We start from the raw sequence: 57,671 nt of genomic DNA on the forward strand, positions 1-57,671 counted from the left end.
AAATTTACCATTTACCTTAAACCACCCCACTCCTGATTATGCATGTTTAAAAAAAGCTAGCGATATGCCAAAAATAAATTATCCAAAGCCTGATGGAGTATATTCATTTGATAAGTTATCATCTGTATATCTTTCGAACACCAATCATGAAGAAGATCAACCATGTCATCTAGTTCTAAAAGATCCTGACATACCTATTTCTAAAAATCTTCCAATCTATGATGAGCCTGCACAAAGGTATTGCCCAGCAGGAGTTTATGAGGTAATTGAGGAAGAGACTGGACCTAGATTTCAGATTAATGCTCAGAATTGCGTACACTGTAAAACTTGTGATATAAAAGATCCTTCACAAAATATTACTTGGATTACTCCGGAAGGTTCTGGCGGTCCTAATTATCCAAACATGTAACATTTAATCTTTAATCTTCGTGCCTTCTAAATTAAAGAAAGAGCCTGCACTCCATATGCCATAATTATCAGTATTATTTATCTTTTCATGTTTCCCAAGATCAATTAACTTGTAGTAGATATTTCTGCTTATAAGGCCTTCTAGATTAGATCTAACAACAACATAAGGAGATGGCTCTTGTTTTTTATTAATAACTACTCTGAGGGGATTCTCGGCACTTAATTGAAAAATATCATCTGTATTAGTTTTAAAATAAATATTCTGATTTTTTCCTGAGTTATTAACTTCAAAATCAACTATAAGAAAAGGCTTATCTTCGACATCTAATCTAATTTTTTCAACTGGAGTTACTAAATAATAATGACCATCTTCATCAAATCTTAGAACTTTACTAAAAAGCCTCACCATTCTTTCCCTTCCAATTGGAGAATTCATAAAGAACCATTGCCCCTCTCTAGAAATCCTCATATCTACATTAGCGCAAATAGGTGGATTCCATAAATGAACCGGAGGAATCCCATCTTCTTTGATATTAGTAATAGATTCAAAAATACTTGCTGGACTAATTTTATTCATAAAGGTAATTTAAAAAATAGAATTTGAATAGAAATAAAAACTAATATTACTCCCGTTATTCTTTCTAAAGAAGGCATAATTTTTTTAAATTTCTCAATATTACTGGATACATCAGTTAAATAGGAAATAAAACTAAACCAAATAAAAGTAGCTACTGCCATATACAACCCGGAAAAGATCTTTAGCTCCAAGGGAACTGTATTATCCAGAATTGCGTATATTGTTATAAAAAAGAGGAAAGCTTTAGGGTTGAATAAATTAACAATAAAACCATTCAAAAATGCTTTGAACTTACTTACAGACGATCTTGATATTGAAATATTGATTTCTGTTACTTGGGATCTATTAAACATTGATCTAAAACCAAGTATCGCTAGATATAAAGAAGCTACTAATTTAAAAATAAAAAAAAGAGAAGGTTGGTAGATTATAAAAAAACTTATTCCCAATAAAGCTATAGTTACATGAACTAATATTCCAGTTCCAATACCCATAGCAGTCCATATTCCTGAGACTCTTCCATATTTTAAAGACTGCCTCATTATTAACGCAAAATCAGGTCCTGGACTAGCTACTGCAAATAAATGCATAAACGCTATTTTGATAAAAAATTCCATATATTTATAAGATAAATTCAGGTTCTACTTCTAAAGAAAGTTTATATTTTTTTAAAACACTTTCTTTAATTTTCTTTACTAGATCTGTAATCTTATTAATAGACACGCCACTATCGGTTATTAATACCAAAGAATGCTTTTTTGATATAGATACACCGTTGCTTTCATAGCCCTTCCATCCTTCTTGTTCTAATAAATATCCGGCAGAAATCTTATATTGTTTTCCTTCTTTAAAAAAAGGGATGTTTTCATTTATTTTTAATAATTCTTTTAACATTTTTTTACCAACGATAGGGTTCTTAAAAAAACTTCCTACATTAGGTGTAGACAAGGGATCTGGCAATAAAGAAGATCTTAATGAAATAACAGCCATACAAACTTCCATAGATGAAGCCAAACTAGGATCAATATTATTTTTTAGTAAATAACTATTTAAATTAGAATAGCTAGTAGTCGGCGAATCTTTAGTATCTAATTTAAGATTTATATCTGTTATAAATAATTGCTTATTTCGTTTAAAAATACTATCTCTATAACCAAAACAACAATCCTCATTGGTTAACATTAAACTATTAGAGTTACTTAAATCGATAGCATTGACACTTATTAATTTTGAGGATAGCTCAACTCCATAAGCTCCAATATTTTGTACTGGAGAAGCTCCTACCGTGCCAGGAATTAATGATAGATTTTCTAATCCATACAGTTTATTTTGAAGTGTCCAAAGTACAGAATGATGCCAATTCTCGCCCGAGGATATAAGTACTTTATTACTAACTATTTTTTTTCCAATTAAATTATTTTTAACTACTAAATAATCTAACTTTCTTGGTAAAACTATGTTTGTTCCTCCACCCAGAGGAAAGATTGGTAAATTAATAGATCTAGCATAATCAATAGCTTCAAGTAAATCTTCTATGGACTCAATACAGCAATATCTCCTAGCTGAAGAGTGCAAACTAAGTGAATTTAAGTTTTGTAAAGAGAAATTTTTTTTAAATTCCATAACTTTCAATTATCTTTTCAGCAAGAATTATGTCTTCAGGTGTATCTATTCCTAAATGTATTTCATTGCTTGAAGATTCACCAAAAATATTTTTATTCGCGTCCAATGCTCTAAGTTGCTCTAGTTTTAGAAATTTTTCATTTATAGAAGGTTGTAGTTTTACATATTCATTTAAAAAATTTACTCTATAAGAATAAATACCTAAATGTATACCAAGGTTTGTTTTATTATTGATTCTGTCTATTTTATCTCGAGAAAAATTGACGACTTTAGAATTAGCATCTAATAACACTTTAACCCTATTTTTATTTGATATATCTGATTCTAATAAATTTAAGGTATAGAGAGTGCCCATATCAGCACTCTTATAGACGTCTAATAAATTTGCTACTTTATTTATGTCTTCTGGAAGCGTGAAGGGCTCATCACCCTGCAGATTAACTACTATTTGTTGGTCATCTAATTTTAAAAGAGATGCGGCTTCTGCCACTCTATCTGTACCAGTTTGATGATCAGTATCAGTCATAATAGATTTAGCATTAATATCTTTGCAATGAGTTGCAATCAGATCACTATCTGTAACGACATAAACTTTATCAGCTTTACTTAAAATAGCTTTTTCATGGACTCTTTGAATGAGGGTCTTTCCTTTTATATTTAATAATGGCTTATTAGGGAGTCTTGATGATTTAAGTCTAGCTGGGATAAGGACGATAAAAGACATTTAATCTAGATTTTCATCTATTAAAATTTTTCTTGCTTCTTCTGGTAACATAATTGGAATACCATCTTCAATTTTATAAGCTAACATAGACTCAAAACAAAGTAATTCATCTCCTTTAAGTAGAAGTTTACCTTTAGAAACTGGGCAAACTAATATTTCTAATAAATCGTCGTCAATTTTATTTGTCATTCATTTTTTAAATTGTTCGTTAAGTTTGTTATAAATTCTTCTGGGAGGCGAGCATTTATTTTAAAATACCATAAATTCTTTAAAGGCATATTTAAACATCTTACTGCATCTTTTTCAGTCATTATTATTGGATAATCATCATCAAAAATAAGATCATCTAATTTGTATTCATAATGATCAGAAAAGGTATGTTTTATTAGATTAAATCCTTGATCTTCTAGAGTTTTAAAAAACATTTCTGGATTACCTATTCCAGCAATTGCATGTGCATTTTTTGACAAAGGCCAATTTATAAAAGGAAATCTTTGACCATCATGAATTCTTTCCCACTCAGAAGGCTCATATTTCATTATATAGTCAGAAGAAAATTTCTTTTCTTCCCATTTTTGATGTGTACTTATAATAAAATTAACATCGGAAAGCCTTTCTATAGGTTCTCTTAAAGGGCCAGCTGGAATAGTAAGTCCATTTCCAAGACCTCTCAATCCATCGATCATCGCAATCTCTATATCTCTATTTAAATTATAATGTTGCAGTCCATCATCACTGATAATTACATCACAATCTGTTTCATTTAATAATTGAGTAATTACTTTAAGCCTATTTGGACCAACATAAACAGGCAAAGAAGTGTTCTTAAATATCAGTACCGGTTCATCTCCTGCCATATCGGAATCAATTTCATTAGTAACTTTTAATGGGTATTTTTTTGATCTACCACCATACCCTCTACTAATTATCCCTGGTTTATATCCTATTGATTTTAATGTATTTGCTAGAGAAATCACCATGGACGTTTTGCCTGTTCCTCCTAAAGATATATTTCCTACTACAATAACAGGCACATGAGATTTATAGATTTTATTGATATTTTTCTTAAATAAATTTCTTCGGTATTTACTAATGGTCCTTGTTATTAAAGAAAGGGGCCACAGCAGCCATAACCATGATTTTTTTTCTATCCAAGCCCTTTCAAGGAAACTAATTTTACTTTTAGGTGTTTCATCGGAGCGAAAAACTGTAATATCATTCCGGTCTGGAATTATTTGTTTAGTCTTTTCATCTATAAATTGATTTGCGTGAAGATCTGCATATGCACCTTTTGCACCTAATAATTCTGAATGTGTTCCTTGTTCAATTATTTTGCCTTCATCTAGTACAATTATAAGATTAGCCTTCTCTACAGTAGATAATCTATGAGCAATTATTAAAGTTGTTCTATCCTTGCTTACCTCTTCAATTGCCTCCTGAATAAACTTCTCTGACTCAGAATCTAGAGCCGATGTAGCTTCATCTAATATTAAAATAGGAGAGTCTTTTAATATTGCCCTTGCAATAGCAATTCTTTGTCTTTGACCTCCTGATAGTAATACTCCATCGTCTCCCACCATGGTTTCGTAACCATCAGGCATAGCTCTTATAAAGTCATCTGCATTTGCTCTTTTAGCTGCATTAATAATTTCTTCATGCTGTCCATCTATGGAACCATAATTTATATTTTTAGTAACAGTGTCATTAAAGAGTGTAATATTTTGTCCTACTATGGATATATGAGATCTGAGGTTCTGAATAGTGAAATCATTTATAGGTGTATTATCAATTAAAATCTCACCTTCATAATTCTGATAAAAACGTGGTATCAGATTCACTAATGTTGTTTTTCCAGCTCCCGATTTGCCAACCAAGGCAATTGTTTGACCTTTATGGATATTTAAATCAATATTCTTTAGAACATTCTTTGACAAGCCATCGGCTCCTTCATAAGAAAAAGAGACATTTTTAAATGATATTTCGCCGTTAATATTTTCTAACTCTACTTTTCCATTATCTTCTTCATCATCTTCATCTAATTGATTAAAAATATCTTCAGCAGCTGCCAACCCTTTTTGTATCTGACTATTTATTTCTGATAATTGCCTTACTGGTCTTGCTAACATTCCGGCAGCACCAAAAAAAGCGATGAAGGTTCCTGAGCTCATCACATTTATTACAGAAGAATCTAATGCAAGCCATGTAATGATTGCTAGTCCAGTAGATACAAAGATCTGTATTAAAGGAGAAGAAGCATAGTTTGTAGCTTCAAGTTTTAAGTTTTGACGTTTATTATTTTCACTTGCTTCGGTGAATCTATTATCTTCATAGATTTCACCTCCGAAAGCCTTTACCTCTTTATATGCATTGATAGTTTCTGAAGCTACATGAGTAACATCACCCATAGAATTTTGTATTCTAGTACTTATTTTTCTCAGACGCCTTGCAGCTATACTAACTACTAATGCTATAAAAGGCGCTGTAATTAAAAGCACAACTGTTAATTCCCAATTTAAAAATAATAAATATGCAATCAATCCTAATACTAATAAACCTTCTCTAAAAATAACCTTAATAGCATTGGTGGCTGCTCCTGTAACCTGAACCACATTAAATGTTATTCTTGAAATAAGATGACCAGATGATTGTTGGTCAAAATAACTACTTGGTAATACCATAATCTTTTTAAAAAGGTCAGTTCTTAAGTCATGAACTAATTTATTAGAAATTAGGGCCATTAAATAGTTTCCTATAAAAAAACCTATACCTCTAAACATAGCTATAACAACTAGAGCTGAAGGCAATAAAATTCTGTATTCATCATTTGGAGAATTAACAAAATCAATCACTTGTTTAAGCCATTCTGCTGCTGCAACTTGGGAAGCAGCTAATATAATGAAGCCTAAAGTACTAATTAAGAAAAGAGGTATATAAGGTATGACATATGAAAGAAGCCTAGAATAGGTCTTTACGCCACTAGTAGAATTACCTTTTTTTATACTCACAGTTTTATATTATAGGAAAAATTTAGAAATTCAGAATTTTGCTGTTTATATATTATTCATCCAAAGAAATAATTCTATCTAACCTATTTGCTAAATTAAGATCATGTGTGGCAATCACCAAAGACATTGAATTCTGATCAGATAGACTCATGATAAGATCGAGTATTTTTTCAGAGTTATATTTATCTAAATCTCCAGTAGGTTCATCCATAATCAAACAGGATGGTTTATTTATAAGGGCCCTTACTACAGCAACCCTTTGCCTCTCTCCTCCTGAAAGTTCTCCAGGGATATGAAATAATCTTTTTTCTAAGCCTACTTGAGAAAGTAGATCTCTAGAGAGCTCTAGAGAATCTTCTTTGTTATATTTTGCATTTATAAATAAAGGCATAGCTGCATTTTCTAAAGAATTATATTCAGGAAGTAAATGATGAAATTGATATACAAAACCAAACTCCTCATTCCTTAAGGAGGCTTTCTGGTTTGAACTAAGTTCATTTAACAGCTGTCCTTTAAATTTAATAGAACCAGAAGTAGGTGGATCTAAAGCTCCTAGAATGTGCAAAAGAGATGATTTACCAGAACCAGATTGTCCTATTATAGCTATTGACTCATTATTCATAATGCTTAAATTAAAATTTAAAAGGACCTTTACTTCATTCAAACCTTCCTTAAAGACTTTCGAAATTTGATTTAGTTCAAATATTTTTTCATTCATATCTCAAAACCTCTGCAGGCTCAAGCTTAGAAGCTAAATTTGCAGGATAAAGCGAACTTACTATAGCTAATAAAAAAGAGATAAGACAAATCACTATTATCCAAGTGGGCCTTAAATCTATAGGAAAATAATTAATAAAATAAGCATCCAGAAGATGCATGCCAAGAGATTCTTCTAAGAAATTTATTATTGTTCCTAGATTCAGAGTAAATAATAAACCAAGCAATAAACCAGATAATGTCCCTACAAAACCTACTATTGCTCCAAAAAAAATGAATACCCTACCCAAAGATGCTCTTGTGGCACCTAATGTTAAAAGGATTGCTATTTGAGACTTTTTTTCATTAATTATCATAACTAAAGTTGAAACTAAATTAAAAGCTGCCACTAAAATAATTGTAAAAAGTAAAAGGGAAACTAAAAATTTTTCCATTTGAATTGCCTTAAATAATGTTCCATATGAATTTGTCCAATCGTTAGAAGTGTAGGTTTGATCATTTAGTTGATTTATTAATTTCACGTCCTCTTTTATTTGCCTCTTTGCAATAAAAAGATCTGAATATTTAATTCTTAGACCATGCACCTTATCTTCAGTACGTAATAATTTTGAAGCTTTATTTAGATTTATAAATACGAAACTTTGGTCAATTTCAGGAGAGCCTATACTAAAGATTGTAGAAACTTTAAATCTCTTTGTCCTAGGAAAAGTTCCTAATAGGCCCATAGTAGTATCTGGGACTAATAAGTTTACAAAATCTCCTATGTTAACTCTCAGTTGCATAGCAAGAATATCACCTATTGCAATATTATATTCTTGATCATTTAAACTATCCCAATTACCAACTATTATATGATTTGGTATTGTAGAAACAGTCCTTTCTAGATCTGGATGTACTCCGTAAACTATTACGCCCTTCAATTGATCACTAGAATTTATTAAGCCTTGTGTTTCTATAAAAGGACTAGACCCTAGTATAAGTACTTGCTGATCAGTTTTTTTGATTAGATCTTTCCAGTCATCTATGAAAGGTTGTCCTTGAATGTTAGCATGTGGAATTGCTTGTAGAACCCTTTGCTTTAGTTCTTTCTCAAATCCATTCATAACTGAAGTTACGAGTATCAAAACTGTAACTCCAAGTGTTATGCCAACAAATGACATTATTGAAGTAAAAGATAAAAATCCTCGACGTTTACTCCTGAAATATCTAAAAGCAATACTTAAAGATAGTAAATTCATTGGTTAAGTTTTATAACTCTTTACTTTTAGATGTTTTTTTATAAGGAGGAACAAAACCTGCTAATTTATTAAGATTTATCTTTGATTGCCTATAAGTAGCTTTTGCATGACTAAATTCTTTAAATCCATCGAAACCATGATAAGAACCCATGCCGCTTGGACCAACACCTCCAAAAGGTAAATCTTCCATGGTTATATGTGATATGACATCATTTAATGTAACTCCGCCTGAGGTGGTAGAATTTATAACCAAATTCTGTTCAGAATTGTCATCACCGAAATAATATAAACCTAATGGCCGATCTTTAGAATTAACATAAGAAATGGCCTCTGAAACGTTATCGTAAGTTTTAACGGGTAAAATAGGACCAAATATTTCCTCTTGCATTATAGACATATCATCAGTTGGATTTAAAACTAAAGTAGGAGGTATCTTGTAATGAGCTTGTTGACTAAAATCTTCATCTCCCGGATTGATCTCTACAATGTCTGCTCCTTTTTCTTTTGCATCTTCTACATGTTTCAGGATCCTGTCATAATGTTTTTCATTTATGACTGAAGTATAGTCATTATTATCTTTAAGAGTTGGATACATTTTTGTGACAACATTAACGCTTTCCTCTACAAATTGATCTAAATCATCTTTAGCAATTAGTGCATAATCAGGTGCTAAACATATTTGCCCTGCATTCATTGCTTTACCTTGCATAACTCTTTGGGCAACTTCTGGTATATCAGTACCCTTGCCAATAATAACCGGGGACTTTCCACCAAGTTCAAGAGTCAATGGAACAAGATTTTCTGAAGCTGCTCTCATAACATGCTTAGCTATTTCCGTGCCGCCCGTAAATAACAAATGATCAAATGGCAGTGCGCTAAAACTTGCTCCAACGCTAGGATCTCCTGTAAATACAGAAATTTCTGTTTCGTCGAAATACTTATTGAACATTATTTTAGTTAATTCAGATGATGCCGGGGTGTACTCAGAAGGCTTGAGCATTATTCTATTTCCAGCAGCAATTGCTCCTGCCATAGGTGCAATTGCTAGTTGAAAAGGAAAATTCCATGGACTTATAATACCCACTACACCTTTTGGTTGATATTTAATCCAAGCTTTTGCTCCCAAAAGTCTTAAAAGAGATCCTAGTGGGGCAATAGCAGCTTTCCTAGATTCAACTTTCATCCATTTCTTTAAATTCTTTTTAGCATGTTTAATAGGGCCAACAACGGTCTCGATCTCTGTTATTGAGGACATCACCGGATCTCTATTACCAAAATCTTCTTGAAGAACTTTTATAATTTCATCTTTATGTTCCTGCACCATTGCTGTGCAGCGATCTAATCTGTCTGTTCTTAATTTATAGTCAGGTGCCCCTTCTTCTATATTCAATTTTTTTTGGGCCTCTAAAACCCTAATCATTTCACTCATTATCTATACCTTTAATTATTTTAGACAGATCTCTTTGCTTTGTCCTTTTCGTTAGTTGCCTTGATATTTCCTTTAATAGCTTCCCAATCTTCATCTTTTAATGAAGATAGATGAGAAAAAGTTCCCCCTGTTAGATATTGGCCACCATCTATAGCAATAGTTTGGCCTGTTAGATAATCACACCCATCAGACATTAAAAATGTTGCTAAATTACCTAGTTCTTCCATTTCTCCAACTCGATCCATAGGATTACCTGGAAGAGAATTATTTGTTTCACCTAAACCCGAATTCCCATCACCGGTATCAGGAGATAACCTGGCCCATGCTCCTTCCGTAGGAAATGGTCCAGGAGCTATAGCATTAACTCTTATACCTCTTGATCCCCACTCTACAGCTAATGATTTAGTCATGCCATGAACAGCTGTTTTAGACATAGTGGAAGGAGTAACATATGCAGAGCCTGTCCAGACCCAAGTTGCTAAAATAGATATGATGCTCCCTGGCCTGTTTAGCTCTAACCATCTTTTACCGACAGAATGTGTGACATAGAAGGTTCCATGAAAAACAATGCTTGCTATAGCATCAAAACCTCTATGTGAGAGGTCTTCTGTTCTACTTATAAAATTACCGGCTGCATTATTAATTAAACCATCGAGCGGAGCCTCTTCGAAGATATTATTTATTACATCATCTACATCTTGAGCCCCACGAATATCTAAACCATAGAATTTAACAATTCCACCGGTCTCTTCCATAAGTTCTTTTGAAGTATTCTCTAAAATCTCTTCTCTTCTGCCACATATAATTACTTCGGCTCCGTATTTTAGTAAGTAACGTGCCATCTCCTTACCTAGGCCTGTTCCTCCTCCTGTTATAAGTATTCTTTTTCCTTTTAATAAATTATCTTTATACATATTTTTTTAATCCTTAAATATTAACCTAAATGAACCCCTCCATCTAAAGGTATTGTTGCACCTGTAATATATGAACTTGCTTTTGAAGCCATAAATAATGAAGTAGCCATCATATCATCTTCTGTTCCATGCCTTCCAATTGGAGTACCCTGACCTGCCCTATCTAGGAAAGAAACTCCATCACCGGTATCAAACTCCGTCATTTTACTTGGAAAAGGACCTGGTGAAATAGTATTGATATTTATATTGTCTTTAGCAAATTCCTTAGCAAGCACTCTAGTTAAATGATGGATAGCAGCTTTACTTGCATTGTATGCATAAGCTCCAAGAGATGAACCTAAAACTGCAGCAGGAGAACCTATATTTATTATTCTAGAAGGATCCTCCTTTGAGCCAGAAATCTTTAGAAGAGGATGAAGTTCTTTTATCAAATGAAAAGGTGAGCCTACATTAACTTTCATAACCATATCCCACTTATCTATTGGATAATCCTTTAACGTTGAACCCCAAGTCTTTCCAGCATTATTTACGAGTATGTCTAACTTATCTTCTTTTAATTTAAAGCTTTCAGCGAGACTAATAACCCCTTCTTGATTTGATAAATCTGTAGGTATGGATTCACAAGTACCATCTTTCGATAATTCTTTAGCAATAGATTCACAAACTTCTCCGTCTCTAGAAGAGATATATACTTTTGCTCCAGACTTGACAAAAGCCTTAGCTATCATTAAACCCACCCCTCTGCTGCCACCAGTTACAATAGCAACCTTGCCTTTTACTGAAAAAATATTATCCATATTATTTTAAAAAAGTTTTATTCTAGCACTTATTTAGAAGGAGTATAAAAACAAGGTGTATTTGTTCTGACTAATTTATTAAATAACTTTTATCTCTAATCCACTTATGTCTTTTATTAAATAGAATATATATAAAGGCTATTAACATAAGAAAACTAGAAAGAAAATAAGGATAAGAACTATTAACAGAGTACAAGGGCATACTTAAAAAAGGAGAAAGAATATGTCCCAGTGGTATCACCATAGACATAAAGCCATTGGCTAATCCTTGCTTTCCTTGCCCTACAGAAATAGATAGAGAAGAAGACAAACCAGGTCCTAGCATCCCTGCTCCTAGACCATAAATAGATAATGCCAAGTAAATAGAAAATAAACTTTCAGAATAAGCAATTAACAATAAACCACCTGAAATTAGTATAGACCCAGTTCTAATTAGATAACCAGGTTGAACCTTAAATCTATCAGCGATTAAAAGTTGTCCAAATAGGTAACCTGCGCCCATAATCATAAAACCTAAGCTGGAGTAGAAAATGAAATCTCCTGAATTTTGGTAGATAACATCCTGAAAATAAAAAGATGAAGTTTGTACCAAAGTAGCATTAGCTATGCCATACATTCCAGCAATTAAAATAAATGGAAAAACTTTTTTATCAAAGAAAGAAATATTGGAAATTGATTCTGAGAAATGGTTAGTTTTCTTGATATCAGGAAGGAAAAAAATTAAAGAGCCAGCTAAAATAGCTAAAAGAGAAAATAAATAGAAAGGCAAGTTATAGCTAATAAGAAGCAGGAATCCAGCTATGCCCGGACCTATTATTCTGCCCGCTGAAAACCCTGAATCAAATCTTGCAAATGCTCTACTTCTTTCTTCTATAGAGGTTATATCAGCAATCCAACCTCCGCAGGCTGGCCTAGTAGCACTGCCAAATAAACCGTTGATAGTCCTTGATAAAATGAGCAACATAAATAGTAACAATCCAGAAATATATCCTGAATTTCCTAAAGATATACATACACTAAAAAGGCATAGAGATATAGCAAATCCAAATAAGCCAATTAATACAACTCTTTTTCTTCCAACAGAATCACTTAGATTGCCCCAATAGGGACTAAAGATCATCCAGGCAATAGCGGAAGATGAAAAAATTAAACCTATTTGTATTTCGCTTAAGCCTAGATCTCTTGCAGCCGGCGGAACAGTAATAAAGATGATAGATTGACCAGCACCTACACAAAGTAGAGCCAATGCAAGAATCCAAATAGTTTTGGGTAAAGAATCTTTATTACTCATATACTAGATATAAACAATTAATTTTCTTATCTCTTAAATTGATTAATATAAATTCAAAAAAATAATTTATTGCATGAGCCCATTCATCTTCATATTTTTGACCACTTTCTAATCTATTAAATAAATTACAATTACTTAGGGAAAAAATTAAACTATTATCTACATCTAAGTATTTTAATAACGATCTAACCTTATCGGTTTTTTCTTCTCTAATTAAAGGAGTATCTTTTTTTACTTGCTTTAGTGCTCTAAAAAAAACTTCCTGAAAAAATTCCTTTTTAAGTTCATTAAAATTAACTGGGTCAATATTTTTTATAAGAAATGGGCCATGATAACCATTACTGGAGCTAGTAAAGTGATCAAACATTACTTCCTGATAATATGAAGAGTTTATTAAGAATTGAAATAATACAAGTGCATTAATATCACCTACAAAGTCTTGAATATTTAAAGAAATTAGCCTTAATTTTCCAAGATCATGAAGTCTAAGATTAAAACGATATTCTTCAGAAAAAAGATATGGAGATTGTAGATTTAATACAGAATTATCTTTATCAGTCACCAATCTTCCTTATGCCTACTAACTTCCTTATTTCTTGAATCAAGGGCTCACTAACTTGTATGGCTTTTTCTGCTCCAGAAGTTAAAGCTCCTTCTAAATACTGTTTGTCATCTATTAATTTATTGTACTCTTTTCTATAGTTGGACAAATTATCATCCAGAAGTTGAAACAATAATTCTTTTGCTTCGCCCCAAGAAATCCCGTTTTCATACTGCTTACTAAGATTATTAAGATCTTCCTTTGAGGAGAAGTGAGAATAAAGATTAAATATTGTACAGCTTTTAGGGTCTTTAGGCTCCCCTGGTTTTAAAGAATTAGTTTTGATTTTCATGACTTTTTTTCTTAACGTATTTGAGTCTAAAAAAATAGAAATTTCATTCCCATAACTCTTGCTCATTTTCTGACCATCCAATCCCAGTAAAATACCTTTATTTTTTTGAATCCTTGCCTCGGGCAGATTAAAAATTTTTTGGTAATGATGATTAAATTTTGTAGCAACATCTCTAGCAATTTCAACATGCTGAATTTGATCTTGACCTACTGGAATTATATTTGCATTAAACATTAAAATATCAGAAGCCATTAAAATTGGATAATTGAATAAACCCATATTAATATTTTTATCGGGATACTTCTGATTATTCTTATCAACCGCCGCTTTATATGCATGAGCTCTGTTAAGTAGGCCTTTCTCAGTAACACAACTTAGAATCCAATTAAGCTCCATAATATGTGGAATATCAGATTGACGGTAAAAAGTAGTCTTCTTCAAATCTAGACCGCATGCCAGCCAACATGCTGCCATTTCTATTGATGAATGATGAGTCGTGATAGGGTCTTGCGACTTAATTAATGAATGATAATCAGCTAAGAATAAAAAGGAATCTACATCCTTATTATTGCTTTCATTTATGGCGGGAAGTATAGCGCCACAAAGATTTCCAATGTGAGGCCTGCCGCTAGTAGTTATGCCTGTTAGAACTCTTAATCTTGCCATTAAAATATACCTGTTTTCTATATTACAAAAAAACCTTGAAAGAATAGAAGTTTACCTTATGATTCACAAGATTATTTTTTAAATTGGATTATGTCACTACTTATCACATTAACTCCAGACTTAGTTTTAAATAAAAGTCTGTCACATTATGTTAATTTGTTAAAAAAAGAAACTTCTAAAGCTGCAAATTTGTTTTGGTATAAAAGTTCAGATTACTTGGTAACATTAAATTTCGTTGCACATATTGAACCGGAACAATCTCAAGAATTAATAACTATCCTTAATGATAAATTACCTGGAATTGGAAAAATTAGCTTAAATATAAATCACATTAATTACTTCCCCAATGAAAAAGGAAGAACATTAGTAGCTTATTTAGATTCTTCAACAAAACTTAAATCTTTGCATCATACTGTATCTCAATCCTTAGGAATTGTAGGATTTGACAATGATTTAAGGAACTATAGGCCTCATATAAGCCTTGTAGGCTTTAAGAAAGATGAAGATAAATTAAATGAATTACCAGAGTATGAATATTCAAATAAAATAATTTATGAATCTATAGATGTATTTAAAGTCTCTTTTGAAGGAAAACAAAGAATTATCGAAAGAATAGAAAGAATTAACTTACAAAATTAAGTTAACCAGTATTGAGCGAAGTAGAAGGGATCTGCGTTGGCAAACGCTTTATCAACTATAACCTAAATAGTTGATAGGTGGCTGACTTTCGTCGATCTTGTCACCCTTCTTCTTCTGTCCATATCCTACCTAATTCGGGTCTCGAGTTCCGATTTATTTCAGAAATAGCTTAAGAATTATCTTAACAATATTCACGCTAAATGCAAGAAGCGATACAATTATCAGTGTTTAAAATTACAAATTAACTTGGTAATTAGAAATTAAATTTTATAGATTAAAATTATCAATATAATCTATTGATTCTTCAGGTGAATTGGCTATGCAAAGTCTTTTTAGGGCACCTTCTGGCAGAAAACCAGATTTTATAGTTTGAATTATAAAATTGTATAATGGTTCATAATATTTAGATATATTGAGTAATACTATGGGCTTAGAGTGAATGCCTAGATGATTCCAAGTTAATGACTCAAAAAGCTCATCTAAAGTCCCCACTCCGCCAGGTAAACAAATAATTCCATCAGAGACATTAAACATAATTTCTTTCCTTTGGTGCATAGAATCAACAATAATTAGTTCACTTAAGTTTTTATGACCTACTTCAATTTCTTCTAATTGTTTAGTAATTACTCCTGTCACTAGACCGTCATAAGCTAATACTGAGTCTGCTATAATCCCCATAAGGCCTTTTCTTCCGCCGCCATAGACTAATTTTTTTTTAGACGTTGCTATTATTTTTCCTAATTCTTCGGCATTTTTTGCAAAGGCTAATTCGGAGCCTAAGTTTGATCCTGCAAAAACACATATATTTTTCATATTGTTCATTTCACGGTAATTATTCTTTAATTTATAGTAATATCATAGTCTGAAAGATATAAAATGCTTCAAAAATTAACAATCGATATAGTTTCCGATATAGTCTGTCCATGGTGCGTAGTAGGCTATAAGAATTTAAAAGTAGCGCAAAGATTTCTAAAAAAAGAAATCACTTTGGAAATTAACTGGAGGCCCTACCAGCTACATCCTGAAATTCCACCAGAAGGAATTGATAAGAAATTATTCTTTAAAAATAAAAATCATTTTAACTCTCCACCTAGAGACAATAGTAAGCATTTAATAAAAGAAGGCCTGAACCATGGTTTTATCTTTAATTTTAAGAAACCTAAATTAGTACCAAATACGTTGCAATCTCATAGATTAATAGAGTTAACTAAAGATTTAGAACTAAAAAGTAATTTAGCTGAGTCTTTATTTACTCATCATTTTACTCATGGCACCAATATTAGCTCAAAGGAAGAGCTATTTAAGATAGCCAAAGAAATAGGCATAGAACAGAGTCTATTAGATAAGTTTATGAATACTGATGATGGGCTGGAAACAGTAATCAAAGAAGAAAGGTCTTATAGAGAAAGAGATATTAGCGGTGTTCCTACTTTCATAATCAATGATCAATACCTATTGCAAGGAGCGCAACATCATGAAACTGTTTTATCCTTTTTGAGGCGTATAAAAATCAAAGTAGAAAACAAAAATCGTGAGTTTAATTAGTGTAAGGCTGTCCTGGTTGGTGATGATAAACGACGAAGTATTTTATAGGGCCAATTGACTTACCGCTGTGAATTTTATTCTTCGGCTCTAACCAAGAATCTCCTGCTTTATATAAAGTTTTTTCCCCCTCTATATCTACTTCTACTTGACCAGATATAAGATAAACAGTGCCTAAATAGGGATGAGTATGTTGAGGAATAAGCACTCCTCCATCCGACTCTTTGAACTGTATAGTCATATTTAATTCATCTGTTAGGCTTACTTCCTGACTGAAAAGCGTATTAATAGAAGTATCTGCAAAAGATAACAAAGGACATATAGTGAATAACAAGAAATTTTTTTTCATAATTTTATTTAAATAGAACAACAATGCTACTAAATTAGAACAATATATTTAGAATATAGAAAATCTTAATAAAGATTAAAGATGAATGACACAATTATTAAATAAAAAATTATTAGATGCTGCATTAATAAATAAGAAATTTTTTCCTTTTATTCATGTAAATAATATTTTTCTGCATATGGAGCGGTCAAAAGACCTATTAAAAGATTTTCCAAACATTAATCAAGGGGGAAGTTTTAATCTTTCATCTGATAATAAAAATAGTCTACATGCTCTAGTAGAAGATTTCGAGAGTGATGAAATAAAAAAAATATTAGAAAAAAAGTTTTCTATTAACCTTAATGATTCAATAGTAGTGCCTACATTAAGAGGTTATTCTAGAAGTAAAGATGGAAATATTCATTCAGATTCAAAGTCTAAAATACTAACTATTTTGATATATTTGAATAAAACTTGGGATCATAAAAATGGCTTATTAAGACTACTAAAGTCCAGAGATAATCTAGATGACTATATTATTGAGATCCCTGCTTATTTAGGGAATATGGTCATTTTTAAAGTAACTAATAATTGTTGGCATGGATATAAAAGTTTTGAAGGTAAACGAAGGTCTATCCAAATAAATTATGTTCGCAAGAGTTCGCAAAGAGTTCATCTATTAAGACATTCTATAAGTTCTTTTTTTAAAAAACTTAAGTCATGAAAGTTCTGTTAATTAAGCTATCTTCTATGGGTGATTTAATGCATGCATTTCCTGCGATCAGCGAAGCTTCTAGCCACTACCCAGATATACAGTTTGACTGGGTAGTAGATACCAATTTTGGCGAAGTACCGTCTTGGCACCCCAATGTTAGAAATATTCTAATTAGTAATCATAGAAATTGGAAAAAACAGCTTTTTAGCATATCTTCCCTAAAGGAGCTTAAGATTCTAAAAAATGAAATAAATGCTGAAGCATATGATTTTGTTATTGATATGCAAAATAATATTAAAAGTGCTTTCATCTCATACCTTTATAAAGGTGAGGTTTTTGGCATGGATAAAAATAGTGTAAGAGAATACCCTGCTCATTGGGCTTATAGCAAGTCAACTTCAATATCAAAAGAATTGCATGCAATACAAAGACAAAATATCTTAATGTCCAGAGCTCTTGAGTATAAACCCAATAAAGAAAATTTTAATTATGGCGTTGATAAAACAAAATTTACTAAGCCAAAAATTGAAATCCCTGAAGAATTTGTCGTGATAGTTCAAAATGCTAGTTGGCATACTAAATTATGGTCTAAAGATAACTGGAGAGATTTAATTCTATATATAGAGAAATTAGGTTTTAGGTCACTTTTACCTTCCGGAAATCTACAAGAATTAGACAGAGCTACAGAGATCACCAGAAAAACAAATGCCATAGCTCTTGATCTAATGTCGTTGAATGAAATTAGTTATATAATTAATGAAGCAAAATTTTGCGTATGTTCTGACACAGGATTAGCCCACCTATCAGCATTAGTTGGCACTCCATCAATCACTCTATATGGGCCAACAAATAAAGATTTAATAGGTACTATGGGAGCAAATCAATATCACGTAGTTGGTGAAAACAAAAAAATGGAAAATATCTTATTGAAAGATATTATTAAAAAAATAGATCTACTAGGATTAGCCAATCTTTAGATTAATTTAAAGTATCCATAAGAAGGATCATCCTTATTAGTTCCACCTATTGCTCCTCCCGATCTCAAACTATCTACTAACTCCCCCGAAGGAATGGCAGATTCTAAAGCATAGTCTGCTATCACTTTTCTATACAAAAATTGCCACCCTTTGGTAGTTTTTGTATATTTATCAAGATAGCGACTTCCTGTGCTTAAATTAACATCTTTGCCCATAGAATCTTTCATTATATGAACATTAAGTGTGTATACTTCGCCTTCTGCATAAGAGTTATTATCCGGATCTAGTTCAATGAGATGATTAAAAATCTGATGAGAGGTATGGGTGGTCTGCTTTAAAGCCTCTTTTACCCAAGTAACATAATCTTCCCCTGATCCTTTAAACATTCCACCGTGGTGATCTTCAGAACCTTTAGAATATAATTGACTAAGCAACTTGAAGTCTCTTCTATCAATAGCCCGACTATACTTACAAACAAGTTGCTGTATTTCTAATATAGATTTTAGGCCTTCATTTGTCATATGTTGCTTAATTAATTAGTGGAACTGTTAACTTTCTTTAATAGGATGACTGGAATTACTCTCTTTGTTTTTTCTCTATACTGAGAAAACATAGGCATTTTTTCTTCCATCTTTTTATAAAGATCAGTGCGTAGAGGTTCGTCCGTAATTTGAGCAATAGCTTGAAATTTCTCATCACCTACTTCAACTTCAACATTGGGATATGCTTTAAGATTGTAGAACCAAGGCGGATTCTGTTCAGCTCCTGCCATAGATGCTATAACCACTATGTCATCCCCTTCTTCACTATATGCCAAAGGATTTAAGCGAGATTTACCAGACTTAGCTCCTGTGGTCGCTAATAAGAGCAAAGGAATTCCTGAAAATGGTTCACCTACTATTCCATGGTTTTTACGGAATTCTTGTATAATTTTTTTATTAAATTTTGTAGTCTCGTTATCTGTCATAATCTTTTTCTATCTACAATATATATTAATTGAAAATTAATGAAGTGGATATATGCAAATGAAATATCTCAGATTATGAATTTCTCAGAAGAGGATTGTGGGGAAAGTATGGGAATATTAATCCAAGCTAATCTGGTGAGTTAGGGTTCTTAATAAACGGTTAGCCGTCTATGGTCAATGGGCAGAGTTGTACAGCACCTATAGTTATTGCTTTTGTTCCTGATACACACGAGTAATAGCAGATTTTATTCATTCCACTAGTCGTTTCATTTTCAAGGAAACACACTGCTGCACTAGCAGTCATTGAGTAAAGTAAAGCGATTACTGACACTATTTTTAGTTTTTTCATTCTTTCATCTTAACTCAATACCTCAGATCAGAAAAATTTTATCCAACACGAATCCAACAATATCTAAAAATAGTTAGGTAAAGGGAGCAAAAATAAATGAAGCTATATTCACTAATAGTCTTAATTTATAGAGATTTATTCACATGATAGAAACACAGATATCTTATTTAAGCCTGCATTTCATGTAATGCGGCGGATAGTGAGGGATTCGAACCCCCGAAGGGTTTCCCCTTGCCGGTTTTCAAGACCGGTGCATTCAACCAGACTCTGCCAACTATCCTCTAAAAAAGAGAATTCTATCACATCTTTTCATTCGTTTTAGGCAAAAGGTCTTCTCTAATAAGAGGCCAAAATATTTCTTCTTTCCAAGGAAGTCTAGGGGAAATTGGCAGACCATAATTAGCCTGTCTAGCATTAGGTATCTTTGCAGTACCAAAGAAGGTGTCAAAAAAGAAAACTGAAATTGCATAGTTACCATTGGGATGTGCATTATCTCCAAAAGCATGATGGGCATGATGTGTATCTGGTAAAGTTATATATCTCTCTATGACTTTCCAAAAATGCTCTGAAGAAGGAAATCTTTTCCTTAAATAAAGATCCCATCTAAAAGATGTGTGAGTTGCAGCATTAATAAAATAAGTAATTAAGACAGCTAATATAAATGGTCCCCCTAAGCCAAAATAGACTGCAAAGGCTCCTGTCCAAGTATGAGGAAGTAAGATAACCCAAAAAATATTATATCTATAAAGAACACCAATATTTAAATCTTCAGCGCTATGATGAGTTCTATGAACTTTCCAAAGCCAACGCCATTCATGAGCTTTCCTATGAACCCAGTAATGCATAAACTCATTAGTAAAAAAGAGAACTAAAAAAGCAGGAAGAAATGGTATTGATGATAAATAACCAGCATAGTCTGAAAAAAAAGTTACTGTAATATACCCTAACAATCCTCCTAATAAGGAACCAGAAATAATCGTTTGAGATAAAAACCCTGCAATTGTAAAGAAAAAATCTTTTATAGGGACACGTGACCTTGAAAGTCTTCCAGATAAAAATTCAAGAAGGTAAAGCACAGGAAAAGTACCAAATATAATAATTACCGCTATAGATTTAGGTTCCATAAAAAAAATATACTACGGATTCATTATTATTTCTATATAAAGATTTAGCTAGATACGCTAATATTATCGCTGTTTTTATAGAATCTAAATTTGCTTTTTAAAATTAATGCAATATTTATGTCCAATCTAGCCCAAAGCCATATTTCAAAATTTCTAACTGAAGATTTGATAAAAGGTCATCAGAAAAAACTATCAGCAGGTGCACCGCCGAAAGACATCGTTGATAAACTCTCTTCGTCTATTGTTAAAAACTTGTCATTAAATAATTCTACTTTAATCGCTCATTATTATACTGATCCATGGATTCAAAAGTTAGCAGAAGAAACCGGAGGGATGGTAGGAGACTCTCTTGAAATGGCAAAATTTGGATACAAAAGTAAAGCCAATAATCTCATAGTAGTTGGAGTAAAATTTATGGCAGAAACAGCCAAGATTTTAAGCCCGAACAAATCAGTATTTGTACCTACCAAGGATGCTACATGCTCTTTAGATTTAGGTTGTCCTGAAAATAAATTTAAGGAATTCATCTCAAAACATCCTGATAGAGAAGTTGTCGTATATGCAAATACTTCTGCAAAGGTAAAAGCTCTGTCAGATTGGGTTGTAACCTCTAGCATTGCAAAAGAAGTTATTGATCAATTAGATGCTGATGGTAAAAAAATACTTTGGGCTCCGGATAAGTATCTTGGAAGCTATTTACAGAAAGAAACTGGTGCGGACATGATCTTATGGAATAGTGCATGCGTTGTACATGAAGAATTTAAATCAAAGGCCTTAAAAGACTTAAAAATAATTCATCCTGACGCAGGTATTCTGGTGCATCCTGAAGCCCCCGAAGATGTCATTAACATGGCTGATGCAGTTGGTTCAACATCACAACTTATTAAGGCTGCAAAAGATCTGAATTATAACAAGCTAATCGTGGCTACTGATAAATCAATTTTCTATAAAATGCAAATGGCCGCTCCAGGCAAAGAATTAATAGAGGCTCCAACTGGAGGAGCAAGTTCTTCATGTAAAAGTTGTGCTCATTGCCCCTGGATGGCACTAAATTCATTAGAAAATCTTCATGAATGTGTCTTAAGTCTTCATAATGAAATTAATTTAGATGATGAATTGATAGATAAAGCTAAAAAGCCCTTAGATAGAATGCTTAACTTTAATGCATATGACAACACTTTCACACAAAGAAAAAGTCTATAAATCAGTAATAAATGCTTTAGAAGAGGATATTGGTTCTGGAGATATCACTGCCAAGATAATTCCAATTAATAAAACTTCTAAAGCTAATTTAATTATAAGAAATCCATCTATTTTATGTGGTGTAGATTGGTTCAATGATAGCTTTACTCATTTAAATAAAGACATATCGATACTTTGGTGTAAGCAAGAAGGTGAAAAATTAGAAGTTAATGATGTAGTTGCTCAGATAAACGGCCCGACGCGTGAAATATTGACAGGAGAAAGAACGGCTTTAAATTTTCTACAGTTCATGTCAGGTATAGCTTATAAAACTTCCATTTACAAAGAAATTATAAACAATACTTCTATATCTATTATGGATACTAGAAAAACTATCCCTAATTTAAGGTACGAACAAAAATATGCTGTTAAGTGCGGAGGTGGAAAAAATCATAGAATAGGTTTGTTTGATGCTGTACTAATTAAAGAGAATCATATTCAGGCAGCTGGATCAATTAAAGAAGCCATTAATACTTTTAAAATCAATAAAATCAATTCTATAGAAGTAGAAGTTCAAAATATTACTGAATTAAAAGAAGCAATTCACTTTCAAGCAGATATAGTAATGTTGGATAATTTCAGCATTGATGATATTAAAGAGGCAATTAAGATAAACAATAATAGAGTCTTATTGGAAGTCTCCGGAAACATAGATCTCAATAAAATTAATGAATTAATAACCTTAGACCTAGATTATATCTCGACAGGTGATTTAACTAAAAATGTAGACGCTGCAGATTACTCTCTTCTCATTGAATAAAGAATTTATTATCAATTAAGATCATATTCAGAAAATTTCGGGTAAGTATTTTCTAAAAAATATTCTAGATGACCTTTGTCATAATTATTTAATATTTTTCCATCTTCATTTTTATACCAACTATTACAATTAGAAGAAAAAACTGTACCTAAAAGACCCTCTTGCAATCCTTTGTTATAAGAATTCATGGCTTGTTCTCTAGGAGTTATTATGCTCTTTTTTAACTTTACAACCTTCTTGATACACTTAATTGTATATTTTACTTGGCATTCAATCATAAAAATTATTGAGTTATGTCCCAAATTAGTATTTGGACCATATAGCATAAAAAAATTAGGGAATTCAGCTATCATTACACCTCTATGTGCTTTTACACCCTGTTTCCAATATTCATTAAGAGAGATATTTTTATGATTAGTAACTTCTAAAGGTGTGAAAAATTTAGATGTCTGAAAGCCTGTTCCGTAAATTATGACATCTACTTCCTCTTCATTATTATTGACATCTATAACAGAATTTTCTGAAATTTCTTTAATAGGAACATCTATGACATGGACATTGTCTTTAACTAAAGTTTCATAATAGTCTTCTACGACAAGAAGTCTTTTACAGCCAATCTCATAGTCTGGAATTAGTTTTTTTAATAAGATCGGATCCTTAATAATAGAAGATAAGTATTCTCTTATCTTCTTTTTTACTACTTTGGTATACCAGGTTTGTTTTACGATGGCATAAAAATTACTACCTAGTTGTAACCAAATAAAGAACCGATAGATTCTTTGAACAAAAGGTAAATATTTAAAAATATTTTTTTGAAAAGAAGAATAAGCAAAATCATTTCTACTCATAGCCCAATGAGCTGATCGCTGATATACAGTCAATTTCTTAGCTTTTGTTCCAACATGAGGAATGAACTGGACTGCACTTCCTCCATTGCCTATAACTGCAATTCTTTTGTCTTCTAGTCCTAGGGAGTGATCCCAATGAGATGAATGAAAAGAGCGTCCTTTAAATTCACTCTGCCCCTTTATATATGGAATATGAGCTGAATTTAATTGACCTAACCCTGAAACGAGGAATCTAGCTTTATATTTTTGCTTAGTTGAAGACTCTAATACCCAAACTCCTTCATCATTATCAAAATTTGCAGATACTATTTCTGTATTAAATGTTATATTTTGACGGATTTCATATTTATCAGCACAAAAATTTAGATAATCATTTATTTCTTTAGAACCTGAATATTTCCTAGTCCAATCATCCTTAATCTCAAAAGAAAAAGAATATAGGTGAGAGGGTACATCACATGCCGCACCTGGATATGTATTATCATGCCAAGTACCTCCCAATGCAGGCGATTTTTCAAAAACTTCAAAAGAATTAATTCCAAATTTTTTTAACTGAATAGAAATACAGATTCCAGAAAAACCTGCCCCTAATATAGCTACTTCTATCAAAACTATGATCTTGTAAAAATAGGTTTACGCCTTTCAGTTGAGGCTGCAATGCCTTCTCTAAAGTCAGAAGTAGACTGTAATCTTTTTTGTTCAGCTAACTCCCAAGAGATTATTTTTTCTACGTCATCTGCTAAACCTTGTCTTATAGTACTTCTTATAGCCTCAACTGCTAAAGGCCCTGCTGAAGCTATTTCAGAAGCTAATTCGTATGCTTTATTCATTAATTCTGCTTGAGGAACTAAAAAATCAGCTAAACCAATTTCTAATGCCTCTTCACCCTTGAGGCGTTTACCTGTTAATAACATCATGGATGCATTTTGATTCCCTACTACTCTAGGTAAAGTGACTGTGGTTCCAAAGCCCTGATGAAACCCTAGTTGAGAGAAGTTTGAACTAAACCTTGATTCAGGAGATGCTATCCTAAAATCAGCTACAAGGGATACTCCTAAGCCGCCGCCTATTGCTCCTCCTTGTACGGCTGCAATAATAGGTTTTTTATTCCTAAATAATTTTACAGCCTCTTTATAGAGTTTGTCTATTGGATCAATACCATCAACTAACTCTCTGTCTCCACTAAAGTTAGCTCCAGCACAAAAGTGCTTACCTTCTGAGCATAAAACAATCACCCTGCATTCATCAGACTTATCTAATTCATTAAATGCTTCAGCTATCTGCCCGATCAGACTAAAATCAAAAAAATTATTAGGAGCTCTGTGTATAGTAATGGTAGCTATAAACTCTGATACAGAAACCTTTATATCCTCAAAATTATTCATGTTTACTCCTTAAATGTATTAAAAAAAGATATTAGTCGTAGTTGCTGACCCGAAACTTCAATAGAACCAGTTGCAATAGCCACTGGTAAACTCCTTAAACCTACAACTACTTCTTTCCAAGTTTGCTCAACTGTTATTACTTGAATATCAGAACCCTCTAAAGCATAAGGCTGGACTTCTAATACTCCATTCCTAAGTATCAAAGTGAAAGATTTATTTGTATCTGTAAATTTAAATAATACCCTCATATCATTACCAAGAGCATTCTCAGGAATAACATTAACCTTCAATGTTTCGAAAAGGATATCTATAGGATATTGAGTTAGTAACTCTTTAGAAGGTGTTGTTAGTAGTGTCGTTTCAGGAGGTTTAATAAGATCTTGAGCACTACTTAAATAATAATATCTAGCATTTGGATTGCTTTGAATCTCTGCTAATTTATTCAATGCAGATATTCTTATATCTACTGCTTCCTGATTATCTTGATACTCTAATAAATAATCAGTTAATTGAAGGACCCATTGATAATCTTCATTTTCATAAGACTCCTTAATTTCTGATAGCACTCTTTCAACTCCCCCAGCTAATTGTAAAATTTTTATAGATTCTTCTTGTGGATCCAAGGGGTGTAAATTAGTTGGGTTTCCATCAAACCAGCCTAAGTAGCCACTAAAAACATTTCTAGAAGACCAACTAGGAGAACCATAAAATTCTTGTAAATAAATAGAATCTTTTAATTTTGGTGGAAGTTTAATCTGAGATGCAATTTGATTAGGCGTCATGCCTTTATTCATTAATCTAATAGTCTGATCATGTACATACTGAATACCATCTCTATACTCAGTAAGCGCTTCATATATTTTATTTTTACCAAGGATAGGTCTAGTATGGCTTGGGATGAGAAATTCTGGTTTAAGATATCTCATAATATCTAAACTAGCTACCCATCTTACTAAATCTCTATAAGGGGTACCTCTTATAGTGTATAAATTTGGAAAAGCTTTATAAAAATTGTCACCAGGTAATAGAACTTTTTTCTCGGGAAGCCAAACTAATAATTGATCATTTGTCTCTCCTGGAGCATGAATAAGTTCAATTTCTATACCTGAAATATTTATATTTAATTTCTCATCAAAGGTTATATTTGGAACTAGAAGTCCACTGTTTCTAGAGTCTCTTCCTATCTCTAAAAAAGGGCCAATTCCATTATTAGTAATGTCATTTAGAGGAAATCTATTACCAAACATTTTTGAAGACCTATCTGAAATAATGGGCCTGACGATTCCTAAAACTCTATTAATATAATCTTGGGTTGTTCTATGGGCGTAAATATCTGGAGAAGAATTTTCAGCAAAAACTTTAGCCCCATAAATATGATCTCCGTGATTATGAGTATAGATAATTGCAACAACAGGATTAGAATTAATTTTATCAAATTCCTTTTTTACTTCAGTAGCTGTTTCTATAGTTCCTGTTGTGTCGACGATAATATTGCCGCCCTCTCCCTCGATTAAAATAGCATTAGCTAAGGCATATCCAATTGCGACATGTACTCCTTTTGCAACTTCTATTACTCCCTTCTTAAATTCTAAGGAATGGTCTTTTAGTTTTGTATTTTGTTCAATCGGATCAACAGAGGTTAAAGTTTCTTTCTGACAAGAAAATAAGATAATTAGTAAAAAGAACGAAAAAAGTTTTTTCATAGAAATAATTATAATGATTTAGTTAATCACTTAAAGCTTTCATCCATCTCTTAGATCTGTAGCGAATCATAAATAAAAGAGCTTTCAGAGAATAATCAGCAATTAGAGTTCCAAAGACCCACGCAACTCCTAAGCCGCTTTTATAAAGAATATAAGCCAAAGGCACCCTTACGAGAACTAATCCGACTAAAGTTATGATTAGGGGAGATCTTGTATCTCCAGCACCTCTCAATGCTCCGCTCAGCGCAAATTCTAAAGCCATAAAAGGCTGTATCACTGCAAAGATAATTACAAATTTTACAGTGTAATTAATTACCTCTAGATCATCTATAAAAAAACTTGATAACTCTCTAGCATAAAAAGCAACTAATACACCTAATAAACCCATAGAAATAACAGTCATGCCTGCTGCTTCATAACCACTCTTCATAGCACCGGCAGGGTTTTTTGCACCTAATTGCTGTCCTGTCAAAGTAGCTCCTGCCATAGCAAAACCTCCTCCGACTGTAAATGAGACCATTAATAAGTTTACACCTATATTATATGCGGCTACAGGAGCTGTTCCGTACAAAGCTACTATCCAAAAGAAAGAAAGAAGACCTAATTGAAAGACTATGGCCTCCATAGCAGCTGGATAAGCTACGTGAATTATTCTATTAATTCTAGCTTTTGATAAAGAACCGGATTCTCCTACCTTTATTAATAAATAATTTCCTAACCAAAGAGCTACTGCTAGGATCGATGCTAAAGAAAAGGCAATACCTCCAGATAAGGCAGCTCCAACAGATCCAAGCTGAGGTAAGCCAAATCTTCCATTAACAAAACCTAAGAGAAGAAAAATATTTATAACATTTGCGAATACACTAATCAGTAGTGGCGTTTTAGCATCTCCTGCTGCCCTTTGAGCTGTTCCTATTACCATGGATATTGAAAAAGCAGGAGTAAATATTATCAATACATACAAATAATTTAATGCAAGCTTCTTAGTTTCTTGATCTAAGCCAAAGATATTAATAATTGCTTCACCGCTCATGAATACTACTGTCATAGCAACGAATGCTAAAGCTACACATAATCCAATTGATGCTCTTGTGACCTGAGCGGCTTCTTCAAGATCCCTTGCTCCCACAGCTCTTGCAACTAATGCTGTTGTACCAGCCATGATTGCCATGATAATAGCTTGAAAAATCCAAAAGATTCTTTGCCCTGTTCCAACTGCTGCTACTGCTTCAGTTCCTATATGTCCTACCGCATAAATAGATACCAGCCCTACTAAACTGAATAGCAGATTATTTAAAATAGAAGGCCATGCTAAGCCCCATACAGTAAGAGTTTCCTGATGAGGTATTTCTTGAGGTTCATCTATTACAGATGAATTAATTTCTTTTTCTTGAGTCATGAATAAACGAAAAATGATATTAACACATAAAAACTAGACCTTTAGTGAATGAATAAATAAAATCTAATTCAATGGCTAAGCTTTATTTTTATTATTCATCTATGGACGCAGGTAAATCTACTGCACTTCTACAGGCAAACCATAATTATCTAGAAAGAGGCATGAATACAGTTTTATTTACTGTTAGAAATGAAAAAAATGAAAAAAATAAAATTATTTCTAGAATTGGTTTATCTCTAGAATCAAATACTTTTTCCAAGAAAACAAAATTCATGGCAGAAATCACAAATATAAATTCCCAAGAGACTTTAGACTGTATTTTAATAGATGAAGCCCAATTTTTAACAAAACTACAAGTTAAAGATTTAGGAAATATCGTAGACAGCATGGATATACCTATATTGACTTATGGATTAAGAACTGACTTTTTAGGAGAGCTTTTTGAAGGTAGTAAATATCTTTTAGCATGGGCAGATACTATTAAAGAAATAAAAACAATCTGTTTTTGTGGAGCTAAAGCAACTATGGTAGCTAGGATATCAAAATCTGGAGAGTTTGAATCAGATGGGAAGCAAATAAAGATTGGAGGAAACGATAGATATGTCTCTTTATGCCGAAAACATTTCATAACTAGAGTCTTAAGTTAATCTTAGATTACTCCCACTATATATCCTGTCATGCAAGAAGCTAAAATAGCCCCTACTAGAGCTCGGCCACTAACTGCTATAAAATCATTTTTTCTTGTTGGTGCCATAACACCCAAGCCACTTAATAGAATGCCGACACTCCCTAAATTAGCAAAACCACATAGAGCATATAACATAATTAAATTTGATCTTTCAGACATCTTTGGCTCAAGATTTGCTAAATTCATATAAGCAATGAATTCATTAAAGATTGTTTTAATGCCCAATAATTCTCCAGCTATTTGAGCCTCGTCCCATGGTATGCCCATGCACCATGCAACAGGAGAAAAAAACCAGCCAGTTACTCTTTCTAAGGACAAAGGCAAACCGTTAAAATCTGGCATAGATAATAAAATAATATTTAGTAAGGTTATCAAGGCTATGATCACTATTAATAATGCGATGATATTTAAAAAAATATTTAATCCATTTGAAGTACCTGTAGTAATAGCATCCATAGAACTAGAATATAGATTTGATTCAGAGGACCCAGGAAATTCTGTTTTTTTATCTTCCGGAATCATAATATTTGCATACATAATAGCTGCAGGTACTGAAATAATTGAAGCTATCAAAAAATGACCTATCAATGAGGATGGATCATAAATATTGTCTAAAAAAGTTACAAAAACAACCATAACTGACCCGGAAATAGTTGCCATTCCAACCGTCATTAATATCAATAATTCTCTCTTTGTCATAGAAGATAAGTAGGGCTTGATAAGTAACGGAGCCTCTACTTGACCAAAAATAATATTTGCAGTTGCGCCTAAGCCAGCAGGCCCACCTACATTCAAAGGCTTTTTAAACAAAACTGACAGTGCATTTATAAAAAAAGGAATAATTTTCCAGTGCCACAATAATGCAGAGAGAGCAGACACCACAATTACTAAGGATAAACCTGCAAATGCAAATATAAAAGTGTTAGCAGGCTCTATTATTTCAAAGGGTGCATTTGGAGCCCCGTCGGCTAGATATCCAAAAACAAAAGAAACCCCCTGATCACTTGCATATTTCAGTGACAAGACACCTTCTGATAGATATTTAAAGAGTCCTGTGACAATTGGTACTTTAATCAAAAGCAAGGCCAGAATTAACTGTATAGAAACAGCACTGATAATATATCGTATTCTTATAGCTTTTAAATTATTTGAAAACATTATTCCAGCCAGTAATAAAGAAAAAAAACCAATAGTTTGCTGAATATAATCCATTTCAATAATGCGCTCTATGTCAATAAAATATCTAGAATGTTAATTTAAATAGATTTTAACTTAGTTGTTATAATTTTACTCTTATATATATGATTAAGATTTACGGCCTTGGCAATGCACTAATAGATGTTCAAATATCAATAAATGAAGAAGATCTAAAAAAAATAAATATTCCTAAGGATAGCATGAGACATATTTCAGCAAAAGAAAGAGACCAATTGTTGAATGAATACAGAGCTCATATACTAAATTTTGAAAGCGGCGGATCTATTGCTAATACTCTTTTTAGCGCTAATGAATATGGCTGCGAGACATATTTTGGATGTTCACTTGGTAATGATGACAATGGAAAAATGTTTTTAAACGGATTTACAGATACAAAACATACAAATGTTATTAATCAATCCTTAAGCCCTACAGGTATATGCTTAATCTTTATTACTCCAGATGGAAAACGAACTATGGCAGCAAATTTAGGAGCAAATAAAGATCTATCTTTAAGCTGTATTAAAGAAGAATATTTAAGAAGCTCTGATTGGTTAATTTTTGATTCATATTTACTATCAACAAAAAATGGTTTTGTTGTAGCAAAGAAAGCTATAGAAATTGCTCAATCAAGTAAACTCCAAATTTGTTTTGGATTAGGAGATGTCAGCTTAATCAAGCTTAATAAACAAAAGATCAAATGGCTCCTTAGTCAAGAAATAGATTATATAGTTGGAAATAGAAATGAATTTGAAGAATTTATTAAATTTTTTCCAAATTCAAAAACAAGTAAATTAATTACATTAGACAGTAAAGGTGCAAGACTAAATAATATACATGTAAATGCTCCAAAAATTAAATCCATAAATTCAAACGGAGCTGGAGATGCTTTACTAGGAGTTTTTATAGCAAATCTTCAAAAGAATGGAGAAGAAAAATCATTAAAAGAAAGTGTAAAATATGCTTCTAGTTTATGCTTAACAATTGTATCTAGATTTAAAAAATAAGTCATAAAATGTCTAAATTTATAACTGTGGTTAATTATTCAAAGATTAGTGAATTTATTACTACTCTTGAGAAAGATAAAGAGATTTACTTGAATCTTAATGGAGTTTTTTTTTATTCAGAAGGAGTGAGATATTTATCACAAGAATCTACTTACAAATATTTCCTTTACATGTGTGAGGAAAATAACGTTCCTATTTATGTATGTATTAACTCTATTAGAAAAAGAAAAATACAGAATTTAAATCCATATATAAAAATAACAGGCCTTGCAATCTTAATGGAAGGAGTAATATCTTCAGATCAGAATATAGTATTTTAAGGAAATGAATAAAAAATTTGTTATTGAATTATCTTTACCAACTAAGGATAAAAAGATAGTGAATCAAGAAATCATAGATCTAGTGACAATGGTACTTATTTTTGATCAAAATATAGATATTATTATTGCTAGTGATCACTTTTTAGTGGCAGCACTCTCTATATTTCCAGTTGATATTGCAAATCATGCCAAAGTTAGATTTATACAAAGTGGATCGAGTAGAATAAAAAAAGAATTTTCTAAGAATATTCATAATTTTTCTTTTAAAAAAATAGATTTGGTAAAAAAAGAGGCTAATTTCTTTTTAAAGATTTAGGTAGGCATAATTGTCTTAACATTCATGTAGTTATGCAGTACTTTTGGTAATGAAATAGAGCCGTCTTCGTTTTGATTTAATTCTAAAAGAGATAATAAAGTTCTTCCTATAGCAAGACCTGATCCATTTAGTGTATTTATTAACTGAGGTTTTTTTGTTTCATTACTTCTCCATCTAGCTTTCATTCGCCTAGCCTGAAAATCTCGATAATTTGAGCATGAAGAGATCTCTCTATAAGTATTTTGTGAAGGAACCCAAACTTCTATGTCATAAGTTTTTGCAGAGGCAAATCCAAGATCCTTGCCACAAAGAGAAACAACTCGATAAGGCATTTCAAGAGCTTGAAGTATAGATTCTGCATCATTTGTAATATCTTCCAATGCCTTAGATGAATCTTGTGGTTCTACAGCTTTTACGAGCTCAACTTTTTCAAATTGATGCTGACGCATAATACCTTTTGTATCTTTCCCATAGCTCCCAGCTTCACTTCTAAAACAAGGCGTATGGCAGACATATTTAGTTGGTAAATCTTTGAAATCTAAAATTGTATCTCTAAATAAATTTGTCACTGGAACTTCAGCTGTCGGAGATAAATAAAAATTTTGATCCCCTTCTATTCTAAAGAGATCTTCTTCAAATTTTGGTAATTGACCAGTTCCTTCAAGAGACTTACTCGAAACTATGTAAGGAACATAGACTTCAGTATAACCATGTAAATTTACATGAGTATCTAACATAAACTGAATAAGTGCTCTTTGAAGTTTTGCAAATGAGTCTTTCATGACTACAAACCTTGATCCTGTAATCTGACTCGCAGATTCAAAATCTAATAGTCCATGCATTTCACCTAATTCAACATGATCTTTAATTAAGAAATCAAATTTCGGGATATTCCCCCATTCTCTAATTAATAAATTATCATTTTCATTATCACCTTCAGGGACATCTTGATCGGGTATATTTGGAATTTCTAAGAGAAATAAATTTAAATCATCTAATATTAAATCTAGAGCTGAACTTTGTTCCTTTATGTCTTCACTCAAATACGATGCAATTTCCTCTAATTCAGTTGTCCCTTCATTTTTAGACTTTAATAGACCTATCTGTTTTGAGATATTGTTAAGTTCTGCCTGTTGATTTTCAAACTTAACTTGTAATGAAGCTCTTTTAGCTTCAAGTTTATTCCAAGTTTCTATGTCTAAATGATAACCTCTTTTTTTTAATGACTGAGAACATTCATTTATTGAATTTTTTAAAAGCTTCTGGTCTATCATCTAATTAAAGTCTTTATGGTAAAGTTTTCTGGTGTCTAATTATATCTGTTCCAGGTGGAGGGTTGAACATAAACAACTCTTCATTTATAAAATCATTTCTTACATCTATAAAGGAGATAAAGACTTCTTGACCATAGTAATCATTAAATTTAATCTTTTTTATACTTTTATTTTGAAATGAAATCGTTGCTGATTGAATCAAATTTTCTTTTTTTGAAGGTTCTATTGTGCAATTTATGAATAAATTAAATTGTACACATTCAGTAATGTTAAATATTTTTAATAAAGAAATATAATTCAAAGTGATCAAGCCTATAGGTGTCTGTTCTAATAGATCTTCTAATGGAATTATTTCAAGTTGCTCTAGAAGAGGATCATATCTTAATAAATTTTTACCGTCAGAAATATACAACTCATTTAAAGGTTCTAAGTACTTTAATCTAAATTTATTATTTTTTGATCTATAAACAACCCCTTGGATGTCTCGAACTTCTCCATTATGGATTGTTTTTTGAGTGAAAGATGCTGTCATAAAGTCATTAGAAAGCGCTTCTTTAATTAATTGATTATTTTGTGAGGTGTTCAGAGATATTGATTTTTCGCTACTAAATAAAGGAAGAGTTATAAAAATTAAAAAGAAAGAAAATAAAGGAAATCTCAACTTAAACTTCTGGTGGCTTAGGAACTAATACTTCTCTATTACCACTAGAAGACATTGGACTAACTATGCCTGCTTGCTCCATAGTTTCAACTAATCTAGCAGCTCTATTATACCCAACTCTGAGTCTTCTCTGCACAGCAGAAATAGATGCTCTTCTTGATTCAGTTACAAAAGCAACTGCCTCATCATACAGTTCATCGTCTTCTCCATCTTCAGAAGATTCATTAGATTGAAGGCTTGGCATTCCATCGACCTGACCTTCTTCCTTTGTAACCTCATCTAGATAATCTGGCTTACCACGTTGCCTCCAATCACTAGCTACTCTCTCTACCTCTGAATCGCTTACGAAAGCACCATGAACTCTCTGAGGTATCGAGGTTCCTGGAGCTAAATAAAGCATATCTCCATTTCCTAAAAGTTGCTCTGCCCCACCCTGATCAAGTATAACTCTTGAATCCATTTTAGAAGCTACTTGGAATGCTGCTCTCGCTGAAATGTTAGCCTTTATTAGTCCCGTTATGACATCTACAGAAGGCCTTTGAGTAGCCAAAAGCATATGTATACCTGCAGCTCTTGCTTTTTGAGCTATTCTTGCTATTAATTGTTCTGCTACCTTACCAACCACCATCATTAAGTCTGCCAGTTCATCAACCGCTAATACTATATTTGGCAGGACAACTAAATCATCAGCTTCACTGTCATCTTCATCATCGTCTTTAGCTTTCCAGAGAGGATTTTTTAGAGGCGACCCTACCTTAATAGAATCTTCTACCTTCTTGTTATAACCTTTCAAGTTTCTTACTCCTAATTCAGCCATTAACTTGTAGCGTCTTTCCATTTCATTAACACACCATCTCAAGCCACTTGAAGCCTCTTTCATATCAGTAATAACTGGGCACAGAAGATGAGGTATGTCATCATAAACAGACAACTCTAGCATTTTAGGATCTATTAAAATAAGCCTAACCTCTTCTGGTGATGATTTAAATAAAATACTTATAATCATGGCATTTAAAGCCACAGATTTTCCAGATCCTGTAGTTCCAGCTACCAACAAATGAGGCATGGAAGACAAATCAGCTACAATTGGTTTTCCACTAATATCTTTACCTAATGCAATGGTTGATGAACTAGAAGATTCATCGTATTCTGAGCTAGAAATAACCTCACTAAGTAAAACAGCCTGTCTATCCTCTCTAGGAACTTCAATACCAATAGTATCCCTTCCTTCAATAACTTCTACAATTCTGACACTTGTTTTAGATAAGGATCGTGCTAAATCTTTACTTACGTTAGTAACTTGATTAACTTTTAAACCACTAGGTAACCTTAATTCAAGTCTAATAACTACTGGGCCAGGCTGAATTGACTCAACAACAACATCATCAATTCCATACTCAGATAACTTACTTATAACAAGTTCTCCTAACCTTTGTAATGAATTTTCAGATGTTTCATCTGAATCTGTATTTTTTCTTTCGTCCAATAGGTTTAATTTAGGGGGAGATGAAACTTCTTTATTGGCAAAAAGTTCTTCTTGCTTTTCTTCCTGCACTCTTTTACTCGGTTCCCTAGACTTTAAAGGTGGAATAATTTCAGCAGGCTTTAAAGATTCTTTTTTCTTTGCTTGATCTAATAAAGTCTTTTTTCTTTGTGCAGTATCCTTTTTTATTTCACGCTTTTCTTTTAAATTTTCAAGAAATAAAGAAATTCTTTCTCCTGAATTTCCACCGAAGGCTACAATAAAATTTTGTAAAATATAAATGATACTTATCCAAGATATATTTAGAGATAAAGTGAAGCCAAGCAACAAAACACAAAAGAAAAGTAAAGAACTGCCTGTAAAACTTAAAGGGTCCAAAGTTAAGATTGAGATGGACATGCCAACTATACCTCCGCTTTCATAGGGCAAATAATTAGTATCTGCGGTCAAGAAAAGAGATAAAAGAGTCGATCCTGAAATTAATACTAAAAACCATCCAAACATTTTTAAACTTATAACTATTGATTCAGCCTGAGTAAAAACTAAAAAATCTCTAGATAAGAAAAAATGTTTAAAAACAGGCCATAAAAGCCAATAAGGAACTAGAAAAGACATATAACCAATAGCATAGAGTAAGAAATCACTAATATAAGCTCCCCAAGTCCCTACAATATTTTTAATCTGTATTTTAGTTTCTATCTCACCAGGAGAGTAGCTATTTGATGACCAGCCTGGATCTTGATTTGAATAGGATATTAGGGCTATTAATATAAATAACCCAAAAAAAGCTTGGATGATTAACCATGATTCTAAAAATAATTGTTCCAAGCGTATTTTTGAGATACTTACTGCTTGATCTCCATTATTCTTAATTGCTTGAGATTTTTTTGCCATTTATATGAAAATTTCTAACATTGTATAGTGAAATTATTTCTTGTTCTAATATTCTTATAGAAGTTTAATTTAATGGATTAGTTATTTATTCTACATTAGAAGTTATAATTTGATTTCTATAAAGTTAAGTCAAATAAATATGGAAAATCTTCTTAAAAGAAAACTTATCATCTTGGGATCTGGACCAGCTGGATATAGTGCTGGAGTTTATGCTGCTAGGGCTGGATTGCAACCTTTGATAATTACTGGAATGGAACAAGGTGGACAATTAACCACAACAACTGATGTTGAAAATTGGCCTGGTGATAGCAATGGACTTCAAGGTCCTGAACTTATGGACAGGATGTTAAAACATGTTGAGTCCTTAGAAGTGGAGGTAATTTTTGATCATATTGAAAAAGCTAATATAAAATCAAAACCTTTTATGCTCGAAGGAAATATCAATTCTTACGAGGCTGAATCAATCATCATAGCTACAGGTGCTTCTGCTCAATACTTAGGCCTACAATCAGAACAAGAATACATGGGTAAAGGGGTTAGCGCTTGTGCGACTTGTGACGGCTTTTTTTATAAGGATAAAGAAGTGGCCGTAATAGGAGGTGGCAATACAGCTGTTGAAGAAGCATTGTACTTATCTAATTTATGCAGTTCCGTAACTTTGATCCATAGAAGAGATGAATTAAGAGCAGAAAAAATCTTACAGGATAGATTATTTAAAAAGGAGCAAGAAGGAAATATTAAAATTCTTTGGAGTCATACATTAGATGAAATATCTGGAGATGGAAATACAGTTAATTCTTTAATGCTTACTAATTTAAAAAACTCAAAGAAAATTAATATTGATGTTTCAGGGGTATTTATTGCAATAGGACATAAACCCAATACAGATTTATTTAACGATCAACTAGATATGAAAGATGGATATATCCAGATAAAATCAGGAATAAATGGCAACGCTACATCTTCAATGGTGCCAGGTATATTTGCTGCGGGTGATGTCGCTGATCATATTTATAGACAAGCTATAACTTCAGCTGGATCAGGTTGTATGGCGGCATTAGATGCTGAAAAATATTTAGCTGAACTCAATTCATGAAGCTTATAAATATAAAAAAAGAAGGTCATATATGCTGGGCATCATTCAACAGGCCAAAACAATTAAATGCACTAAATAAGGAGTTATTAACAGAAATAAAAGAATTCAGTGAGAGTCTTGATGAGGATCTTAATACAAGAGTAGTAATCTTTTTAGGAAAAGGTAAGAGTTTTTCTTCTGGTTCTGATTTAAAAGAGAGTACTAAAAAGTCTTCTAAATTAGATAATTGGAGACATAATTTTGGTAAGGCTGCAATTAAATCTATTCTCAATATTAATCAAATTACTATTGCAGCTATAAATGGTTATTGTCTGGGAGGAGCTGCCTGTATTGCTTCGGCTTGTGATTTTAGAATAGCGTCTACAGATGCAAAACTTGGTTATCCTGAAATAAATTTGGGCATGAATCTTAATTGGTTAGGACTGCCTTTAGTCTTAAGATTAGTTGGTCCAGCAAAGACAAAAAGATTAGTCATCGGTGGACAAATAGAAGATTCTTTAACTTTGCTAGATTGGGGGTTTTATGACGAAATTTATCCACCTGATGAATTTTTAACTGCTGTCGAGAGTATGGCATATAAATATTCTTTGAAACCTCCTTTAGCTGCACAAATGATTAAAAAGAGTGTTAACCACCTTAGTTACTCTAATGATGAGGCAATAATGCATATGGATTATGATCAGAATTTATTGACCCTTGGAACTGAAGATTCAAAAGAAGCAATTAGTGCATTCTTTGATAAAAGAGACCCTAAATTTACAGGGAATTAAGAACTATATTTTTGCTTCTAATTTTTCTTTTGCTTTATTGTATTCTTCCACTAAAGTATCTACAGACTCTTTTACAGATGGCACATCATGAAGAGTACCTATTCCTTGACCAGAACCCCAGATATCTTTCCATGCCTTTTTTTGGTTATCTCCACCTGCTCCTGAGGAACCAAAATTCATATCATTCTTATCTGCAAAAGGAAGGTTATCAGGATCCAAACCAGCTTTTTCTACACTGGGTTTAAGATAATTTCCATGAACACCTGTAAATGTTGACGAATACATTATATCTTTGGCAGAACTTTCAACTATCATGTCTTTATAGCCTTGTGATGCATTTGCTTCAGCAGTGGCTATAAATCTTGTACCTATATAAGCAAAGTCGGCACCCATAGCTTGAGCTGATAGTACTGAAGATCCATGAGAAATACTTCCAGAAAGAGCAATTGGACCATCAAAGAATTCTCTGACTTCTCTTACTAAAGCAAAAGGACTTAATGTGCCTGCATGACCTCCTGCTCCAGCACATACTAATATTAAGCCATCTGCACCTTCATCAATTGCTTTTTTAGCATGCCTGATATTAATTACATCATGCATAACTGCTCCATCGTAACTATGCACTGCATCTACGACAAATTTAGGCGCCCTGAGACTTGTGATAATTATTGGCACTTCATGTTCAACGCAGACATCCATATCATGCTCCAATCTTTCATTAGAATGATGACAGATTTGATTTACAGCAAATGGAGCTACTACTGCATCTGGATTCTCTTGTTTAAAAATTGAAAGCTCTTCTTTCATTGAAGAAATCCATTCACTAAGTTTTTCTTCCGGTCTAGCGTTAAGTGCCGGAAAAGAGCCAACTACTCCAGATTTACATTGAGCTAGAACTAACTCAGGATACGAAACTGTAAATAAAGGAGCCCCTATGACTGGAATTCTGGTTTTATCTTTTAAGAATTTTACTACATCCATGTTTTATATTAATTTATTGATTTGAAACCCAAAAAACAGCTATTGCAGATGTCGCTATTATCAATACTGTAGCAGCAATAGCATCTAACTTACTGTCTTCTTCATTTTCTTGCTCTTCTATTTCCTTTTGTTCGTCCATCATTATGTTGTCCTTATTATATAAATTTTAAATTTTAACTAAGATTCTTCCAGTTTGATTTCCAGATAGAATTAAATCTATTTCATCAGATAATTCTGATAATAAAACTTCTTTAGATATACTTTCTAAAGAACCTAAAGACCATTCTGAAGAAAATTTCTTCCAAATAAATTCTTTTGCTTTCAAAGAAATCTCTACAGAATCAATACCTAGTAAAGAAACCCCTCTTAGGATGAAAGGAAAAATAGATGATTCAAAAGATGTTCCTGCCACAAGCCCACTACAAGCAACTGCTCCCGAGGGCTTTAATGCAGCCAATATGTATGGAACCATATCTCCACCTGCAACATCAACTGCTATATCCCATAGAGGTTTATTTAAAGGCTTTCGAACGGTTTCAAAGAGATCATCTCTAGTCAATATTTCATTTGCACCTAATGATTTTAAAAAGTTTGCTTTATCTTCTTTACCGGTAACGGCAGTAACTTTTGCGCCCAATTTAGATAGAAGAAGTGTAGCTATAGAGCCTACTCCACCTGTAGAACCAGTAATAAGTGAATTTAAGCCTTGAATGCCTCTATGCCTCTCTAGGGCATTTATAGATAATCCAGCCGTAAGTCCAGCAGTACCTAAAATCATAGAATCTTTCATGGATAAGCCCTCAGGAAGAGGAATTATCCAACTGGACGGAACTCTAATATATTCTGCAAAACCTCCTGACGTATTCATACCTAAATCATACCCAGTAACTATAACTGAATCCCCTTCTTTAAAATCTTGACTGGCTGATTCTACTATAAAGCCAGCTGCATCTATTCCTGGAGTATGAGGATATTCTTTAGTTACACCTGGGTATCCTTTAGCAGACATGGCATCTTTATAATTTAATGAAGAATATTCAACCTTAATCAGGATGTCTCCTTCGGGTAGATCAGAAATTTCTCGCTCTACAATTGAAAGTAAATTTTCCTTTTCATTCTTAGATGATTGAAGAGCTAAATATTGTTTTGTCATTTTTACCTTATATATCTATCTTTATTTAAAATTTCTTGAAATTTTATAACTACTTTATCCAGAAATGTCTGAGTACCGAAAGCAAACCTTTCAGATAGAGGTTTTTTTTCAAAATACTCTATACCATATAAATTAAACTTATCTGAAAGTTTAAGAAGGTAGTCATCTGAAGTTTGTATGCCATCTATCAAACCTAAATCAAGAGCTTTTTTTCCTTGCCAAACTTCACCTGTAGATACTTTAAGTTCATCCACTTTAGGTCTATGCTCTTTAACAAAATCTTTAAAAACTATATGCAAATCTTCTAATTCTTCAATAAACTTTTGTCTTCCATCTTCTGTATTTTCACCAAATACAGTAAGCGTTCTTTTAAACTCACCAGCTGTATGCATTTCAAAATCTATCAAGTTATCTTTTAAAAGACGATGAATATTTGGCATTTGAGCAATTACTCCTATGGAGCCAACTAATGCCCATGGTGCTGCAACAATTTTACTAGCAACACATGACATTAGATATCCACCACTAGCAGCAACCTTATCGATACATACGGTTAATTTAATTTTATGATCTACAAGACGTTTTAATTCAGCAGCACATAGCCCATAAGCATAAGCTGAACCTCCTCCACTTTCTACTTTTAAAACAACTTCTTTACAGGGAGTTTTGGATGCAAGAATGGCATTAATTTCTTGTTTTAACTTATCAACTTCGGAGGCCATTACATCTCCATGGAAATCCATTACATAGATTGATTGTTTAGTACTCTTAGAATTTTTCTTTCCTTTTTTTTGATTTTTTTTCTTTTTTTCTTCTTCTTTTATAAATTTCTTATAAGTCTTTGCATCCATCTGAGATGCTTTTAAAGCATTACCCATATTATTGATACGTTCTGATAAATTCTTCACTATTAGCTGACCTTTTTCATGTGAAGTCTTTTGACGGCTAGCACTTATTATCATCAAGATAGGGACTAAGAAAGCAATTGCTATTGTTAAAGTCCTCAGCAAAAAGAAGCCATATTCTATAAAAAGATCTAACATGTTACTTAGGTTGCATTCTTATTGAACCATCCAGCCTAATAGTCTCCCCGTTTAAGAAGCGGTTCTCTATAATATGTTTAGCTAATGATCCGTATTCTTCAGGCAACCCTAGTCTTTTAGGGAATTGAGTCATTTCTATTAAAGGAGTTCTAACCTTATCTGGTGCCATAGCCATCATTGGAGTATCAAATATTCCAGGTGCAATTGTATTTATTCTTATACCCATCCTTGATAAATCTCTAGCAATTGGAAGTGTCATTCCTGAAACTCCTGCTTTACTTGCACTATAGGCTGCTTGTCCAATTTGACCATCAAAAGCGGCAACGGAAGCTGTATTAATTATGACTCCACATTCTCCATCCTCTCCAGGAGTATTTTTACCCATTTCTACGGCGGCAAGCCTTAATACATTGAATGTTCCAACTAAATTTATTTCTATTACTAGTTTGAAGTAATCTAAGGGGTGAGGACCATCTTTTCCAACTGTCTTACTTGCACTCCCTATACCAGCACAATTGACAACTACATCTATTGATCCAAAACTGTTCTTAGCATTTTCAATAGCTAATTTAACAGACTCTTCTTCAGTCACATTTGCTATAGAATATTTTGAAGATTCCCCCAACTCTAGGCAGGCCTCTTTTGCAGCATCTTCGTTTAAATCTAGAAGCATCACCTTTCCTCCAGAATTAATTATTTCCCTTGCTGTTGCCAAACCTAAACCAGAAGCTCCACCGGTTATAAGAACTGTTTTATTATTTATATCCATTTAACTAACTCAGATTGAATTTTAAAAGCTGAATATTACACGATATTAAGTTTATATTGCTCAATTTATTCATTTTAAGAACAGATTAAGTCATTTTTTTTTAAGTCTGCACTGTTATAGAGCTTATTTACTATATTTCTGATAAAAATTTATGGCATAGAAATTGCTTGTATTTAAATGTATACCATTATTTTAATTATAAAAATTTTAGGGAGTAACAACATGACAATGAAAAGATTACTTATTATTTTAGGTTCTTGCATTGCAATTTTAAATATAAATGCAGCTGAATTTGAGTCAAACATCTCAATAACTAATGATTATATTTGGAGGGGGATGACTCAATCCAATGAAGAGCCCGCAATTTCAGGTGGATTTGATATAGCAGCTGATAATGGTCTTTACTTTGGCACATGGGGTTCAAGTATAGAATTTGGAGGAGATTCTGCCTCAATGGAATTAGATTATTATTTTGGACTATCTAATGAATTAGATAACGGACTGAGTTATGACTTAGGATATATTTCTTTTACATATCCAGGTGATGATGATGCTGATTTTGAAGAGATATATCTAGGACTTAGCTATAGTTACTTTGGAATTACCTTTTATAGCGGACAAGATGATGCCGCAGATAATGTAGAATTTTCATTAGATATAGGTGATACAGGCATTGGATTAACTTTTGGGGATTATGAAGATACCGGAGAATATACAATTATTTCATATGATTTACCTTTAGACTTCTTAGGTTTATCTGTGGGAATAGCATGGAGCGATTTTGAATCAGAAGACGGAATGTCGGATGAAGATGGCGTATATATAACCTTTAGCATGTAATTAAAGAAACTATTTATCTGATATTATCACCTAATTTCTAATATTCTATGGCCTTAAGGATAGGCTGATGTAGGGTTGTCTATATTTCGACCCTACATTTTTTAAAATACTTAAAGATATTAAATCAGCCCTTTTCTTTTTTTATTGAGAACTGGTGCAGCATAAATTTGTAAAATATTATCAAGATATTTTTTCTCTAACCCAGAAAAACGGTCCAAAAAGTGATCTCTATTTTCATTACTACATTCCTCTTCCATTTCTTTATCAATTTTACAGGAAACCCCTAACTCTTTAGCAGCCAAATAATTTGTGGGCCAAAGTTTATAATTTTTGATAATTTCATAATCTAAATATTCAGTTAACTCCTCTATGCTATTTACTGGATCCTGAATAGAAGGAGCTACAGAAAGTTGAACTCTTCCTTTATATCCTAATATTCCAGATAGAATCTGTTTATATCCAGACTTTATTACCTCTTTATCCTTTATTTTATTTAAACTATGCAAATTACTACCTTTAAATTCATCTAAGGGATCATATTCATATGAAATGCTCAATGGTGTTAAATTAACTTCTTTGATCCACTCATTAAGAGTTAATTCCTTTTTAACATTAAAAAATAACATTTTAAGAACTGCTGAATCTGTTAAATCCCAACCATTAATTGCTCTTCCTTCTTTTTGAGCTATCCATACTGATTCTTTGTCCATAAAAAGAATCTTATTTATATAAGCAGATAGCCTAGAAATAATTCTGAATATTTCTTTAAACCCTTTCACCTCCCTATGAACAATAAAACTTTTATTAAGTTTCATTAATTTTTCTCCATAACTCCCATCTATAAGGTTGTCCCCTATAGCAATATGTGCTGTTTCTATATTTTTACTAAACAATGATAAATTTAGAAATAAAGGATCTAAAGCTATATCTCTATGGTTTGATATAAAGAGACTAGGTTTATTAACTAAATTGTTAATGCCGGATGTAAAAAAACCATTTGTAGTTTTATCAATCATGTCTTGTATTAAGGGCTCCAAAGCAATTTGAAAATCACTAATTGAATTAACATCTTTAAAGATTCTTTTGAACTCTAAAGACAATTCTGTAGGGCTCCTTTCTGGAGATATAGAGGATAGTAAACTATAAAAGTCCTTACTTTTAAAAAGAAAGTCCATCATCATTGGAACCTCTCCATCACAATAAGATCTTATCTCTTCAAAATCATTCCTCAAAAGATTTCTCCATATAGACAACTTCTCTTTTTCCTTTAACTTGGATGCCAAGACCCACTTCTTTAAAATTAAATTTTTTATGGAAAGACATGGAAACTTCATTAGGTGGTTGTTGATTAACCTCACAACAGAGGAATAAATTATTCTCTATAGCATTCTGAATAGCCAAATTATAAAAACTTGAGCCTATACCCTTTTTTCTAAAATCTTGATCGATTACGATTCTATCAATATACAGAAACCTTTTATATTTTGACTTAAAGTATTTATAGTTTTCTGATTTATAATCAACATCTTCTCTCATCAAGATTATAAACCCAGCTATAGAATCATTAAATCTAGATATATAAATAAAAGAACTTAGTCCTATTAATTGGGCTAAATTTTGTAGCGATAGTAGCTCACCTACTTCAGGAATATTTTCCTGGTTTAATTTAAATATAGAATCTAAATTTTCATGATAGGTTTGAGGATTTAGTAACTCTATGACCATAGCTTACGGAATAAGACGGCTAACTTAATAAATTAATCATAACCCCTGCCGCCACTGTTGAACCTATTACTCCTGCAACATTAGGTCCCATGGCATGCATCAATAGAAAGTTTTGAGGATTTTCTTCAAGACCAACCTTATTTACAACTCTTGCGGCCATTGGAACTGCAGATACTCCTGCCGCTCCAATTAAAGGGTTAATTGGATTTTTACTCACTACATTAAGTAGTTTAGCCATCAAAACACCTGAAGCCGTTCCAATTGAAAAAGCAACTGCTCCAAGGAGTAATATTCCTAAAGTCTCAAAATCTAAGAATTTATCTGCTCCTAACTTTGAACCTACTGCAAGCCCCAAAAATATAGTAACTATATTTATGAGAGAATTTTGAGCAGTATCATTTAATCTATTGACTACTCCACTTTCTCTAATCAGATTACCAAAACAAAACATACCTAACAAAGGAGCAGCAGAAGGAAGAAATAATGCCACAGAAAGAATTAAGATTAATGGAAATAATATTCTTTCCATCTGACCTACTTCCCTTAGCTGCACCATTGAAATTGCTCTTTCTTTCTTAGAGGTAAATAGTCGCATGATGGGAGGTTGAATCAATGGAACTAATGCCATATAAGAATAAGCGGCTACTGCTATCGCCCCGAGTAAGTCTGGTGCCAAGATACTCGAAACATAAATAGCAGTAGGCCCATCTGCTCCTCCAATAATTCCTATAGCGGCTGCATCCTTTAAAGAAAAATCTAGAATCCCTAGATAAGAAAGCCCGACAGCCCCAAAAACTGTTGCAAAGATCCCAACTTGGGCAGCTGCTCCTAACAATAAAGTCTTAGGATTAGCTAAAAGCGGGCCAAAATCTGTCATGGCACCTACTCCCATAAAAATAATTAAAGGAAAAGCAGTGGTTTCTATCCCAGAAGAATAAAAGAAATATAATATTCCTCCAGGATCAGCTAGACCTGCACCTGGAATATTAGCTAAAAGCCCTCCAAAACCAATCGGCAGAAGTAAAAGGGGTTCAAATTTTTTTGCAATGGCTAAATAGAGCAATAGTAAACATATGCCCAGCATCATCAGTTGACCTAATTCTATATTAGCTAATCCTGAATTAGTTATTATTTCCATTTAGTAAAGCTATTGAATGAGCATTAATTGTTGATCTACTTTTACAGAGTCACCTTCTATAACCTGAACCTGAGAAACAATTCCAGATTTTACGGATTGTATTTCTGTTTCCATTTTCATTGCTTCTAATATAAGAAGTACATCACCTTCCTTTACTGATTCTCCCTTGTTTTTACAAATTTTATGTACGGTACCTGACAATGGACTTAATAATGGAGTGCCGCCCTCAATAACAGGCTGATCCTTTTCTTCTACTTCTTTTATTTCACCTGATGACGAAATAATTGAAGATTTACCTTCTTCAACTCTTACAATAAATTCTTGTTTACCAACAATAACATTATAAATACCAGGTTTTTGTTCTTTTATTTCAAGCGGCTCTGGCTCAAAAAAATCAGAATTAGTTCTATTTGCAAAAAATTTAATAGCGACTTGTGGAAAAAGAGCATAAGTTAATACATCTTCATCCTTAGAAGAATTTGCATCCAAGGAGCCCTGTTTTATTTTTTCTTCCAATTCATTTCTGATTTTTTCCATTTCATTGTCTATAAGATCTGCTGGACGAACGGTGATTGGTTTACTATCTCCTAAAGCTAATTTCCTGACCTCTTCATTGACAGGTGCAGGAGTCTCTCCGTACTCACCAGCTAATAAGCTTGAAGTTTCCTTGGAAATGGATTTATATCTTTCACCAGACAAAACATTTAAAACAGATTGACTTCCAACAATTTGAGAAGTGGGAGTAACTAAAGGAATTAGGCCTAAATCTTCTCTTACTTTGGGGATTTCTTGTAAAACCTCATCAAATCTATCCAAGGCATTTTGCTCTTTAAGCTGATTTTCCATATTTGTAAGCATGCCACCAGGAACTTGAGCTACTAAAATTCTAGAATCAACACCTCTTAAGGAGCCTTCAAATTTACTATATTTTGATCTTACTTTCCTAAAATATGATGAAATTTCATCTAGTTGGTTTAGGTCAAGTTCTGTACTTCTTGATGTATCGCTCAATATGGCAACTAAACTTTCAGTGGGGGAATGTCCATAAGTCATGCTCATGGATGAAATAGAAGTATCTACATTATCTATTCCAGCTTCAATAGCTTTAACTGCTGTTGCTGTAGACATTCCTGTCGTTGCATGAGATTGCATATGAATAGGGATTTCTAACGATTCTTTTAATCTAGAAACTAGCTCAAATGCTGTAAAAGGTTTTAACAGTCCAGCCATATCTTTTATCGCAATAGAATGGGCACCTATGTCTTGAAGCTTTAAACTTAAATCAAGCCAGTAATCAAGATTGTGAACAGGACTTACAGTATAAGAAATAGTTCCTTGAGCATGCTTTTCGCCATCTATTACAGCTTTTAAGGCGGTTTCTAGATTACGAATATCATTCATTGCATCAAAGACTCTAAAAACATCAACTCCATTCTTAATAGAAGTATCAACAAAGCGTTTAACTAAGTCATCAGCATAATGACGATATCCTAAAATATTTTGTCCTCTCAAAAGCATTTGCTGAGGAGTCTTGGGCATGGCTTTCTTTAGAATACGTATTCTTTCCCAAGGATCTTCACCTAAATACCTTATACAAGCATCGAAAGTAGCTCCTCCCCAAGATTCAATTGACCAATAACCAATTTCGTCAATCTTAGTCAAGATTGGTTCCATATCCTCGATGCGCATTCTTGTTGCTAAGAGAGATTGATGCCCATCTCTTAAAACTACTTCTGTTATACCTAATTTTTTACTATTCATATTTTATGAAGATTTATTATGATGATGCAAGGCTAAAGTTTCTGCTATTTTTTTTGATTGGTTCGAAGCAGAAATAACATTCTCTTCTTCATTTTTAGGCGATCCATAAAGATGGCCTACAACTCTAGACATAAGAATTGTGAAGAAAATCAATAAAATTAAAAATATGAAAACTGTGCTCATACCTACAATAGCTAATTCAATTGCTTGCTCTATAAGCTGATTATTCATATCTATAATCTCAATTTTATAATATTTATTAAAAAATTAAAAAACCATCCAAGATGAGTTAAGTAATTTAAGTATATAATTTTAATATATAGGATACTAAATTAAAAAATTACTTAATATGAAAATAATTTAATAAAATATTTCAACTCTATAATCACTCGCTCATGAATCCAATTAAACTTTTTTTTAAAGATAGCTCCTTTACTGCATTTATCCATAGAGGTGGAGCAGAGGATGTAACTGAAAATACCCTAGATGCATTTCAGTATTCAGCTAATCTAGGTTTTGTTTTTATGGAGACAGATGTTCAATCTACTAAAGATGGCAAGATAGTAGTTTTCCATGATGACTCCTTAAAAAGAGTTGCGGGAATAAATAAACAAATAAAACAACTAGATTTAAAACAATTGAAAGATATAAAACTTTTAAAAGGTGGAACAATTCCTACTCTAGATGAGCTCTTACATTCCTTTCCTAAATTAAAATTTAATATTGATATCAAAACACATGAAGCAACTAATGAAAGTATAAAAATAATTAGGCAACATAATGCTTTTGATAGAGTCTGTCTTGCTTCCTTTTCTTCAAAACGTTTAAAGAAAATTAGAAAAATTTTGAATGGGCATCTATGTTCATCTATGGGCATGACAGAAGTTCTAAACCTCGCCTTAAATTCTTATGGTTTAAATTTGAAAATAAGTGACGGCCAATGTGCTCAAGTACCTAAATCGTATTTTGGTATTCCAGTATTAAGTAAGAGATTCATTGATTATGCTCATCATTGTTCTAAATTAGTCCATGTCTGGACAATAAATAATGAAAACGACATGCATAATATTATTAATTTAGGTGTTGACGGTATCATGACTGATTTTCCTAGTGTCCTTAAAAAGGTCCTACTAGAGAAAGGTTTAATGTAGTCTTAATAATTAGAATTAGTCTTCCTGTGGCACTAACCAAAGTAGAATTAATCCAGGAATAAATAACAATAAAAGACTAAGAATTCCAAATCTAGGATTACCAAAAATCAAAGCTACCCAAGCCACTAAAGAAGGACCCAAAACCGCAGCAGACCTTCCTACCAGATTATAAAAACCAAAAAATTCAGTTGCCTTATTTTCTGGGATTAGGTTACTAAAGAAAGATCTACTTATTGCTTGTATACCACCTTGAACAAGACCAATTGTTCCAGCTAAAAGATAAAATTCCTTTGCAGTTGTCATATAAGCACTATAAAAACAAACTAAAATATAAAGAATTATTCCTAAAGTTAATATCCTTTTAAAGCCAATTCTATCCGCATAGTATCCAAATATAATTGTGGAAGGGAAGCCTATAAATTGGGTTAAAAGTAAGGCTGTTATCATCGAAGAAGTATCTAAACCAATATCAGACCCATATGCTGTTGCCATTTTTATAATTGTATAAACACCATCAATATATAACCAGTAAGCTGCTAAAAAGATTGCTACTCTTTTATATTTTTTTATCTTCCGTAGAGTAGTGGCAATATTTTTAAATGAGTTAAATATTAAGGTAGAAGTCTTTTTATTTTCAACCTTATTTTTTACATCAACTTTTATAGAAATAGCAATGGGCAAAGAAAATAAACCCCACCAAATAGCTACACTTAAAAAGGACCATGAAACTGCTTCTGTATTAGAACTGAAACCAAATGAAGATGGGTTTAAATACATTAGAACATTTAGAAAAAAAAGTAGCCCTCCTCCTAGGTATCCTAAGGAGTAACCTAAGGCGGATACCCTATTTCTTTCTTTTGCGCTTGATACAGATAAGATTAAAGAGTCATAAAAAATATTTCCACCATAAAACCCAATACTTCCTAAAATAAAAAAAGACGCCGCTAAGAACCATTGTTTCTCTGGTAATAAAAATAAACAAGATGTTGATAAAATTCCTAAAATTGCAAAGAAACCAAGGAATTTCTTTTGGTTGTTTCCAAGATCAGCATATGCCCCAAGTAGAGGTGCTGTAAGCATTATGAATAAAGCTGCAATTGAATTTGCTGAACCTAATATTGCAGTACTTTCTGTTCCGGTAAAATCAGATGCCCAGTACAACTTAAAAAAAATAGGAAATAAGCCTGCCATCACCGTAGTAGCGAATGCTGAATTGGCCCAATCATAAAAAGCCCAACTCAATTGTTGTTTAGTAAATTTATTTTGACCTGACATTATTTTTAATGATAATCTAATTACTAAATATAAGGAGAGTATATTTTGGAACAAGATAAAAAAACATGGGTGACTCTGGGAGTTTTTGCAATTGCAATAGCTGTAATAATTGCATTGCAAATCGTATTTTCTATTTATTTACAAAATATATACTAGAAAGTATTAAATAGATAACTATAGTCTTCTTAGTTATTTATTCCCAATCTCCCGTCATGCCTGCACTTAGATCTGCGGTTTTTCCTCCGTCTGCTGCAATACATTCCCCTGTTATAAAACTAGAATCAGAGCTTAATAAAAACCTAGCTATCGTAGCCATTTCCTCAGGTTCAGCTATTCTCTTTAGTGGGATTGAATTTGCTGTTGAATCAAGTAATTCCTGAGTATTGAGCATAACTTTACTAGCTTCAGTCAAAACAGCACCTGGAGCAATACAATTAACTCTTACATACGGTGCAGCTTCTATTGCAGCTGTTTGAGTAAGGCTAATTAACCCTGCTTTGGCAGCTGCATAAGCACCTAAAGTAGAAGTGCCTCTTAAACCAACAACCGAACTAATATTAACTATAGAACCTTCCTTTTCAGCCATCATATAAGGTACCACTTCCCTAATACCTACAAATGCCGCATCCAGAGAAACTGTAAAGTTTTCTCTCCATTCCTCTAATGTTAAATCTTTAATTAATCCTCCATGGATGGACATTGCGTTATTAACTAGACCATCGATTTTGCCCCATCTCTCTTTATATGATTTTAAGCACTTTATAAAACTATCTTCGTCACTAATATCAATAGAACAGATCTCTACATTTCCTCCTAACTTTTTAATTTCATCCGCTACTGAGATTAGTGCATCCTCTCTTCTTCCTAAAATAGCAACATGAGCTCCAGATTGTGAACATTCTTTTGCTATAGCTGCCCCTATACCCGACCCCCCCCCAGTAATAATTATTTTTTTATCTTTCATCATCATAGTAAATTAATGCATATAAGAACCGCCATTAGGCGATAAAGTTTGACCTGTAAAGAAACTAGAATCATCAGAAAGAAGAAAAAGACTTGTTCTAGCTACTTCTTCTGGCTGTCCGAGCCTTCCTAGAGGAATAGATGCAGCAAGAGAATCTTGATATTCTTGTGGAATACTATCCATCATTCTTCCAGAAATTGGGCCTGGACAAATTGCATTTACTCTAATACCTTTTGAACTTAAGTTCAGTGCTAGTGCCCTTGTAAAGGACAAAAGAGCTCCCTTTGATGTGCAATAAGCTAATGGTCCATCTCCAGTGTAAGCAGAAGTACTAGAAATATTAACTATAGAACCTTTAGTTTTATTTTCAAACATCAACCTTACAGCTTCTCTTGTTATATAAAAAGCTCCATCAAGATTTACACCAATGACCCCTCTCCAACCTTCATCATTTGTTTCATGAATTTCTGCGTTCTCACCATCACCAGGAGATCTGCCGATCCCAGCATTATTAACAACGCCATCAATTCTTTTATAAGAAGCCTTTATTTCAGCAAACATATCCATAACCATTGAACTATCTGAAATATCCCCAGCATAAACCTGATGGGTGCCTCCTTTGAGCATCGACAAAGTATTTTTTAGATCAGATTCATTTATATCATTTAGCATTAATGAAGCTCCCTCATCTGCAAATATTTTCGCTGTTTCTCTACCCATCCCAAAACCAGCACCACTTATTAAAATAACTTTATCTCTTAATCTCATGATTTTACCTCTACTAAATTTCTCGCAATTTCCCTTGCTCCTTTAATTGCACCTTCAATGTAACCTATATTATAACAATCGCCTACTACTTGAGTTTTGATATCTAAGCTCTCAAGTTTTTTGGATAAAAGATTATCTGACTCTGCTCCTGTAGCAATAATAACTTGATCTGCTTTGCAATCATGGCTCATCCCATTTGAAGTATAAAGAATGTTAGTTTTATTAATTTTTTCAATCCTTGCCCCTAAAACTAAATTAACGCCCTTTTCCTTTAATTCATGAATTAACCTAGCTCGTCTAACAATACTTAAATTGGTGCCTAAATTATTTGTAGATTCCAAGATTGTTATTTTTCTTCTCCGTTCTGTTAGAAATTCTGCTAACTCTAGACCCACTAAGTCGCCTCCAATAATTGTTATATTTCTAGAAAAAGGCATCCAAAATCTACTAACAAATCTTAAAAAAGGAATATTTCTTAATAATTGACTCGCTCGACCTAACCTCAATATTAAATTACTAGAGAATGATAATTTTTTTAATATCTTAGTTTCTTTACTAAAAAGCAAACTTCTAAGTTGTTCACCGTCAAAAACATGAGGTAAATCTTTTCCAAGGATTTTAGGCGAGTTTCTAATAGCACCAGTTGCAATGACAACTAAATCGGGATTTAGACTCTTTATTTCTTGAGAAGTTGCTAACTTATCTAACTTTATCTCTACATCACTATTTTTAATAAAGTCTTTTAAATAATTAATGAATTTTAAATTTGGATCATATGCTAATCCTGCAATCCTTGCTGTGCCCCCTAAATCTTTTTCTTTTTCCCAAAGACTAATTTTGTGACCTTGTATAGAAAGTAATCTTGCTACTTCCATACCGGCTGGTCCTCCACCTACAATTATCACATTGAGTTTTTTCTTAACCTTCTTTAATAGATCTTGATCTTCCTCTTCATAACCTAGGCTTGAATTAACTGCGCAAGACATAGGTCCATTTATAAAAATTTTACTAACGCAAACATAACAATAAATACAAGGCCTTATAGTTTTATCTAGTCCATTTACCACTTTTTTAGGTAGGTCTGGATCTGCCAATAATTTTCTTCCTAAAGCTAAAAAATCAAAATCCTTTTTTTGAATACTCTTCTCCGCTAAACCTAGCTCCAATCTTCCTACGGCAATAATTGGTATTTTTACAGATTTCTTTGCGAGTTTGGCAAATTCAAGAAACCCTCCTGGTTCATGAACTAAAGGACCTTCTGTGAATGCTATCCCTATATTACTATTTCCATAGGCACTTACATCCAAAGCATCAGCCCCGGCATTTTCAGCTATTTTTGCTGTTTCAATAAAATCATCTGTTGTTAAGCCATTCTTTAGTCTAAATTCTGCAGCATCAAGCCTAACTAGAATGGGAAAATTTATACCAACCTCATTCCTTATTGACTGAATTATTTCTTCTAATAATTTAGCTCTTTTCTGAGGTGATCCGCCGTATTTATCTTTGCGCCTATTTATGGAAGGGGATAAAAAACTTGAAATTAAATAACCATGTCCAGCATGAATTTCTAATGCATCAAATCCTGAAGTTTTTACCCTTCTAGCAGCCTCTACAAAATAAACTATTTCTCTATCTATTTCTTCTAAAGATAATTCATGATATCTAGGTCCTTTCCCATCAGGCCCTGCTGATTTTACAAAGGTCGCAATCTCATCTTGGGTAAGAATTTCAATTAAATCACTTTTTTCTTTTTCAGGGATTGACGGAACCAGTATTGGCCTGCCAGCCACTACATCTTCTTGAGAGACCTTACCACTTTGATTTAACTGAGCGGCAATCTTTGAATCATATGCATGCACTCTATTTGTTAAGTCTAAAAGATCTGGAATAAATTCATCCTTTGATAGTCCAATCATATTAGGCATAGATGAGCCTAATGGCCAACTAACAGAAGAAGTTTCTAATATTATTAGTCCTGCACCTCCTTTTGCTCTCGCCTCAATATAAGTCTTTAGTTTTTCACTTACTTTACCTGTCGAATGAGCAAAATTTGATCCCATAGGAGCTAAAATCATACGGTTCTTTAATTCCATTTGGTTTATAGAACCTGATGATGATAGAAAGGGATAGTTAGTATTTTTCATACTGTTGTTAATTAACTCACTTAAATTATTTAACTTTTATTTTTGGGATTTTACTACTCCTCCTTAAGGTCATAAGGAATTTTTCGGCATCTATAGGAGGGTTTACATCTGTTAAGTTATTTTTACCAGCCCAAAATTCTTCCCAAGAAGGCCATAGAGAATGAAATTCTCCTTCATATCTCTCTATGGAAGGCCATCTCATCTTATTTATTCCTAAAGGAGGACTATTTAAGTCTGAAGCATACCAATATAAAGGCAGTCTTCTCTTAAAAAACCATTCTTGATTTAAATAAATGTAGTCATCCCAATACATCATTTGCATAATGATCCACTCGTTATTAGTTTCATGTTCATTTTTTGAGTAAACAATACCATGAGCATTTGATGGATCAGTAAATTCAATTATATGATTACCTGTATGATGAGATGTGCCAGTAAACTGATCTCTTAATGTTGAATCAAACCAATTTTTTAATGCCAATCTACCTGATTTATTCTTTCCAGCTTTGACATCCTCTGGAAACAAGGAAACTAAGGCATCTAAATCTCTAATATCTAAAGCTAATGAGTATTTAGCCACTAATTGTTTGATGGAGTCTAAAGATTCTAACCTTTCAATTCTTTCTTCTAATGACTTCATAATTATAAGCTAAGAACCTGCATAAACTGGAGGTCGCTTATCTTTCCATGGCCTTGCAACCTCTAGCTGTGAAGCCAAGGATAGCAATAATGCATCATCACCAAATTTTGCACTAAACATTGATCCTATTGGTAAATCTAAGTTACTCCAGTTTAATGGCACTGAAATACTGGGCTGTCCAGTTTGGTTATAAAGACCCGTAAAACCTGAATATGATAATAAATTATTTATATAAGTGCTTACATCCTTTGAAGACATATCAATTTCTCCTATCCTAACAGGAGGTTTATTCAATACTGGGCTTAGAATAACATCATAATTTTCCATAAAATTACCAAGAGTCCTTCCTGCCTGATGATTTAAGAGAGTTGCGTGAGCATATTGATCTGCTGTGGCCTTTTTTCCGTTTTCATACATTCTATAAGTAATATGCTCTACATCACCCTCCTTAAGACTCCTTCCTAACTGTTGAGCTCTCATATCTAAGGTTAATGCAACGTTTGCTGATATTATTGTACCCACAGCATTACCCAAAACCTCTACATCTAAATCAGGTGAAGCTAACTCTACATCATGTCCTAATTCTTGACATAATTCAGCTGTATTCTTAATTGCATGAATAACTTCAGAATCTATTTCTTTGTCTTCGGGAAGAGATAAAGCAACCTTTAATTTCTTAGGATAATTGGAGCAAGAAGATAAAAAAGTTTTCTTATTATGTGGAACTGAGTAAGGATCTCCCGGAGCAGGTCCAGAAGTGGCATCTAATAAGGCAGCTGAATCTCTAACTGTCCGTGAAACACAGTGGCTAATAGATTGACCTGCCCAACCTTCCCCTCTATCTGGTCCAAATGGAGTTCTTGCCCTACTGGGTTTTAATCCAATTAAACCGCAACATGAAGCTGGAATTCTAATAGAACCTCCACCATCACTAGCATTAGCCATTGGTAAAACACCAGATGCTACAGCAGAAGATGCTCCGCCACTTGAACCACCTGAAGAATAGTCAAGATTCCAAGGATTTCTTGTAGGCCCATAAAGAGATGGCTCAGTAGTCACTGTTAAACCAAATTCTGGAGTATTTGTTTTTCCAAAAATAACCAATCCTGCATTTAAGTATCTCTCCACCAAAGTACTATTATGATCAGCTATATTTTCTTTAAAAAAATTTGATCCATTAGTTAGCGCTGTCCCTGTAAGCATTAAGTGCAAATCCTTGAGTAAAAAAGGAACTCCCATGAAAGGACCATCTGGCAAACCTTTTGCTATTGACTTTCTAGCTTCATCATAGAGTTTATGCACAACTGCATTTGTTTGTGGATTAATGTTTTCATTTCTCTCTATAGCTTCATTAAGAAGATCCTCGGGTGACACTTCTTTAGATTTAACTAAACTTGCTAGACCTATACCATCATATTTATCATATTCTTTAAAACTCATCTTTAACCTCTTGTAAATTCTATTTTTCTTCCTCTTACATTTTCTGAGACTTTTCCTTCACTATAAGCTATCTCTCCATTAATTAATGTCTTAATTATAGTAGAACTAAACTTATCGCCTTCAAAAGGCGACCAACCACATTTATATTCAAGATTCTCATCACTAATTAACTGTTCTTTTTCTGTATCAACTAGAACTATATCAGCCCAATAACCTTCCCTTAGAAACCCTCTTTCTTTGATATCAAATCTTTTGGCTACATTGTGTGAAGTTACCCTGGGGACATCTTCAAGAGATAAATCTCCCTCTTTATATAGTTCTAAAACACCCAATAAGGTATGTTGTATACTAGGCATTCCTGAAGGGCATGTAAAGTAAGGGTTCTCTTTAGCCTTTTTATCATGAGGAGCATGATCAGTAGCAACAAAATCAATTAGACCAGATTTTAGAGCTTGTCTTAATGCCAATTTATCTTGTTGATCTTTAATAGACGGATTACATTTAATTAATGTACCTTTTATTGCATAATCAGATGAAGAAAAAAATAAATGTGGAATACATACTTCGGCAGTTATTTTCTTTTTTTCAATATTGTCATTCGAAAATAATAATAACTCTTCTTTTGTTGAAACATGCAAAATGTGTAAATTGGAATTAAATTTTGTAGCCAAGTCTACAGCTTTCTTACTTGAAGCTAAACACGCCTCTCTAGACCTAATGAATTCATGATTTTCTATGGGAATATCTTCACCATATCTAAGTCTATATTCTTTTTCGAGAGAAAGGATCATTGGAGTATCTTCGCAATGAGTAGTAATTATAACCGGCGAATCCTTAAATATGTTTTCTAAGCTGACAGGATTATCAACTAAAAGATTACCGGTCGAAGAACCCATGAAAACTTTTACACCACAAACTTCATAAGGGTTTATAGACCTTATTTCATCTATATTGGTATTACTAGTACCCATGTAAAAAGAGAAATTCGCATGTGAGTTATTGCTAGCTATTTCTATTTTTTCTTTCCATAGATCATGAGTTAATGTTGGTGGAAGTACATTTGGCATATCCATAAAAGAAGTTGTACCTCCTGCAACAGCTGCTCTTGATTCAGAATATATGTCTCCTTTGTCTGTTAAACCAGGTTCTCTAAAGTGCACCTGATCATCTATAACACCTGGCATGAGAGTTAAGCCAGCGCCATCAATGAAATCCCCTTGAGGTTCTATTAATTTATCTATTTTTTCTATCTTGCCATTTTTAATTAAGATATCTTTTTCTTCTACAAGGCCCTCATTTACTACTCTGCTATTTATTATTGTGAGATTATTCATTTATTACTTCTAATTTTTATTTTGAAACATTTAAACCTGCCCTTCTACCCGAAAAGATGCAATCGCTGATTGATAAGCCGCTGACATAGATATTCGAACAAATACCAACTGCAGTCCTTCCTGCTGCATACAATCCTTTTATATCTTCTCCCTTACAATCTTTAACATTGCCAGTTTCTTCATTTACCACCAAACCGCCTAAAGTTAATACGGCGCACGGAAAATATTTACTGTCCACTGACACATCCATTGCATAGAAAGGACCTTTACTTATCTCCCTACAATCTTCTGAAGACTTACCAAATTTATCTTTCTTCTTCCCTTTAGCAACTAAATTATATTGTTCTATTGATGAATATAGCTTTAATGGCGACATACCGCACTTTTTAGCTAAACCAGCAATGGTATTTGATTTCTTTGAATTAAATAACATACTTAGTATTGCAGGGTTTCTCTGAAAAGGAAGAACTTTTCCCGGACCAATTTGTTTCCATGCCTCCTTCCTTAAAGAGCTATCCAGAATAAGAATAGCTTTACCTTCTTGCCTTTCACACATAGCATCTCCTAAAGTAGCTCCAT

Annotated in this window: 61 protein-coding genes and 1 tRNA gene (1 of these 62 running past the window's edge); 15 read left to right on the forward strand and 47 right to left on the reverse strand. The window is 32.8% G+C overall.

Going from position 1 to position 57,671, the window contains the following annotated elements; genetic code table 11:
• Nucleotides 1–409 (forward strand): 4Fe-4S dicluster domain-containing protein (locus P8J93_03280; GenBank protein ID MDG2060825.1); only part of this gene is annotated, 409 nt, incomplete at its 5' end.
• A 3-nt stretch (nucleotides 410–412) separates the two neighbouring features.
• Here P8J93_03280 and P8J93_03285 read toward each other — a convergent pair.
• From P8J93_03285 to trpS, 14 genes are all read right to left on the reverse strand, one after another.
• Nucleotides 413–985 carry a DUF1285 domain-containing protein gene (locus tag P8J93_03285; protein ID MDG2060826.1) on the reverse strand — a complete coding sequence of 191 codons (573 nt, stop codon included), beginning with the start codon at nucleotides 983–985 and terminating at the stop codon, nucleotides 413–415.
• Entirely contained in the window at nucleotides 982–1,602 is a 621-nt protein-coding gene (locus P8J93_03290) for a LysE family transporter (GenBank protein ID MDG2060827.1), read from the reverse strand. Before P8J93_03290 ends, P8J93_03285 begins: the two co-directional genes overlap by 4 nt.
• A 4-nt stretch (nucleotides 1,603–1,606) precedes the next feature.
• Entirely contained in the window at nucleotides 1,607–2,608 is a 1,002-nt protein-coding gene (gene murB / locus P8J93_03295; GenBank protein ID MDG2060828.1) for a UDP-N-acetylmuramate dehydrogenase, read from the reverse strand.
• Nucleotides 2,598–3,332 (reverse strand): 3-deoxy-manno-octulosonate cytidylyltransferase, encoded by a 735-nt coding sequence (gene kdsB, locus P8J93_03300; protein ID MDG2060829.1) that lies wholly within the window; start codon nucleotides 3,330–3,332, stop codon nucleotides 2,598–2,600. Before kdsB ends, murB begins: the two co-directional genes overlap by 11 nt.
• Nucleotides 3,333–3,521: a Trm112 family protein gene (locus tag P8J93_03305; GenBank protein MDG2060830.1), complete on the reverse strand. Its 189-nt coding sequence runs from the start codon at nucleotides 3,519–3,521 to the stop codon at nucleotides 3,333–3,335.
• Nucleotides 3,518–6,337: a lipid A export permease/ATP-binding protein MsbA gene (gene msbA / locus P8J93_03310; GenBank protein MDG2060831.1), complete on the reverse strand. Its 2,820-nt coding sequence runs from the start codon at nucleotides 6,335–6,337 to the stop codon at nucleotides 3,518–3,520. Before msbA ends, P8J93_03305 begins: the two co-directional genes overlap by 4 nt.
• Nucleotides 6,338–6,389: 52 nt before the next feature.
• Nucleotides 6,390–7,055, reverse strand: coding sequence for an ATP-binding cassette domain-containing protein (locus tag P8J93_03315; protein MDG2060832.1), 666 nt, complete (start codon nucleotides 7,053–7,055; stop codon nucleotides 6,390–6,392).
• Entirely contained in the window at nucleotides 7,048–8,292 is a 1,245-nt protein-coding gene (locus P8J93_03320) for a lipoprotein-releasing ABC transporter permease subunit (protein MDG2060833.1), read from the reverse strand. Before P8J93_03320 ends, P8J93_03315 begins: the two co-directional genes overlap by 8 nt.
• Nucleotides 8,293–8,302: 10 nt before the next feature.
• Nucleotides 8,303–9,721 carry a coniferyl aldehyde dehydrogenase gene (locus P8J93_03325; protein MDG2060834.1) on the reverse strand — a complete coding sequence of 473 codons (1,419 nt, stop codon included), beginning with the start codon at nucleotides 9,719–9,721 and terminating at the stop codon, nucleotides 8,303–8,305.
• Between the two features lie 20 nt (nucleotides 9,722–9,741).
• Entirely contained in the window at nucleotides 9,742–10,635 is an 894-nt protein-coding gene (locus P8J93_03330; protein ID MDG2060835.1) for an SDR family oxidoreductase, read from the reverse strand.
• Between the two features lie 20 nt (nucleotides 10,636–10,655).
• Nucleotides 10,656–11,432 carry an SDR family oxidoreductase gene (locus P8J93_03335; GenBank protein ID MDG2060836.1) on the reverse strand — a complete coding sequence of 259 codons (777 nt, stop codon included), beginning with the start codon at nucleotides 11,430–11,432 and terminating at the stop codon, nucleotides 10,656–10,658.
• 70 nt (nucleotides 11,433–11,502) lie between these two features.
• A complete protein-coding gene (locus P8J93_03340) occupies nucleotides 11,503–12,723 on the reverse strand; it encodes an MFS transporter (protein ID MDG2060837.1) in 1,221 nt (406 codons plus the stop codon).
• The gene (locus P8J93_03345) at nucleotides 12,716–13,285 is read right to left on the reverse strand and encodes a hypothetical protein (GenBank protein MDG2060838.1); all 570 of its coding nucleotides are present in this window, start codon (nucleotides 13,283–13,285) and stop codon (nucleotides 12,716–12,718) included. The genes P8J93_03340 and P8J93_03345 overlap by 8 nt, the downstream gene beginning before the upstream one ends.
• Complete coding sequence (gene trpS, locus P8J93_03350) at nucleotides 13,278–14,282, reverse strand: tryptophan--tRNA ligase (protein MDG2060839.1); 1,005 nt, start codon at nucleotides 14,280–14,282, stop codon at nucleotides 13,278–13,280. The genes P8J93_03345 and trpS overlap by 8 nt, the downstream gene beginning before the upstream one ends.
• Before the next feature lie 90 nt (nucleotides 14,283–14,372).
• Here trpS and P8J93_03355 point away from each other — a divergent pair, with 90 nt between their 5' ends.
• Nucleotides 14,373–14,921, forward strand: a complete 549-nt coding sequence (locus P8J93_03355; protein ID MDG2060840.1) for a 2'-5' RNA ligase family protein — start codon at nucleotides 14,373–14,375, stop codon at nucleotides 14,919–14,921.
• Between the two features lie 267 nt (nucleotides 14,922–15,188).
• Here the strand turns inward: P8J93_03355 and P8J93_03360 are convergent, their stop codons facing one another.
• A complete protein-coding gene (locus P8J93_03360) occupies nucleotides 15,189–15,734 on the reverse strand; it encodes a TIGR00730 family Rossman fold protein (protein ID MDG2060841.1) in 546 nt (181 codons plus the stop codon).
• 63 nt (nucleotides 15,735–15,797) lie between these two features.
• Between P8J93_03360 and P8J93_03365 the strand changes: the two genes are divergently transcribed.
• On the forward strand, nucleotides 15,798–16,466 hold the full coding sequence (locus P8J93_03365; protein MDG2060842.1) for a DsbA family oxidoreductase: 669 nt from the start codon (nucleotides 15,798–15,800) through the stop codon (nucleotides 16,464–16,466).
• Here the strand turns inward: P8J93_03365 and P8J93_03370 are convergent.
• The gene (locus P8J93_03370; GenBank protein ID MDG2060843.1) at nucleotides 16,459–16,812 is read right to left on the reverse strand and encodes a cupin domain-containing protein; all 354 of its coding nucleotides are present in this window, start codon (nucleotides 16,810–16,812) and stop codon (nucleotides 16,459–16,461) included. The two genes, P8J93_03365 and P8J93_03370, sit on opposite strands and share 8 nt — an antisense overlap.
• Before the next feature lie 85 nt (nucleotides 16,813–16,897).
• Between P8J93_03370 and P8J93_03375 the strand changes: the two genes are divergently transcribed.
• Both P8J93_03375 and waaC read left to right on the forward strand, forming a co-directional pair.
• Nucleotides 16,898–17,515, forward strand: a complete 618-nt coding sequence (locus P8J93_03375) for a 2OG-Fe(II) oxygenase (GenBank protein MDG2060844.1) — start codon at nucleotides 16,898–16,900, stop codon at nucleotides 17,513–17,515.
• Nucleotides 17,512–18,483, forward strand: a complete 972-nt coding sequence (waaC, locus tag P8J93_03380; GenBank protein ID MDG2060845.1) for a lipopolysaccharide heptosyltransferase I — start codon at nucleotides 17,512–17,514, stop codon at nucleotides 18,481–18,483. Before P8J93_03375 ends, waaC begins: the two co-directional genes overlap by 4 nt.
• Here the strand turns inward: waaC and P8J93_03385 are convergent.
• The 5 genes from P8J93_03385 to P8J93_03405 all read right to left on the reverse strand — a co-directional run bounded on the left by P8J93_03385 (nucleotide 18,480) and on the right by P8J93_03405 (nucleotide 20,923).
• Nucleotides 18,480–19,004, reverse strand: a complete 525-nt coding sequence (locus P8J93_03385; GenBank protein ID MDG2060846.1) for a nuclear transport factor 2 family protein — start codon at nucleotides 19,002–19,004, stop codon at nucleotides 18,480–18,482. The genes waaC and P8J93_03385 overlap by 4 nt on opposite strands.
• An 11-nt stretch (nucleotides 19,005–19,015) precedes the next feature.
• The gene (locus P8J93_03390; protein MDG2060847.1) at nucleotides 19,016–19,450 is read right to left on the reverse strand and encodes a nitroreductase family deazaflavin-dependent oxidoreductase; all 435 of its coding nucleotides are present in this window, start codon (nucleotides 19,448–19,450) and stop codon (nucleotides 19,016–19,018) included.
• A 160-nt stretch (nucleotides 19,451–19,610) separates the two neighbouring features.
• On the reverse strand, nucleotides 19,611–19,781 hold the full coding sequence (locus P8J93_03395) for a hypothetical protein (GenBank protein MDG2060848.1): 171 nt from the start codon (nucleotides 19,779–19,781) through the stop codon (nucleotides 19,611–19,613).
• Between the two features lie 211 nt (nucleotides 19,782–19,992).
• Nucleotides 19,993–20,079: transfer RNA gene (locus P8J93_03400), tRNA-Ser, on the reverse strand.
• 19 nt (nucleotides 20,080–20,098) lie between these two features.
• The gene (locus tag P8J93_03405; protein ID MDG2060849.1) at nucleotides 20,099–20,923 is read right to left on the reverse strand and encodes a sterol desaturase family protein; all 825 of its coding nucleotides are present in this window, start codon (nucleotides 20,921–20,923) and stop codon (nucleotides 20,099–20,101) included.
• A 117-nt stretch (nucleotides 20,924–21,040) separates the two neighbouring features.
• Here P8J93_03405 and nadA point away from each other — a divergent pair, with 117 nt between their 5' ends.
• Entirely contained in the window at nucleotides 21,041–22,126 is a 1,086-nt protein-coding gene (nadA, locus tag P8J93_03410; protein ID MDG2060850.1) for a quinolinate synthase NadA, read from the forward strand.
• The gene (gene nadC, locus P8J93_03415) at nucleotides 22,092–22,925 is read left to right on the forward strand and encodes a carboxylating nicotinate-nucleotide diphosphorylase (protein MDG2060851.1); all 834 of its coding nucleotides are present in this window, start codon (nucleotides 22,092–22,094) and stop codon (nucleotides 22,923–22,925) included. Before nadA ends, nadC begins: the two co-directional genes overlap by 35 nt.
• Before the next feature lie 11 nt (nucleotides 22,926–22,936).
• Here nadC and P8J93_03420 read toward each other — a convergent pair whose 3' ends face one another.
• Genes P8J93_03420 through P8J93_03435 form a run of 4 tightly spaced genes read right to left on the reverse strand, consistent with a single transcriptional unit; the run spans nucleotide 22,937 to nucleotide 28,260 of the window.
• Nucleotides 22,937–24,382, reverse strand: a complete 1,446-nt coding sequence (locus P8J93_03420; protein MDG2060852.1) for an NAD(P)/FAD-dependent oxidoreductase — start codon at nucleotides 24,380–24,382, stop codon at nucleotides 22,937–22,939.
• Nucleotides 24,383–24,384: 2 nt separating this feature from the next.
• Nucleotides 24,385–25,158 (reverse strand): enoyl-CoA hydratase/isomerase family protein, encoded by a 774-nt coding sequence (locus P8J93_03425; GenBank protein MDG2060853.1) that lies wholly within the window; start codon nucleotides 25,156–25,158, stop codon nucleotides 24,385–24,387.
• Nucleotides 25,159–25,160: 2 nt separating this feature from the next.
• Nucleotides 25,161–26,861, reverse strand: a complete 1,701-nt coding sequence (locus P8J93_03430; protein MDG2060854.1) for an alkyl sulfatase dimerization domain-containing protein — start codon at nucleotides 26,859–26,861, stop codon at nucleotides 25,161–25,163.
• Between the two features lie 22 nt (nucleotides 26,862–26,883).
• On the reverse strand, nucleotides 26,884–28,260 hold the full coding sequence (locus P8J93_03435; protein ID MDG2060855.1) for an MATE family efflux transporter: 1,377 nt from the start codon (nucleotides 28,258–28,260) through the stop codon (nucleotides 26,884–26,886).
• Between the two features lie 71 nt (nucleotides 28,261–28,331).
• Here P8J93_03435 and P8J93_03440 point away from each other — a divergent pair, with 71 nt between their 5' ends.
• The gene (locus P8J93_03440) at nucleotides 28,332–28,907 is read left to right on the forward strand and encodes a thymidine kinase (GenBank protein MDG2060856.1); all 576 of its coding nucleotides are present in this window, start codon (nucleotides 28,332–28,334) and stop codon (nucleotides 28,905–28,907) included.
• 2 nt (nucleotides 28,908–28,909) lie between these two features.
• Here P8J93_03440 and P8J93_03445 read toward each other — a convergent pair whose 3' ends face one another.
• A complete protein-coding gene (locus P8J93_03445) occupies nucleotides 28,910–30,160 on the reverse strand; it encodes a nucleoside transporter C-terminal domain-containing protein (protein MDG2060857.1) in 1,251 nt (416 codons plus the stop codon).
• A gap of 89 nt (nucleotides 30,161–30,249) precedes the next feature.
• On the opposite strand from P8J93_03445, the gene P8J93_03450 reads away from it, so the two are divergent.
• Genes P8J93_03450 through P8J93_03460 form a run of 3 tightly spaced genes read left to right on the forward strand, consistent with a single transcriptional unit; the run spans nucleotide 30,250 to nucleotide 31,788 of the window.
• Entirely contained in the window at nucleotides 30,250–31,152 is a 903-nt protein-coding gene (locus tag P8J93_03450) for an adenosine kinase (GenBank protein MDG2060858.1), read from the forward strand.
• An 8-nt stretch (nucleotides 31,153–31,160) separates the two neighbouring features.
• Nucleotides 31,161–31,472, forward strand: coding sequence for a DsrE family protein (locus P8J93_03455; GenBank protein ID MDG2060859.1), 312 nt, complete (start codon nucleotides 31,161–31,163; stop codon nucleotides 31,470–31,472).
• A 4-nt stretch (nucleotides 31,473–31,476) separates the two neighbouring features.
• Entirely contained in the window at nucleotides 31,477–31,788 is a 312-nt protein-coding gene (locus P8J93_03460) for a hypothetical protein (GenBank protein MDG2060860.1), read from the forward strand.
• Here P8J93_03460 and serS read toward each other — a convergent pair.
• Genes serS through P8J93_03475 form a run of 3 tightly spaced genes read right to left on the reverse strand, consistent with a single transcriptional unit; the run spans nucleotide 31,785 to nucleotide 36,100 of the window.
• Complete coding sequence (serS, locus tag P8J93_03465; protein ID MDG2060861.1) at nucleotides 31,785–33,062, reverse strand: serine--tRNA ligase; 1,278 nt, start codon at nucleotides 33,060–33,062, stop codon at nucleotides 31,785–31,787. The genes P8J93_03460 and serS overlap by 4 nt on opposite strands.
• Before the next feature lie 13 nt (nucleotides 33,063–33,075).
• Nucleotides 33,076–33,723: an outer-membrane lipoprotein carrier protein LolA gene (locus P8J93_03470; GenBank protein ID MDG2060862.1), complete on the reverse strand. Its 648-nt coding sequence runs from the start codon at nucleotides 33,721–33,723 to the stop codon at nucleotides 33,076–33,078.
• Between the two features lies 1 nt (nucleotide 33,724).
• The gene (locus tag P8J93_03475) at nucleotides 33,725–36,100 is read right to left on the reverse strand and encodes a DNA translocase FtsK 4TM domain-containing protein (GenBank protein ID MDG2060863.1); all 2,376 of its coding nucleotides are present in this window, start codon (nucleotides 36,098–36,100) and stop codon (nucleotides 33,725–33,727) included.
• A gap of 139 nt (nucleotides 36,101–36,239) precedes the next feature.
• On the opposite strand from P8J93_03475, the gene trxB reads away from it, so the two are divergent.
• Nucleotides 36,240–37,196: a thioredoxin-disulfide reductase gene (trxB, locus tag P8J93_03480; protein ID MDG2060864.1), complete on the forward strand. Its 957-nt coding sequence runs from the start codon at nucleotides 36,240–36,242 to the stop codon at nucleotides 37,194–37,196.
• Nucleotides 37,193–37,966 (forward strand): enoyl-CoA hydratase/isomerase family protein, encoded by a 774-nt coding sequence (locus P8J93_03485; protein MDG2060865.1) that lies wholly within the window; start codon nucleotides 37,193–37,195, stop codon nucleotides 37,964–37,966. Before trxB ends, P8J93_03485 begins: the two co-directional genes overlap by 4 nt.
• A 3-nt stretch (nucleotides 37,967–37,969) precedes the next feature.
• On the opposite strand, the gene P8J93_03490 is transcribed toward P8J93_03485, so the two are convergent.
• Genes P8J93_03490 through P8J93_03510 form a run of 5 tightly spaced genes read right to left on the reverse strand, consistent with a single transcriptional unit; the run spans nucleotide 37,970 to nucleotide 41,912 of the window.
• Nucleotides 37,970–38,947, reverse strand: coding sequence for a nitronate monooxygenase family protein (locus P8J93_03490; protein ID MDG2060866.1), 978 nt, complete (start codon nucleotides 38,945–38,947; stop codon nucleotides 37,970–37,972).
• 13 nt (nucleotides 38,948–38,960) lie between these two features.
• A complete protein-coding gene (locus tag P8J93_03495; protein MDG2060867.1) occupies nucleotides 38,961–39,089 on the reverse strand; it encodes a hypothetical protein in 129 nt (42 codons plus the stop codon).
• Nucleotides 39,090–39,113: 24 nt separating this feature from the next.
• On the reverse strand, nucleotides 39,114–40,100 hold the full coding sequence (locus tag P8J93_03500) for a YhdH/YhfP family quinone oxidoreductase (GenBank protein ID MDG2060868.1): 987 nt from the start codon (nucleotides 40,098–40,100) through the stop codon (nucleotides 39,114–39,116).
• Nucleotides 40,101–40,102: 2 nt separating this feature from the next.
• The gene (gene sohB, locus P8J93_03505; protein ID MDG2060869.1) at nucleotides 40,103–41,143 is read right to left on the reverse strand and encodes a protease SohB; all 1,041 of its coding nucleotides are present in this window, start codon (nucleotides 41,141–41,143) and stop codon (nucleotides 40,103–40,105) included.
• 1 nt (nucleotide 41,144) lies between these two features.
• Nucleotides 41,145–41,912, reverse strand: a complete 768-nt coding sequence (locus P8J93_03510; GenBank protein MDG2060870.1) for a 3-hydroxyacyl-CoA dehydrogenase — start codon at nucleotides 41,910–41,912, stop codon at nucleotides 41,145–41,147.
• Nucleotides 41,913–42,140: 228 nt separating this feature from the next.
• On the opposite strand from P8J93_03510, the gene P8J93_03515 reads away from it, so the two are divergent.
• On the forward strand, nucleotides 42,141–42,752 hold the full coding sequence (locus P8J93_03515; protein ID MDG2060871.1) for a TorF family putative porin: 612 nt from the start codon (nucleotides 42,141–42,143) through the stop codon (nucleotides 42,750–42,752).
• Nucleotides 42,753–42,871: 119 nt separating this feature from the next.
• On the opposite strand, the gene P8J93_03520 is transcribed toward P8J93_03515, so the two are convergent.
• From P8J93_03520 to P8J93_03540, 5 genes are read right to left on the reverse strand one after another with little or no spacing between them, the layout of a single operon-like run.
• The gene (locus P8J93_03520; GenBank protein MDG2060872.1) at nucleotides 42,872–44,035 is read right to left on the reverse strand and encodes a 1-acyl-sn-glycerol-3-phosphate acyltransferase; all 1,164 of its coding nucleotides are present in this window, start codon (nucleotides 44,033–44,035) and stop codon (nucleotides 42,872–42,874) included.
• The gene (locus P8J93_03525) at nucleotides 43,974–44,477 is read right to left on the reverse strand and encodes a GNAT family N-acetyltransferase (GenBank protein ID MDG2060873.1); all 504 of its coding nucleotides are present in this window, start codon (nucleotides 44,475–44,477) and stop codon (nucleotides 43,974–43,976) included. Before P8J93_03525 ends, P8J93_03520 begins: the two co-directional genes overlap by 62 nt.
• Before the next feature lie 19 nt (nucleotides 44,478–44,496).
• A complete protein-coding gene (locus P8J93_03530) occupies nucleotides 44,497–45,615 on the reverse strand; it encodes a sodium ion-translocating decarboxylase subunit beta (GenBank protein ID MDG2060874.1) in 1,119 nt (372 codons plus the stop codon).
• A gap of 9 nt (nucleotides 45,616–45,624) precedes the next feature.
• Complete coding sequence (gene oadA / locus P8J93_03535; GenBank protein ID MDG2060875.1) at nucleotides 45,625–47,376, reverse strand: sodium-extruding oxaloacetate decarboxylase subunit alpha; 1,752 nt, start codon at nucleotides 47,374–47,376, stop codon at nucleotides 45,625–45,627.
• 3 nt (nucleotides 47,377–47,379) lie between these two features.
• Nucleotides 47,380–47,607 (reverse strand): OadG family transporter subunit, encoded by a 228-nt coding sequence (locus tag P8J93_03540; protein ID MDG2060876.1) that lies wholly within the window; start codon nucleotides 47,605–47,607, stop codon nucleotides 47,380–47,382.
• 164 nt (nucleotides 47,608–47,771) lie between these two features.
• On the opposite strand from P8J93_03540, the gene P8J93_03545 reads away from it, so the two are divergent.
• Nucleotides 47,772–48,527, forward strand: coding sequence for a glycerophosphodiester phosphodiesterase family protein (locus tag P8J93_03545; protein ID MDG2060877.1), 756 nt, complete (start codon nucleotides 47,772–47,774; stop codon nucleotides 48,525–48,527).
• Between the two features lie 15 nt (nucleotides 48,528–48,542).
• On the opposite strand, the gene P8J93_03550 is transcribed toward P8J93_03545, so the two are convergent.
• From P8J93_03550 to P8J93_03585, 8 genes are all read right to left on the reverse strand, one after another.
• Nucleotides 48,543–49,802 carry an MFS transporter gene (locus P8J93_03550; protein ID MDG2060878.1) on the reverse strand — a complete coding sequence of 420 codons (1,260 nt, stop codon included), beginning with the start codon at nucleotides 49,800–49,802 and terminating at the stop codon, nucleotides 48,543–48,545.
• Nucleotides 49,803–49,995: 193 nt separating this feature from the next.
• Nucleotides 49,996–50,766 (reverse strand): SDR family NAD(P)-dependent oxidoreductase, encoded by a 771-nt coding sequence (locus tag P8J93_03555; GenBank protein ID MDG2060879.1) that lies wholly within the window; start codon nucleotides 50,764–50,766, stop codon nucleotides 49,996–49,998.
• A gap of 12 nt (nucleotides 50,767–50,778) precedes the next feature.
• Nucleotides 50,779–51,534, reverse strand: a complete 756-nt coding sequence (locus P8J93_03560) for an SDR family NAD(P)-dependent oxidoreductase (GenBank protein MDG2060880.1) — start codon at nucleotides 51,532–51,534, stop codon at nucleotides 50,779–50,781.
• Entirely contained in the window at nucleotides 51,531–53,678 is a 2,148-nt protein-coding gene (locus tag P8J93_03565) for an FAD-dependent oxidoreductase (GenBank protein MDG2060881.1), read from the reverse strand. The genes P8J93_03560 and P8J93_03565 overlap by 4 nt, the downstream gene beginning before the upstream one ends.
• Before the next feature lie 25 nt (nucleotides 53,679–53,703).
• On the reverse strand, nucleotides 53,704–54,324 hold the full coding sequence (locus P8J93_03570) for a nuclear transport factor 2 family protein (GenBank protein MDG2060882.1): 621 nt from the start codon (nucleotides 54,322–54,324) through the stop codon (nucleotides 53,704–53,706).
• A 3-nt stretch (nucleotides 54,325–54,327) separates the two neighbouring features.
• Nucleotides 54,328–55,758, reverse strand: a complete 1,431-nt coding sequence (locus tag P8J93_03575) for an amidase (GenBank protein MDG2060883.1) — start codon at nucleotides 55,756–55,758, stop codon at nucleotides 54,328–54,330.
• A gap of 2 nt (nucleotides 55,759–55,760) precedes the next feature.
• Complete coding sequence (locus P8J93_03580) at nucleotides 55,761–57,092, reverse strand: dihydroorotase (protein ID MDG2060884.1); 1,332 nt, start codon at nucleotides 57,090–57,092, stop codon at nucleotides 55,761–55,763.
• Between the two features lie 16 nt (nucleotides 57,093–57,108).
• Nucleotides 57,109–57,671, reverse strand: partial view of an FAD-binding protein gene (locus P8J93_03585; protein ID MDG2060885.1) — the end only. It continues 1,111 nt past the right edge of the window; the window shows 563 of its 1,674 coding nt (coding positions 1,112–1,674); the start codon falls outside the window, past its right edge; the stop codon is at nucleotides 57,109–57,111.

Source organism: SAR86 cluster bacterium (assembly GCA_029268615.1).
Classification (GTDB): domain Bacteria; phylum Pseudomonadota; class Gammaproteobacteria; order Magnimaribacterales; family Magnimaribacteraceae; genus JAQWNM01.

Excerpts from the sequence above, each read along its gene's own strand:
- P8J93_03290 (MDG2060827.1), bottom strand. The coding sequence starts at position 1,602 with ATGGAATTTTTTATCAAAATAGCGTTTATGCATTTATTTGCAGTAGCT.
- P8J93_03545 (MDG2060877.1), top strand. The coding sequence starts at position 47,772 with ATGAATCCAATTAAACTTTTTTTTAAAGATAGCTCCTTTACTGCATTT.
- P8J93_03360 (MDG2060841.1), bottom strand. The coding sequence starts at position 15,734 with ATGAAAAATATATGTGTTTTTGCAGGATCAAACTTAGGCTCCGAATTA.
- P8J93_03330 (MDG2060835.1), bottom strand. The coding sequence starts at position 10,635 with ATGTATAAAGATAATTTATTAAAAGGAAAAAGAATACTTATAACAGGA.
- P8J93_03430 (MDG2060854.1), bottom strand. The coding sequence starts at position 26,861 with ATGAAAAAACTTTTTTCGTTCTTTTTACTAATTATCTTATTTTCTTGT.
- P8J93_03560 (MDG2060880.1), bottom strand. The coding sequence starts at position 51,534 with ATGAGATTAAGAGATAAAGTTATTTTAATAAGTGGTGCTGGTTTTGGG.
- P8J93_03500 (MDG2060868.1), bottom strand. The coding sequence starts at position 40,100 with ATGACAAAACAATATTTAGCTCTTCAATCATCTAAGAATGAAAAGGAA.
- P8J93_03425 (MDG2060853.1), bottom strand. The coding sequence starts at position 25,158 with ATGAATAATTTTGAGGATATAAAGGTTTCTGTATCAGAGTTTATAGCT.
- P8J93_03365 (MDG2060842.1), top strand. The coding sequence starts at position 15,798 with ATGCTTCAAAAATTAACAATCGATATAGTTTCCGATATAGTCTGTCCA.
- P8J93_03335 (MDG2060836.1), bottom strand. The coding sequence starts at position 11,432 with ATGGATAATATTTTTTCAGTAAAAGGCAAGGTTGCTATTGTAACTGGT.
- P8J93_03510 (MDG2060870.1), bottom strand. The coding sequence starts at position 41,912 with ATGGATATAAATAATAAAACAGTTCTTATAACCGGTGGAGCTTCTGGT.
- P8J93_03490 (MDG2060866.1), bottom strand. The coding sequence starts at position 38,947 with ATGGATGTAGTAAAATTCTTAAAAGATAAAACCAGAATTCCAGTCATA.
- P8J93_03375 (MDG2060844.1), top strand. The coding sequence starts at position 16,898 with ATGACACAATTATTAAATAAAAAATTATTAGATGCTGCATTAATAAAT.
- P8J93_03540 (MDG2060876.1), bottom strand. The coding sequence starts at position 47,607 with ATGAATAATCAGCTTATAGAGCAAGCAATTGAATTAGCTATTGTAGGT.
- P8J93_03495 (MDG2060867.1), bottom strand. The coding sequence starts at position 39,089 with ATGATGGACGAACAAAAGGAAATAGAAGAGCAAGAAAATGAAGAAGAC.
- P8J93_03390 (MDG2060847.1), bottom strand. The coding sequence starts at position 19,450 with ATGACAGATAACGAGACTACAAAATTTAATAAAAAAATTATACAAGAA.
- nadC (MDG2060851.1), top strand. The coding sequence starts at position 22,092 with ATGACAACACTTTCACACAAAGAAAAAGTCTATAAATCAGTAATAAAT.
- P8J93_03575 (MDG2060883.1), bottom strand. The coding sequence starts at position 55,758 with ATGAGTTTTAAAGAATATGATAAATATGATGGTATAGGTCTAGCAAGT.
- kdsB (MDG2060829.1), bottom strand. The coding sequence starts at position 3,332 with ATGTCTTTTATCGTCCTTATCCCAGCTAGACTTAAATCATCAAGACTC.
- P8J93_03580 (MDG2060884.1), bottom strand. The coding sequence starts at position 57,092 with ATGAATAATCTCACAATAATAAATAGCAGAGTAGTAAATGAGGGCCTT.
- murB (MDG2060828.1), bottom strand. The coding sequence starts at position 2,608 with ATGGAATTTAAAAAAAATTTCTCTTTACAAAACTTAAATTCACTTAGT.
- P8J93_03320 (MDG2060833.1), bottom strand. The coding sequence starts at position 8,292 with ATGAATTTACTATCTTTAAGTATTGCTTTTAGATATTTCAGGAGTAAA.
- P8J93_03565 (MDG2060881.1), bottom strand. The coding sequence starts at position 53,678 with ATGAAAAATACTAACTATCCCTTTCTATCATCATCAGGTTCTATAAAC.
- P8J93_03405 (MDG2060849.1), bottom strand. The coding sequence starts at position 20,923 with ATGGAACCTAAATCTATAGCGGTAATTATTATATTTGGTACTTTTCCT.
- P8J93_03435 (MDG2060855.1), bottom strand. The coding sequence starts at position 28,260 with ATGACTCAAGAAAAAGAAATTAATTCATCTGTAATAGATGAACCTCAA.
- P8J93_03445 (MDG2060857.1), bottom strand. The coding sequence starts at position 30,160 with ATGGATTATATTCAGCAAACTATTGGTTTTTTTTCTTTATTACTGGCT.
- P8J93_03315 (MDG2060832.1), bottom strand. The coding sequence starts at position 7,055 with ATGAATGAAAAAATATTTGAACTAAATCAAATTTCGAAAGTCTTTAAG.
- P8J93_03530 (MDG2060874.1), bottom strand. The coding sequence starts at position 45,615 with ATGGAAATAATAACTAATTCAGGATTAGCTAATATAGAATTAGGTCAA.
- P8J93_03440 (MDG2060856.1), top strand. The coding sequence starts at position 28,332 with ATGGCTAAGCTTTATTTTTATTATTCATCTATGGACGCAGGTAAATCT.
- P8J93_03555 (MDG2060879.1), bottom strand. The coding sequence starts at position 50,766 with ATGAAAGATAAAAAAATAATTATTACTGGGGGGGGGTCGGGTATAGGG.
- P8J93_03285 (MDG2060826.1), bottom strand. The coding sequence starts at position 985 with ATGAATAAAATTAGTCCAGCAAGTATTTTTGAATCTATTACTAATATC.
- P8J93_03460 (MDG2060860.1), top strand. The coding sequence starts at position 31,477 with ATGAATAAAAAATTTGTTATTGAATTATCTTTACCAACTAAGGATAAA.
- P8J93_03475 (MDG2060863.1), bottom strand. The coding sequence starts at position 36,100 with ATGGCAAAAAAATCTCAAGCAATTAAGAATAATGGAGATCAAGCAGTA.
- P8J93_03550 (MDG2060878.1), bottom strand. The coding sequence starts at position 49,802 with ATGTCAGGTCAAAATAAATTTACTAAACAACAATTGAGTTGGGCTTTT.
- P8J93_03450 (MDG2060858.1), top strand. The coding sequence starts at position 30,250 with ATGATTAAGATTTACGGCCTTGGCAATGCACTAATAGATGTTCAAATA.
- P8J93_03340 (MDG2060837.1), bottom strand. The coding sequence starts at position 12,723 with ATGAGTAATAAAGATTCTTTACCCAAAACTATTTGGATTCTTGCATTG.
- P8J93_03305 (MDG2060830.1), bottom strand. The coding sequence starts at position 3,521 with ATGACAAATAAAATTGACGACGATTTATTAGAAATATTAGTTTGCCCA.
- serS (MDG2060861.1), bottom strand. The coding sequence starts at position 33,062 with ATGATAGACCAGAAGCTTTTAAAAAATTCAATAAATGAATGTTCTCAG.
- P8J93_03355 (MDG2060840.1), top strand. The coding sequence starts at position 14,373 with ATGTCACTACTTATCACATTAACTCCAGACTTAGTTTTAAATAAAAGT.
- P8J93_03370 (MDG2060843.1), bottom strand. The coding sequence starts at position 16,812 with ATGAAAAAAAATTTCTTGTTATTCACTATATGTCCTTTGTTATCTTTT.
- P8J93_03525 (MDG2060873.1), bottom strand. The coding sequence starts at position 44,477 with ATGGTCATAGAGTTACTAAATCCTCAAACCTATCATGAAAATTTAGAT.
- P8J93_03515 (MDG2060871.1), top strand. The coding sequence starts at position 42,141 with ATGAAAAGATTACTTATTATTTTAGGTTCTTGCATTGCAATTTTAAAT.
- P8J93_03385 (MDG2060846.1), bottom strand. The coding sequence starts at position 19,004 with ATGACAAATGAAGGCCTAAAATCTATATTAGAAATACAGCAACTTGTT.
- P8J93_03325 (MDG2060834.1), bottom strand. The coding sequence starts at position 9,721 with ATGAGTGAAATGATTAGGGTTTTAGAGGCCCAAAAAAAATTGAATATA.
- waaC (MDG2060845.1), top strand. The coding sequence starts at position 17,512 with ATGAAAGTTCTGTTAATTAAGCTATCTTCTATGGGTGATTTAATGCAT.
- trpS (MDG2060839.1), bottom strand. The coding sequence starts at position 14,282 with ATGGCAAGATTAAGAGTTCTAACAGGCATAACTACTAGCGGCAGGCCT.
- P8J93_03455 (MDG2060859.1), top strand. The coding sequence starts at position 31,161 with ATGTCTAAATTTATAACTGTGGTTAATTATTCAAAGATTAGTGAATTT.
- sohB (MDG2060869.1), bottom strand. The coding sequence starts at position 41,143 with ATGTTAGATCTTTTTATAGAATATGGCTTCTTTTTGCTGAGGACTTTA.
- oadA (MDG2060875.1), bottom strand. The coding sequence starts at position 47,376 with ATGAATAGTAAAAAATTAGGTATAACAGAAGTAGTTTTAAGAGATGGG.
- trxB (MDG2060864.1), top strand. The coding sequence starts at position 36,240 with ATGGAAAATCTTCTTAAAAGAAAACTTATCATCTTGGGATCTGGACCA.
- P8J93_03485 (MDG2060865.1), top strand. The coding sequence starts at position 37,193 with ATGAAGCTTATAAATATAAAAAAAGAAGGTCATATATGCTGGGCATCA.
- nadA (MDG2060850.1), top strand. The coding sequence starts at position 21,041 with ATGTCCAATCTAGCCCAAAGCCATATTTCAAAATTTCTAACTGAAGAT.